The sequence below is a fragment of the Dactylosporangium sp. NPDC051541 genome (assembly GCF_044454505.1).
Lineage (GTDB): Bacteria > Actinomycetota > Actinomycetes > Mycobacteriales > Micromonosporaceae > Dactylosporangium.
Map to the genome: position 1 here is coordinate 57,006 of NZ_JBITDU010000008.1, position 50,058 is coordinate 107,063.

51 protein-coding genes, 3 pseudogenes and 1 riboswitch (1 of these 55 cut by a window edge) are annotated in these 50,058 nt (G+C 71.2%); of the genes and pseudogenes, 22 read left to right on the top strand and 32 right to left on the bottom strand.

The features are described from left to right. From ACIA8L_RS32010 to ACIA8L_RS32045, 8 genes are all read right to left on the bottom strand, one after another. Positions 1 to 988: the 5' portion of a sensor histidine kinase gene (locus ACIA8L_RS32010; protein WP_395910324.1), read on the bottom strand. The gene continues 56 nt to the left of window position 1, outside the view; 988 of the gene's 1,044 nt are visible here — the first part of the coding sequence; its start codon is at positions 986 to 988; the stop codon falls past the left edge of the window. Then, positions 981 to 1,655: a response regulator transcription factor gene (locus tag ACIA8L_RS32015; RefSeq protein WP_395910325.1), complete on the bottom strand. Its 675-nt coding sequence runs from the start codon at positions 1,653 to 1,655 to the stop codon at positions 981 to 983. Before ACIA8L_RS32015 ends, ACIA8L_RS32010 begins: the two co-directional genes overlap by 8 nt. Positions 1,656 to 1,752: 97 nt before the next feature. Further along, entirely contained in the window at positions 1,753 to 2,730 is a 978-nt protein-coding gene (locus ACIA8L_RS32020) for a ribonucleotide-diphosphate reductase subunit beta (protein WP_395910326.1), read from the bottom strand. A 17-nt stretch (positions 2,731 to 2,747) separates the two neighbouring features. Next, positions 2,748 to 5,177 (bottom strand): ribonucleoside-diphosphate reductase subunit alpha, encoded by a 2,430-nt coding sequence (locus ACIA8L_RS32025; protein ID WP_395910327.1) that lies wholly within the window; start codon positions 5,175 to 5,177, stop codon positions 2,748 to 2,750. 153 nt (positions 5,178 to 5,330) lie between these two features. Further along, a riboswitch (cobalamin riboswitch) is annotated at positions 5,331 to 5,539 on the bottom strand. Continuing rightward, positions 5,498 to 6,424, bottom strand: coding sequence for an ABC transporter substrate-binding protein (locus tag ACIA8L_RS32030; protein WP_395910328.1), 927 nt, complete (start codon positions 6,422 to 6,424; stop codon positions 5,498 to 5,500). Its footprint overlaps the riboswitch before it by 42 nt. 154 nt (positions 6,425 to 6,578) lie before the next feature. Then, positions 6,579 to 7,220 carry a maleylpyruvate isomerase family mycothiol-dependent enzyme gene (locus ACIA8L_RS32035; protein ID WP_395910329.1) on the bottom strand — a complete coding sequence of 214 codons (642 nt, stop codon included), beginning with the start codon at positions 7,218 to 7,220 and terminating at the stop codon, positions 6,579 to 6,581. Beyond that, a complete protein-coding gene (locus tag ACIA8L_RS32040) occupies positions 7,217 to 8,593 on the bottom strand; it encodes a hypothetical protein (RefSeq protein WP_395910330.1) in 1,377 nt (458 codons plus the stop codon). Before ACIA8L_RS32040 ends, ACIA8L_RS32035 begins: the two co-directional genes overlap by 4 nt. A 62-nt stretch (positions 8,594 to 8,655) precedes the next feature. Then, a complete protein-coding gene (locus tag ACIA8L_RS32045; protein ID WP_395910331.1) occupies positions 8,656 to 9,285 on the bottom strand; it encodes a maleylpyruvate isomerase N-terminal domain-containing protein in 630 nt (209 codons plus the stop codon). 97 nt (positions 9,286 to 9,382) lie between these two features. Between ACIA8L_RS32045 and ACIA8L_RS32050 the strand changes: the two genes are divergently transcribed. Further along, positions 9,383 to 11,374 (top strand): Hsp70 family protein, encoded by a 1,992-nt coding sequence (locus ACIA8L_RS32050; protein ID WP_395910332.1) that lies wholly within the window; start codon positions 9,383 to 9,385, stop codon positions 11,372 to 11,374. A gap of 62 nt (positions 11,375 to 11,436) precedes the next feature. On the opposite strand, the gene ACIA8L_RS32055 is transcribed toward ACIA8L_RS32050, so the two are convergent. Together ACIA8L_RS32055 and ACIA8L_RS32060 are read right to left on the bottom strand one after the other, a co-directional pair. Then, positions 11,437 to 11,868: a hypothetical protein gene (locus ACIA8L_RS32055; protein WP_395910333.1), complete on the bottom strand. Its 432-nt coding sequence runs from the start codon at positions 11,866 to 11,868 to the stop codon at positions 11,437 to 11,439. A 49-nt stretch (positions 11,869 to 11,917) separates the two neighbouring features. Further along, positions 11,918 to 12,808 (bottom strand): NAD(P)-dependent oxidoreductase, encoded by an 891-nt coding sequence (locus ACIA8L_RS32060; protein WP_395910334.1) that lies wholly within the window; start codon positions 12,806 to 12,808, stop codon positions 11,918 to 11,920. 59 nt (positions 12,809 to 12,867) lie between these two features. Here ACIA8L_RS32060 and ACIA8L_RS32065 point away from each other — a divergent pair, with 59 nt between their 5' ends. From ACIA8L_RS32065 to ACIA8L_RS32095, 7 genes are read left to right on the top strand one after another with little or no spacing between them, the layout of a single operon-like run. Further along, positions 12,868 to 13,239 carry a MerR family transcriptional regulator gene (locus ACIA8L_RS32065; RefSeq protein WP_395910335.1) on the top strand — a complete coding sequence of 124 codons (372 nt, stop codon included), beginning with the start codon at positions 12,868 to 12,870 and terminating at the stop codon, positions 13,237 to 13,239. An 11-nt stretch (positions 13,240 to 13,250) separates the two neighbouring features. Next, the gene (locus tag ACIA8L_RS32070) at positions 13,251 to 13,796 is read left to right on the top strand and encodes an RNA polymerase sigma factor (RefSeq protein WP_395910336.1); all 546 of its coding nucleotides are present in this window, start codon (positions 13,251 to 13,253) and stop codon (positions 13,794 to 13,796) included. Then, positions 13,796 to 14,788: a hypothetical protein gene (locus ACIA8L_RS32075; RefSeq protein WP_395910337.1), complete on the top strand. Its 993-nt coding sequence runs from the start codon at positions 13,796 to 13,798 to the stop codon at positions 14,786 to 14,788. Before ACIA8L_RS32070 ends, ACIA8L_RS32075 begins: the two co-directional genes overlap by 1 nt. Before the next feature lie 21 nt (positions 14,789 to 14,809). Then, the gene (locus ACIA8L_RS32080) at positions 14,810 to 15,130 is read left to right on the top strand and encodes an ArsR/SmtB family transcription factor (protein ID WP_395910338.1); all 321 of its coding nucleotides are present in this window, start codon (positions 14,810 to 14,812) and stop codon (positions 15,128 to 15,130) included. A 5-nt stretch (positions 15,131 to 15,135) separates the two neighbouring features. After that, entirely contained in the window at positions 15,136 to 15,609 is a 474-nt protein-coding gene (locus ACIA8L_RS32085; RefSeq protein ID WP_395910339.1) for a YbaK/EbsC family protein, read from the top strand. A 43-nt stretch (positions 15,610 to 15,652) separates the two neighbouring features. Then, positions 15,653 to 15,991 (top strand): PadR family transcriptional regulator, encoded by a 339-nt coding sequence (locus ACIA8L_RS32090; RefSeq protein WP_395910340.1) that lies wholly within the window; start codon positions 15,653 to 15,655, stop codon positions 15,989 to 15,991. Beyond that, entirely contained in the window at positions 15,988 to 17,064 is a 1,077-nt protein-coding gene (locus ACIA8L_RS32095) for a hypothetical protein (RefSeq protein WP_395910341.1), read from the top strand. Before ACIA8L_RS32090 ends, ACIA8L_RS32095 begins: the two co-directional genes overlap by 4 nt. Here the strand turns inward: ACIA8L_RS32095 and ACIA8L_RS32100 are convergent. Next, the gene (locus ACIA8L_RS32100) at positions 17,061 to 17,657 is read right to left on the bottom strand and encodes a dihydrofolate reductase family protein (protein ID WP_395910342.1); all 597 of its coding nucleotides are present in this window, start codon (positions 17,655 to 17,657) and stop codon (positions 17,061 to 17,063) included. The genes ACIA8L_RS32095 and ACIA8L_RS32100 overlap by 4 nt on opposite strands. Positions 17,658 to 17,800: 143 nt before the next feature. Between ACIA8L_RS32100 and ACIA8L_RS32105 the strand changes: the two genes are divergently transcribed. Next, the gene (locus ACIA8L_RS32105) at positions 17,801 to 18,259 is read left to right on the top strand and encodes an HAD domain-containing protein (RefSeq protein WP_395910924.1); all 459 of its coding nucleotides are present in this window, start codon (positions 17,801 to 17,803) and stop codon (positions 18,257 to 18,259) included. A gap of 9 nt (positions 18,260 to 18,268) precedes the next feature. Here ACIA8L_RS32105 and ACIA8L_RS32110 read toward each other — a convergent pair whose 3' ends face one another. After that, the gene (locus ACIA8L_RS32110) at positions 18,269 to 18,901 is read right to left on the bottom strand and encodes an SRPBCC family protein (protein WP_395910343.1); all 633 of its coding nucleotides are present in this window, start codon (positions 18,899 to 18,901) and stop codon (positions 18,269 to 18,271) included. Then, positions 18,898 to 19,239: an ArsR/SmtB family transcription factor gene (locus ACIA8L_RS32115; RefSeq protein ID WP_395910344.1), complete on the bottom strand. Its 342-nt coding sequence runs from the start codon at positions 19,237 to 19,239 to the stop codon at positions 18,898 to 18,900. The genes ACIA8L_RS32110 and ACIA8L_RS32115 overlap by 4 nt, the downstream gene beginning before the upstream one ends. A gap of 163 nt (positions 19,240 to 19,402) precedes the next feature. Between ACIA8L_RS32115 and ACIA8L_RS32120 the strand changes: the two are divergent. Next, positions 19,403 to 19,531 (top strand): annotated as a pseudogene (locus ACIA8L_RS32120) (ribosomal protein L7/L12); the annotation flags it as partial. A gap of 11 nt (positions 19,532 to 19,542) precedes the next feature. On the opposite strand, the gene ACIA8L_RS32125 reads toward ACIA8L_RS32120, so the two are convergent. The 4 genes from ACIA8L_RS32125 to ACIA8L_RS32140 are packed head-to-tail and all read right to left on the bottom strand — an operon-like array spanning position 19,543 to position 23,002. Then, the gene (locus ACIA8L_RS32125; RefSeq protein ID WP_395910345.1) at positions 19,543 to 20,175 is read right to left on the bottom strand and encodes a hypothetical protein; all 633 of its coding nucleotides are present in this window, start codon (positions 20,173 to 20,175) and stop codon (positions 19,543 to 19,545) included. Beyond that, positions 20,172 to 20,711: a GNAT family N-acetyltransferase gene (locus ACIA8L_RS32130; RefSeq protein WP_395910346.1), complete on the bottom strand. Its 540-nt coding sequence runs from the start codon at positions 20,709 to 20,711 to the stop codon at positions 20,172 to 20,174. Before ACIA8L_RS32130 ends, ACIA8L_RS32125 begins: the two co-directional genes overlap by 4 nt. Further along, entirely contained in the window at positions 20,699 to 20,983 is a 285-nt protein-coding gene (locus tag ACIA8L_RS32135) for a hypothetical protein (protein WP_395910347.1), read from the bottom strand. The genes ACIA8L_RS32130 and ACIA8L_RS32135 overlap by 13 nt, the downstream gene beginning before the upstream one ends. Before the next feature lie 9 nt (positions 20,984 to 20,992). Further along, positions 20,993 to 23,002 carry an MMPL family transporter gene (locus ACIA8L_RS32140; RefSeq protein WP_395910348.1) on the bottom strand — a complete coding sequence of 670 codons (2,010 nt, stop codon included), beginning with the start codon at positions 23,000 to 23,002 and terminating at the stop codon, positions 20,993 to 20,995. Positions 23,003 to 23,104: 102 nt separating this feature from the next. On the opposite strand from ACIA8L_RS32140, the gene ACIA8L_RS32145 reads away from it, so the two are divergent. Then, positions 23,105 to 24,529, top strand: coding sequence for a hypothetical protein (locus ACIA8L_RS32145; RefSeq protein ID WP_395910349.1), 1,425 nt, complete (start codon positions 23,105 to 23,107; stop codon positions 24,527 to 24,529). Between the two features lie 91 nt (positions 24,530 to 24,620). Here ACIA8L_RS32145 and ACIA8L_RS32150 read toward each other — a convergent pair whose 3' ends face one another. Next, positions 24,621 to 25,109 (bottom strand): winged helix-turn-helix transcriptional regulator, encoded by a 489-nt coding sequence (locus ACIA8L_RS32150; protein ID WP_395910350.1) that lies wholly within the window; start codon positions 25,107 to 25,109, stop codon positions 24,621 to 24,623. On the opposite strand from ACIA8L_RS32150, the gene ACIA8L_RS32155 reads away from it, so the two are divergent. The 3 genes from ACIA8L_RS32155 (at position 25,056) to ACIA8L_RS32165 (ending at position 27,835) form a co-directional block, all read left to right on the top strand. Next, positions 25,056 to 25,874, top strand: a complete 819-nt coding sequence (locus ACIA8L_RS32155; protein WP_395910351.1) for an MBL fold metallo-hydrolase — start codon at positions 25,056 to 25,058, stop codon at positions 25,872 to 25,874. The genes ACIA8L_RS32150 and ACIA8L_RS32155 overlap by 54 nt on opposite strands. Before the next feature lie 75 nt (positions 25,875 to 25,949). Next, positions 25,950 to 26,186, top strand: coding sequence for a DUF3311 domain-containing protein (locus tag ACIA8L_RS32160; RefSeq protein WP_395910352.1), 237 nt, complete (start codon positions 25,950 to 25,952; stop codon positions 26,184 to 26,186). Positions 26,187 to 26,221: 35 nt separating this feature from the next. After that, entirely contained in the window at positions 26,222 to 27,835 is a 1,614-nt protein-coding gene (locus tag ACIA8L_RS32165) for a sodium:solute symporter (RefSeq protein WP_395910926.1), read from the top strand. Here the strand turns inward: ACIA8L_RS32165 and ACIA8L_RS32170 are convergent. The 7 genes from ACIA8L_RS32170 to ACIA8L_RS32200 form a co-directional block, all read right to left on the bottom strand. After that, positions 27,814 to 29,724, bottom strand: coding sequence for a family 43 glycosylhydrolase (locus ACIA8L_RS32170; protein ID WP_395910353.1), 1,911 nt, complete (start codon positions 29,722 to 29,724; stop codon positions 27,814 to 27,816). The genes ACIA8L_RS32165 and ACIA8L_RS32170 overlap by 22 nt on opposite strands. Before the next feature lie 109 nt (positions 29,725 to 29,833). Next, positions 29,834 to 30,040 carry a hypothetical protein gene (locus ACIA8L_RS32175; protein WP_395910354.1) on the bottom strand — a complete coding sequence of 69 codons (207 nt, stop codon included), beginning with the start codon at positions 30,038 to 30,040 and terminating at the stop codon, positions 29,834 to 29,836. Between the two features lie 543 nt (positions 30,041 to 30,583). After that, positions 30,584 to 31,162, bottom strand: coding sequence for a hypothetical protein (locus ACIA8L_RS32180; protein ID WP_395910355.1), 579 nt, complete (start codon positions 31,160 to 31,162; stop codon positions 30,584 to 30,586). A gap of 27 nt (positions 31,163 to 31,189) precedes the next feature. After that, on the bottom strand, positions 31,190 to 31,771 hold the full coding sequence (locus tag ACIA8L_RS32185; RefSeq protein WP_395910356.1) for a hypothetical protein: 582 nt from the start codon (positions 31,769 to 31,771) through the stop codon (positions 31,190 to 31,192). A gap of 192 nt (positions 31,772 to 31,963) precedes the next feature. Beyond that, entirely contained in the window at positions 31,964 to 33,784 is a 1,821-nt protein-coding gene (locus tag ACIA8L_RS32190) for an extracellular solute-binding protein (protein WP_395910357.1), read from the bottom strand. Next, positions 33,769 to 34,158, bottom strand: coding sequence for a hypothetical protein (locus tag ACIA8L_RS32195; protein ID WP_395910358.1), 390 nt, complete (start codon positions 34,156 to 34,158; stop codon positions 33,769 to 33,771). The genes ACIA8L_RS32190 and ACIA8L_RS32195 overlap by 16 nt, the downstream gene beginning before the upstream one ends. Continuing rightward, on the bottom strand, positions 34,155 to 35,480 hold the full coding sequence (locus tag ACIA8L_RS32200) for an MFS transporter (RefSeq protein WP_395910359.1): 1,326 nt from the start codon (positions 35,478 to 35,480) through the stop codon (positions 34,155 to 34,157). The genes ACIA8L_RS32195 and ACIA8L_RS32200 overlap by 4 nt, the downstream gene beginning before the upstream one ends. A 136-nt stretch (positions 35,481 to 35,616) precedes the next feature. On the opposite strand from ACIA8L_RS32200, the gene ACIA8L_RS32205 reads away from it, so the two are divergent. Then, entirely contained in the window at positions 35,617 to 36,243 is a 627-nt protein-coding gene (locus ACIA8L_RS32205) for a TetR/AcrR family transcriptional regulator (protein ID WP_395910360.1), read from the top strand. Further along, a complete protein-coding gene (locus ACIA8L_RS32210) occupies positions 36,240 to 36,629 on the top strand; it encodes a DUF6069 family protein (RefSeq protein ID WP_395910361.1) in 390 nt (129 codons plus the stop codon). The genes ACIA8L_RS32205 and ACIA8L_RS32210 overlap by 4 nt, the downstream gene beginning before the upstream one ends. On the opposite strand, the gene ACIA8L_RS32215 is transcribed toward ACIA8L_RS32210, so the two are convergent. Next, on the bottom strand, positions 36,602 to 37,300 hold the full coding sequence (locus ACIA8L_RS32215) for a GntR family transcriptional regulator (protein WP_395910362.1): 699 nt from the start codon (positions 37,298 to 37,300) through the stop codon (positions 36,602 to 36,604). The two genes, ACIA8L_RS32210 and ACIA8L_RS32215, sit on opposite strands and share 28 nt — an antisense overlap. A gap of 62 nt (positions 37,301 to 37,362) precedes the next feature. On the opposite strand from ACIA8L_RS32215, the gene ACIA8L_RS32220 reads away from it, so the two are divergent. Further along, positions 37,363 to 37,779: an NUDIX domain-containing protein gene (locus ACIA8L_RS32220; protein ID WP_395910363.1), complete on the top strand. Its 417-nt coding sequence runs from the start codon at positions 37,363 to 37,365 to the stop codon at positions 37,777 to 37,779. Here the strand turns inward: ACIA8L_RS32220 and ACIA8L_RS32225 are convergent. Next, positions 37,766 to 38,635: a hypothetical protein gene (locus ACIA8L_RS32225; RefSeq protein ID WP_395910364.1), complete on the bottom strand. Its 870-nt coding sequence runs from the start codon at positions 38,633 to 38,635 to the stop codon at positions 37,766 to 37,768. The two genes, ACIA8L_RS32220 and ACIA8L_RS32225, sit on opposite strands and share 14 nt — an antisense overlap. Positions 38,636 to 38,980: 345 nt before the next feature. Here ACIA8L_RS32225 and ACIA8L_RS32230 point away from each other — a divergent pair, with 345 nt between their 5' ends. The 5 genes from ACIA8L_RS32230 to ACIA8L_RS32250 all read left to right on the top strand — a co-directional run bounded on the left by ACIA8L_RS32230 (position 38,981) and on the right by ACIA8L_RS32250 (position 44,129). Continuing rightward, entirely contained in the window at positions 38,981 to 41,269 is a 2,289-nt protein-coding gene (locus tag ACIA8L_RS32230) for a hypothetical protein (protein WP_395910365.1), read from the top strand. A 119-nt stretch (positions 41,270 to 41,388) separates the two neighbouring features. Then, the gene (locus ACIA8L_RS32235; RefSeq protein ID WP_395910366.1) at positions 41,389 to 42,189 is read left to right on the top strand and encodes a hypothetical protein; all 801 of its coding nucleotides are present in this window, start codon (positions 41,389 to 41,391) and stop codon (positions 42,187 to 42,189) included. Positions 42,190 to 42,371: 182 nt separating this feature from the next. Further along, a complete protein-coding gene (locus ACIA8L_RS32240) occupies positions 42,372 to 42,590 on the top strand; it encodes a hypothetical protein (protein ID WP_395910367.1) in 219 nt (72 codons plus the stop codon). An 85-nt stretch (positions 42,591 to 42,675) separates the two neighbouring features. Next, positions 42,676 to 43,269: a redoxin family protein gene (locus tag ACIA8L_RS32245; protein ID WP_395910368.1), complete on the top strand. Its 594-nt coding sequence runs from the start codon at positions 42,676 to 42,678 to the stop codon at positions 43,267 to 43,269. A gap of 2 nt (positions 43,270 to 43,271) precedes the next feature. After that, a complete protein-coding gene (locus ACIA8L_RS32250; RefSeq protein ID WP_395910369.1) occupies positions 43,272 to 44,129 on the top strand; it encodes a cytochrome c biogenesis CcdA family protein in 858 nt (285 codons plus the stop codon). 256 nt (positions 44,130 to 44,385) lie between these two features. Here ACIA8L_RS32250 and ACIA8L_RS32255 read toward each other — a convergent pair whose 3' ends face one another. From ACIA8L_RS32255 to ACIA8L_RS32275, 5 genes and pseudogenes are all read right to left on the bottom strand, one after another. Then, a complete protein-coding gene (locus ACIA8L_RS32255; protein ID WP_395910370.1) occupies positions 44,386 to 45,057 on the bottom strand; it encodes a response regulator in 672 nt (223 codons plus the stop codon). Continuing rightward, positions 45,054 to 46,403 (bottom strand): sensor histidine kinase, encoded by a 1,350-nt coding sequence (locus tag ACIA8L_RS32260; protein WP_395910928.1) that lies wholly within the window; start codon positions 46,401 to 46,403, stop codon positions 45,054 to 45,056. The genes ACIA8L_RS32255 and ACIA8L_RS32260 overlap by 4 nt, the downstream gene beginning before the upstream one ends. Before the next feature lie 436 nt (positions 46,404 to 46,839). Then, positions 46,840 to 47,592, bottom strand: coding sequence for a hypothetical protein (locus ACIA8L_RS32265; protein ID WP_395910371.1), 753 nt, complete (start codon positions 47,590 to 47,592; stop codon positions 46,840 to 46,842). 539 nt (positions 47,593 to 48,131) lie between these two features. Beyond that, positions 48,132 to 48,842: pseudogene (locus tag ACIA8L_RS32270) on the bottom strand (ABC transporter ATP-binding protein); the annotation flags it as partial. An 87-nt stretch (positions 48,843 to 48,929) separates the two neighbouring features. Further along, positions 48,930 to 49,920, bottom strand: a pseudogene (locus ACIA8L_RS32275) (NAD(P)-dependent alcohol dehydrogenase). Positions 49,921 to 50,058 lie beyond the last annotated feature (138 nt).

The window sequence follows — 50,058 nt, forward strand, 5'->3', positions numbered from 1 at the left end:
CGGTGGGGCCGGGCCGCAGGGTCAGGTGGCCGTCGTGGGCTTCGGTGATGCTCTTGACGATGGCCAGGCCCAGGCCGACGCCGGCCTGGTCGCTGTGGGTGCGGTCGGTGCCGCGGCGGAACGGTTCGGTCAGGGTGGCGACGAGATGGGATGGGAGCGGGTCGCCGGTGTTCTCCACGACCAGCGTGACGTGCTCGGCGTGGACGGTCGTGTGGATGCGGACGGTGCCCCGGTCCGGGAGGTTGTGCACGATCGCGTTGTGCAGCAGGTTGGTGGTCAGCTGCAGCAGGAGCGCGGGTGAGCCGTCCGCCGGGGCGATGGCACCCGAGGTCGACACCGTGACGCCGCGCTTCTCGGCCAGCGGCAGCAGGGTCTCGGCCGCCTCCTCCGCGAGCAGGGACAGGTCGACCGGCTGGCGGGTGAACGTGCGCTGATCGGCCCGGCTCAGCAGCAGCAGCGCCTCGGTCAGCTCGATCGCGCGGGTGTTGACGGCCCGGAGGCGCTCGTCGAGCTCCCCGCCGTCGCGGTTCGGGTCGTTGCGGGCCACGTCCAGCAGCGCCTGGGTGATCGCGAGGGGCGTGCGCAGCTCGTGGGAGGCGTTCGCGGCGAACCGCTGCTGCTCCGTGACCTGTGCCTCCAGCCGGGCCAGCATGGTGTCCAGAGCGTCGGCGAGGTCGCGGAACTCGTCGGTGCGCCCGGCCAGCTCGATCCGGTGCGACAGTGACCCGTCGGCCGCCTTCCGCGCGGCGTCGGTGATCCGCGACAGCGGCTTGAGCATCCGGCCGGCCAGAACCCAGCCGCCGGCCAGGCCGAAGATCAGCAGGAGCAGGAGCAGTCCGGCCGCCGTCCGGAGGTTCTCGCGGGCGATGATGAACCGGTCCAGCACGAACCAGACGATGCCGAGCACCACGAACCCGGCGAGCATCAGGAACCCGGCGTAGCTGAGGGTGAAGCGCAGGCGGACGCTCAGGCCCCGCGGCCTAACCATCCATGGGGCCGGGGTCGATGTGGTAGCCGACCCCGGGCACCGTCGCGATGATCCAGGGTTCGCCGAGGCGCTTGCGCAGCGTCGAGACCGTGATGCGCACGGCGTTGGTGAACGGGTCGGCGTTCTCGTCCCAGGCCCGCGCGAGGAGCTGCTCGGAGCTGACGACACCGCCCTCGGCGGCCACGAGCACCTCGAGCACCGCGAACTGCTTCCTGGTGAGCGCGACATAGCGGCCGTTGCGGTACACCTCGCGACGGAACGGGTCGACGCGCAGGCCGGCGATCTCCCGCACCGGCGGCCGGCTGTGCCCGCGGCGGCGGTCGAGGGCGCGCAGGCGCAGGACGAGCTCGCGCAGCTCGAACGGCTTGGTGAGGTAGTCGTCGGCGCCGAGCTCGAACCCCGACGCCTTGTCGTCGAGGCGGTCGGCGGCGGTCAGCATCAGGATCGGCAGGCCGCTGCCGGAGGCGACGATCCGCTCGGCGACCTCGTCACCGGAGGCGCCGGGCAGGTAACGGTCGAGCACGGCGATGTCGTAGGCGTTGACGCTCAGCAGATCCAACGCAGTGTCACCGTCGGCGGCGAGGTCGGCCGCGATCGCCTCGAGGCGCAGACCGTCGCGAATCGCCTCCGCCATATAGGTTTCGTCCTCCACCACCAGCACGCGCATGGGTCACGATGCTACGAGCCCGGGCAGATCGTCGGCTACCAGAAAGTGACACCCGGCGCCTTTTTTCACGGTCCGGCGCCGGGCGGTCACATAGGGGTCAGAACTCGTCGTCGAATCCGACAACACCGGTGACGCCGACCTGATAGGCGGACACGCGGCGCTCGAAAAAGTTGGACAATTCCTGCACGTCCTGCAGCTCCATGAACGCGAACGGGTTGCCGCTGCCGTAGATCGGGTCCAGGCCCAGGATCGCCAGCCGCCGGTCGGCGACGTGCTGCAGATACTCGCGCATGTCGGCGAGCGGCAGCCCGGAGATGCCCTGCTCCAGGAGGTCGGCGGCGAACTGGACCTCGCACTCGACGGCCTCGGCCAGCATGGCCCGGACCTCGGCGGCCATCGTGTCGTCGAACAGGTCCGGCTCCTCTGCCCGCACCGTCTCCACGACGTCGAACGCGAAGGCCATGTGCATCGACTCGTCCCGGAACACCCAGTTCGTGCCCGACGCCAGGCCGTGCAGCAGCCCCCGCGAACGCAGGTAGTACACGTACGCGAACGCACCGTAGAAGAACAGGCCCTCGATGCACGCCGCGAAACAGATGACATTGAGCAGAAACGCGCGCCGATCGTCGCGCGTGCGCAATGATCGCAGCGCGAACACCGAGTCGATCCAGCGGAAACAGAACTCGGCCTTGCGCCGGATCGACGGGATGTTCTCGACCGCGGCGAACGCGGCGAACCGCTCGGACTCGTCCGGAACGTAGGTGTCGAGCAGATTCAGGTAGAACTGGACGTGCACGGCCTCCTCGAACAGCTGCCGGGACAGATACAGCCGCCCCTCGGGCGCGTTCACGTGCTGATACAGGTTCAGGACCAGATTGTTCGCCACGATCGTGTCACCGGTGGCGAAGAACGCGACCAGCCGCGACACCAGGTGCCGTTCGGCGGGCGTCAGGCGGGCCAGATCGGGCAGGTCGCTGTGCAGGTCGACCTCCTCGACCGTCCAGGTGTTCTTGATGGCGTCCTTGAAACGGCCGAAGAATTGGGGGTACCGCATGGGCCGCAACGTGAGGTCCATACCGGGATCGAGCAGGCTCACTGGCAGGCCTCGCAGGACTCGGGGTTTTCGAGCGAACACGCAACGGCCACGTCCGCCGCCCCGCCGACGACCACGACCGGTTGCGCAATGTCGGGCGCGGGCGGTTGCACGCCGACGACACTGTCCGATTGCGCAGTGACGGGCGCGGGCGGTTGCATGAGGACGGCTGTGGTCGATTGCGCGGTGGCGGGCGGGGTCGGTGGTGCGAGGACGGGCACGGTCGCCTGCTGGATTCGGGTGGCCGGGCGGGAGCGCAGGTAGTACGTCGTCTTCAGGCCGGACTTCCAGGCGTGCAGGTACATCGAGGACAGCTTGCCGATGGTGGGCGCGCGCATGAACAGGTTGAGCGACTGCGACTGGTCGATGAAGGGCGCGCGGGCGGCGGCCAGGTCGATGAGCGCTCGCTGCGGAAGTTCCCACGCGGTGCGGTACACATGCCGCACCTCCGAAGGCAGCGCCGAGATCCCCTGCACCGAACCGTCAGCCCGCTTGATCTGGTCGCGGATCTCGGCCGTCCACAGGCCGCGCGCCTTCAGCTCCCGGACCAGGAACGTGTTGATCTGCAGGAACTCCCCCGACATGGTTTCGCGCTTGAACAGGTTCGACACCTGCGGCTCGATGCACTCGTAGCAGCCGGCGATCGAGGCGATCGTCGCCGTCGGTGCGATCGCGATGAGCAGCGAGTTACGCAGGCCGGTCGCCGCGATCCGGGCCCGCACCGCCGCCCACCGCTCGCCCTCGACCGGCGTCCCCCACAGCTCCGGGTGCAGGACGCCGGCGGCCGCGCGGGTCTCGGCGAACGCCGGGTGCGACCCGAACCGCTCGGCCAGGCCGGCCGACGTCTCCAGCGCGGTCAGGAAGATCTCCTCCTGCACACGCGTCGACAGCTCCCGCGCCGCGGCGGAGTCGAACGGCATACCGAGGGTGAAGAACGCGTCCTGCAGGCCCATCAGGCCCAGCCCGACCGGGCGCCAGCGCGGGTTGGAGGCCGCCGCCTGCGTGGACGGGTAGTAGTTGATGTCGATGACCCGGTCCAGGAAGGTGACCGCGGTGCGCACGGTCGCACGCAGCTTCACCCAGTCGACGCCGTCGGTGGTGACGTGCGCGCCGAGGTTGATCGAGCCGAGGTTGCACACCGCGGTCTCGTCGTCACTGTTCACTTCGACAATCTCGGTGCACAGATTGGACAGGTGCACGGTGTTGCCGGGTGCACCGGTCTGATTGGACAAGCGGTTCGACGCGTCCTTGAACGTCATCCAGCCGTTGCCCGTCTGCGCGAGCGTGCGCATCATGCGCGCGTACAGATCGCGCGCCCGGACTGTGCGCACGGCCCGCTTCTCGGCGATCCGGTACGCCGTGTCGAACGCCTCGCCGTAGAGGTCGGGCAGGTCCGGCGCGTCGGTCGGGTCGATCAGCGACCAGTCCTCGTCGGCCTCGACGCGGCGCATGAACTCGTCCGGGACCCAGTTGGCGAGGTTCAGGTTGTGCGTGCGGCGGGCGTCCTCGCCGGTGTTGTCGCGCAGCTCCAGGAACTCCTCGACGTCCGGGTGCCACGGCTCGAGGTACACGCACGCGGCCCCCTTGCGCCGCCCGCCCTGGTTCACCGCGGCGACCCCGGCGTCCAGGGTCTTGAGGAAGGGCACGATCCCGTTCGATTTCCCGTTGGTACCGCGGATCAGCGCACCCCGCCCCCGCACGCGCGACCACGAGATGCCGATCCCGCCGGAGAACTTCGACAGCCGCGCGACCTGGTGGTAGCGCTCGTAGATGGAGTCGAGCTCGTCCTTCGGCGAGTCGACGAGGAAGCATGACGACATCTGCGTGTGCCGGGTGCCGGAGTTGAACAGCGTCGGCGAGCTCGGCAGGTAGGCCAGGGACGACATCAGCCGGTAGAAGCCGATCGCCTCCGCGGGTGTCGTGGACAGGCCGCAGGCGACCCGGAGCAGCCAGTACTGCGGCGTCTCCACGACCAGCCGGGTCTCGGGGTGGCGCAGCAGATAGCGGTCGGCGACGGTGCGCAGGCCGAAGTACTCGAACCGCAGGTCGTTCGCGACGTCCACGGCCTCGTCGAGTTCGCGCGCATTGCCCTGCACGAACGTGTTCGTCACGTCGCCGATGAGCCCCTGCTGGTGCGCGTATGCGATCGATTCGCTGAAGCTGGTGACGCCCTGCCCGCGCACCTCCCGGTGCACGTATTCGGCCAGGAGCCGCGCGGCGAGCCGCGAGTACTGCGGCTCCTCGCCGATCAGCTCGGCCGCCGTCTGGATCGCCAGCCGGTCCCGCTCGTCGGTGGTGGCACCGGCCGGCAGCCCGCCGACCGTACGGTTCGCGACGCGCAACGGGTCGACCTCGTCGAGGTCACCCGCCCAGCGCTCGACCGCGCGCACAACCGCGCCGGCTTCGACCGGCAGCACATCAACCCGCATCCGCGTTCCCTCTCGTCCCTCAACTGTGGACGGTCGAACGGGCACGCGGGGACGCCGCCCGTGCCCCGCGGCGGCATGCGCCGACGCCGCTGTTGGGGCCCAGGCTGGTGGCGTCGGCCGTCCCGCGCGGCCTTCGACCGCCGCGCACCCACGTCGGGTGTGCGGCGCGCTGGCAGGTCTTCGGACTCGTGGGCGTCGAGCGCATGCCTAATAGCCGTCGCTTCCCAGGCGTGATCGCGCCCAGTGCTGATGACGGCGGTCGTTCCCACTCACCGCTGCGGGGCAGTCCCGGATTCGCACCGGGTTCCCTCTTGCCTCGGTCACCCTGGAGGAGCGACCGAACCAGCTGCGATCAACACCATATATGGGGACGGCTGCGAATGCACGCCACTAGAAGTTGTGGCGTGTCGCGGATGGATGATCTCGGCGAGGGCTTCGACACCGTCGACCAGGCGGGGGCCGGGCCGCACGACGAGGCCGTCAGCGTCGATGGCCCAGACCTGCGCGCCGGGGAACTTCGGGGCGACCAGGGCGGCCTGCTCGGCGGCGCCGTCGAGGTGGTAACCGCACGGGGAGACGACCACGATGTCCGGCCGCGCCGCGACCATCTCGGCCCAGTCGGTCTCCACCGACCGCTGCCCGGGCCGGGCCGCGACGGGTTCGCCGCCGGCCGCGGTGACGAGGTCGGGGACCCAGTGGCCGGCGGTGAACGGCGGATCGACCCACTCGACGACGAGCACCCGGGGCCGGGCGCGTCCGGCCACCCGCTCCGCGACCGCGCGCAGCCGGGCCCGCAGCCGCGCGATCAGTGCCTCGGCACGTTCGCTCACACTCGCGCGTTCGCCGACCGCACGAATGGTGTCCAGGACGTCGTCGAGTGTGTGCGGGTCGAGCGAAAGCACGTCGGCGCGGCAGCCGAGGTGCTCGAGTGCGTCCTCGACGTGCCCGGACGGCAGCGCGCAGACCCGGCACAGGTCCTGGGTGAGGATCAGGTCGGGGGCGAGCGCGGCGAGGGCTCCGGCGTGCAGCGTGTACAGGTCGGCCCCGGCGGTGAACTGCGCGCGCACGTACGCGTCGATGTCGCCCGGCGTCATGCCCTTCGTGTCCTTGCCGCCGACGACGATCGTCTTGTCACGCCGCGCGGCCGCCGGCTCGTCACACTCGAACGTGACCCCGACGAGGTCGTCGCCGAGCCCGAGGGCGTAGACGATCTCGGTGGCCGAGGGGAGCAGCGAAACCAGGCGCATGCCTACGACCGTAGCGCCGCACGCATGGCCTGCACACCGCCGCCGGCGAGGTGGTCAAGGGCGACCGGGCGGCCACACACGAACAGCACCAACGCGCCAACGGCCTAGACGACCCCGGTCGCCGCGGGGAGCAGCGAAACCGGGCACCTGGCTATCACTGTAGCGCCGCACGAAGGGGCTGCACGCCGTCGCCGGTGAGGTGGTCGAGGGCGATCGGGCGGCCGCACACGAGTAGCAGCAGTGTGCCCATCGGGCCTTCGATCCGCGGTCCGGTGCCGGTGCGCCATGTGGTGTCGGTGGCGATCAGGTCGTACCCCCGAAGGCGCTTTTTGATCGGGAACGGGCGCGGCCAGTGCATTGTCATCATCCGGGTCGCGGCTGCGGCGGCCGCCTCGGGCGGGGTGGCGATGGTGCGGCCGAGCGGGAGCGCGATGTCCTGGGTGTGCACGAGGATGTCGGTGAGCGTTTCGTACCGGGTGACGCCGACTGTGTGTTTGCGCGAACCGATCGATGCGCGGATGAGCGCGATCAGCTCGGCGTCGGTGTGCGTGTGCACTTGCGCGGTGGTCATGTCGCGGATCGCGCGGTTCATGTCGCCCTTCGCGCGCAGGATGATCGGCGTGCGCACGATCATGTCGCGCACGGACAATTGCTGCATGGTCAGGTGAGCGGCGACGTCGCGCACTGTCCACTCCGCGCACAGCGATGGCCGCCCCCACTCGTCGGGGGTGAGCGACTCCAGCAGATCGGCCACGGCCGCCCGCTGGTCGTCCATTGTGGACCAAAGAGAAGTCATAGCGCCTCCTGAGCAATGACCGGATCGGCGACTGGATTGTCGAGCGAATCGGCGAGCGGACCGACGACCGGATCGTTCAACGAGTTGGCGAGCGGACCGGTGGGCGATTCGGTGAACAAGTTGGTGAGCGGACCGGTGGGTGTATCGGAGACCGAGCCAGTGAGCGGATCGGCGACGAAGTCGGTGTGCGGATCTGCGCGCAGATCGACGCGCGGATCGGTGACGAAGTCGGTGTGCGGATCTGCGCGCAGATCGACGCGTGGATCGGCGACGAAGTCGGTGTGCGGATCTGCGCGCGGATCGGCGACGAAGTCGGTGTGCGGGTCTGCGCGCGGATCGACGCGCGGGTCCGTGCGCGGATCGACGCGCGGGTCCGTTAGCGGATCGGCGACGAAGTCGGTGTGCGGGTCTGCGCGCGGATCGAGGCGCGGGTCCGTGCGCGGATCGGCGACGAAGTCGGTGTGCGGGTCTGCGCGCGGATCGAGGCGCGGGTCTGCGCGCAGATCGGCGACGAAGTCGGTGTGCGGGTCTGCGCGCAGATCGACGCGCGGGTCTGCGCACGGATCGACACGCGGCTCTGTGCGCGGATCTGTGCGCGGATCGACGCGCGGCTCTGTGCGCGGCTCTGTGCGCGGATCTGTGCGCGGATCTGTGCGCGGATCGACGCGCGGGGCTGTGCGCGGATCGGTGACGAAGTCGGTGTGCGGGGCTGTGCGTGGATCGGCGCGCGGGGCTGCGATTACGGCCTCGACCAGCGTGCGCAGCCGGGTCGCTGGGTTGAACTCGGGGTCGGGGATGGCCAGTTGGTGCAGGACCAGGCCGGTCCAGTAGTTCATGATCAGCGGTGCGTCACGGGCGGGGTCGGCTGAGCCGGCGGTCCTTGTCCAGGCCGTTGCCCATTCGTTCACCCGCGTACCGGTGGCGAGCAGGTGTGCGCGCAGTTCCGGGCGGATCGCGGCCTCCACCAGGATGGCGTAGCGCGCGAGGGTGAGCGTTCGCTGCTCGTTCGTGCTCACATGCGCGAAGTGGGTGAGCACGTCGGCCAGTTCGCGCGCGCACGCCGGGCGCGCATCGGCGGCGATTCGCTCCCAGGTCGCGCGTTCACGTTCGGCGAAACGCTCAACGACACCGCCGATCAGTGCGTCGCGCGTGCGGAACAGGTTGGACGCCGAACCGGAGGGCAGCTCGGCGGCGGCGTCGACGGCCCGGTGCGTGAGCGCCCGAATGCCGCCCGCGCCGATGACCTCGATGGCCGCGTCGAGCAGCCGCTCACGCCGTCCCGCCACCGCCACCGTCACCACCGTCCCCGTCGCCGCCACCGTCCCCGTCACCGTCACCGTCACCGTCACCGTCACCGTCACCACCGACGCCATCACATCACCATCACCCCACACTCAACCGTCACCGGCCACTAAACTACATCTGTAGTCTCCCGCTAGCCAAGCAGCGGAAACGAGGGCCGCTCGGACGAGGTCCGACCGGTCGCCTCCAGCACGACCTCCACCGAGATCGGCAACTCCTCACCCGCCAAATCCGCCAGCGTGCGTCCGGCCAGCTCGACGGCGGCGCGGGCGGGCGGCGCCGCGGCCGGAAACGCGACGGTCATGTCCAAGTGGTGCACGACCGCCTCCAGCACGAACGTCGCCACCAGGTCCGGCACGGCCAGCACCTTGCCCTGCGTCCGCGCGAACCCGCCGGGGTCGGCACGCGTCGCGGCATCGACAGCCGCCGGAGCGGTCTCCAGCCAGAGGCGGGTGATGGCAGTACCCCCGCCGAAAGCCGCGGCCGCAAGCCGGTTCGCCCAGCCGTCATCGCCGCGGCCGGGCGGGAACGAGCGCCAGTAGCTGACGTGGTCCGTGTCGGCCGGCCCGGGGTCGGGGGTGTGCAGGGCGACCAGCGCCCGCTGGGCATCACTCAGCAGGTGGAACAGCACGTCGGCGACGAGCCAGCCGCGGCAGCGGGTCGGGGCCAGCAGGTCGTCGGGGGTCAGGGCGGCGACGAGTTCGGTGACACCGCCGTAGGCTCGATCGAGGGCGGTCACAGCGTCGCGGTACGGCATGCTCATACTCCCGCACGGTAGCGGAGGTGTTGCTCCACTTCCGCCGCGTGTCCGCCCGATTCCTTGCATACCGCCGCCTGACCGGCTGTTATCCTCGCCGACCATGACAGCTGCGCGGTTGCGCCTCGGGGTCGACTTCGGCACCTCCACCACCATCGCGATGCTCCAGCGGCCCGACGCCCGCGTGCAGCCGCTGCTGTTCGACGGCTCCCCGCTGCTGTCCTCCGCCGTCCTGCTCGGCCCCGACGGGCAGCTGCACACCGGCCGCGACGCCGCGCACCTGGCCCGCAGCGCGCCGGAGCGGCTGGAGCCGAACCCGAAGCGCCGCATCGACGACACGGCCGTGCTGCTCGGCGACCGCGAGGTGGGCGTGCGCGACCTCATCGTCGCGGTGCTGAGCCGGGTCGCGCGGGAGGCGGCCCGGGTCGCGGGGCCGGTGCAGGACGTGGCCCTCACCCACCCGGCGGACTGGGGCCAGCACCGGCGGGCCGTGCTCGCCGACGCCGCCCGCCAGGCCGGGTTCGTCAACATCGAGCTGGTCGGGGAGCCGACCGCGGCGGCCACCTACTTCGCGCACACCCGCGGCGGCGCGCTCCCGCTCGGCGCGTGCGTGCTCGTGTACGACCTCGGCGCCGGCACCTGCGACGTCACGCTGCTGCGGCGCAGCCACACCGGCTTCGAGCAGGTCGCCTCGGACGGCCTCAACGACGTCGGCGGCCTCGACGTCGACGCCGCGGTCGTCGCGTTCCTGCAGGCCACCTACGGCGAGCTGTGGACCACCCCGGCGACCCGGCGGCAGCTGTGGGACGACGTGCGCTCGGCCAAGGAGATGCTGTCGCGGGCCAGCGGCACCGTCATCGGCATCCCGGCCCTGGGCCGCGAGGTCCCGCTCGGCCGCGAGCAGCTGGAGGGCCTGGCCCGGCCGGTGCTGCGCTCGACGGTCTCGATGACCCGCGGGATGATCAAGGAGGCGGGCGTCCCGCAGTCCGCGGTCGCCGGCCTGTTCCTGGTCGGCGGCTCCAGCCGGATCCCGCTGGTGGCCACGATGCTGCACGAGGCGCTCGGCATCGCGCCGGTCGTCGCGGAGCAGCCGGAGCTGATCGTGGCCGAGGGTTCGCTGTACGTGAACCGCACCGCCAACGCCGTCGCCGCCCCGACTCCGGTCTCAGCGGTACCGTCCTCCGGCGTCCCCTATCCGAACACACAGAACTTCACCGCCAACCCGATGAGCCCGATCGCCCCGGTCTCGGCACCGGGCTACCCCGCGGCCCCCGTCTCACCGCCCGTGGCCGTCCCCGTCAGCCCGATGCCGCCGCCGCCCATGGTGCCGCAGCGCTCGTTCCCGCCGGCTCCGGCACCGCGCAAGGGGATGTCGCCGGCGGTTCTCGTCGCGATTATTCTGGTGGGGGTACTGGTAGTCGCCGGCGGCATCATCGGCGCGACGAAGCTCCTCGGCAAACCTGACGGCGGCGGCCCGAACGCCAGCGGCACGACGGGCGCGGCCACCACCGGTGCGGCCGGCAACGGCAACGGCGGCGGCGCGACCACCGGCGGCCCCGGCAAGTACGACCTGGCCAAGGTCCCCGACGACGAGTGCACCAAGTCGGACGCGTCGACGTTCTTCGAGCTGTTCGAGGCCGAGAACGGCAAGCCCACCCCGATCCGCGTCCCGAACGCGACGGTGAACTCGAGCAGCTGCGCCATCGGCCGCACGCACGCACTGAGCGATCCGCAGCAGCAGCGGCTGGCGAACATCTCGTTCACGATCTTCGGGTTCAGCGACACCCAGTACGCCGTCAACGCGCAGCAGCAGGAGATGGAGACCGGGAAGCTGGCCGGCCCCAACACGGTCCTGTCCGGCTTCGGCGACGAGGCCATCATCTACGAGACCCCGCAGGCCGGCGAGGCGGGCAAGAGCAGCCTGCGCCTGACCCTCGCGGTGCGCGACAGCAACGCCCGCATGACCGTGTACTTCACCGGCAGCCGCAGCGACGGGTCCGAGTACTCGCAGCAGGAGAAGAACACGCTACGCGACAAGACCGTCGAGGCCGCGAAGGCCACGTTCGGCAAGTCCCTGGCCGGCATGAAGCGCTGACCCCGGACGCGGCGAAGGCCGGCCACCGCGTGGGTGACCGGCCTTGAGCCAGGGGGAAGGCTTCAGTTGGCAGCGACGCCGTACTGGCCGCCCTCGGCGTGAAACTCGGTGCCGTTGGCGAAGGCGCCGTCGAAACGCTGCTGCAGGGCGTCGAGCTCGGAGAACTCGGCCTGGTGCGAGGACTCGCTGCCCTCGGCGGCGAAGACGTGGTCGTCCTCCGACGCGTCGTGGCTGAAGTTCGTGTAGTTGTCCTGCTCGTAGTGCGCACCGTAGGGCTGGTCGACCTCGACGTGGTTGCCCTGCGCGAAGTCCGTCGACTCCTGCGCGTGGTGGTCGTTCTCGTACACCTTGAACTGGTTGTTGTAGTCAGCCTCCGAGCCGTTGGCCTGGTGCAGCTGGTCCAGCGCGTCGTGCTCCTGGCCGGCCGAGTACTGGCCGTAGTCGACCTCGTGGCCGCCGTCGTAGCCCGTGTCGCCGGTGTCGTAGTCGCTCATCTTCGGTTCCCCCTGGGAAGTTTGGTTGGTGTCGCTGTTGAGAAGAACGTTACGGGGAACCCGTAGGGGTTGAATCCCGGAAACGTGCCACGGCGCGAGCCACCCGGGCGTAGCCCTCGGCGCCGTGACCGCCGGCCACCGCACGGTCGAACAAGGCCTGCAGGGCCGGCAGCGGGCCGGGGTCGACGCCCAGGTCGCGGGCGGCCGCGGTCACGTGCGCGATGGCGGTCGCGGCCGAGGCCACAGTGGACGGTTCACCGGGGTAGACGTCCGCGGTCAGGTCGCGGGCGTAACGCTGGGCCATCTCCGGCAGCAGCCCGCTCAGGCCGCCGGCGAGCCGGGCGAAGAGCTGCAGGTCCAGGCCCTGGGACAGGGCGAGGGCGAACGCGTGGAGGAGGCCGCCGGTCGCCGTGGTGAACACGTCCAGCAGCGCCATCTCGAAGCCGGCGGCCGCGGACACGTCCGGTCCTAAGTAGACGGATTGGGGGCCGAAGCATCGCAGTACCGTCGAATGGGCTTGAAAAATCGCTTCTGGTCCACTGTAGAGGATCGTGGCCGCGGGTGTCCCGATCGCCGGGGCCGGAGCGAGGATGGCGCCGTCGAGGTAGTCGAGGCCTTTCGCCGCGGCCCATTCGGCCGTCGCGCGGGCCGCACCGGCGTGAGCGCTGCCCAGGTTCACGAGGACGGCCGGGCCTTCGGCGTCGTCGAGCGTCCGGTGCACCGCCGCGTAGTCGAGCAGGCAGCAGACCGTCACCGCGGCCCGGCGCAGCGCGTCCGGGGCGGACGTGGCCAGGGCGGCGCCCCGGTTCAGCAGCGGCCGCGCCTTCTCCGGCGTCCGGTTCCACACCACGGTCGCGTGCCCGGCGTCCAGCGCCGCACCGGCGAGCGCCCGCCCCATCGGTCCCAGGCCAAGCACGGCCACGTCAAAGTCCAGGCTCATGACACCGCACGCTAAACCTTGCCGTTGACGTGAGAGTCAAGCGTTGCGAGGCTGCGCGCATGCGCATCGGCGAGCTCGCCCGGCTGACCGGCACCACCCCGCGGGCACTGCGGTACTACGAGGAGCAGGGGCTCCTGCACCCACAGCGACGACCCAGCGGCTACCGCGAGTACGACCCGAATGCCCGCTTCACCGTGGGTCACATCCAGCTACTCCTCGCGGCCGGGCTGAACACCACGGCGATCGCCGAGATCGTGCCCTGCATCCCGGACGAGACCACGGTCCTGGCCCCGACCTGCCAGGAGCTGCTCGACGCCCTCGCGCAGGAGCGGGACCGCATCGACGAGCGGATCGCCGGGCTGGCGGCGGCCAGGAACGTCCTGGAAAAAATCATGAACACATCCGCGCGGAACGGCGAACAGGGGGTGTGAGGGAGACGGATTTGGCACCGCCGGAGGCCGACGCCGACCTGGTTCAGCAGAGGTTCGAGGAGGTCTTCGACCGCTACTACGGGCACATCTACGCCTACGCCGCGCGCCGCCTCGGGCCTGACCTGGCCGAGGACGTCGCCTCGGAGACGTTCCTGGTCGCCTACGACCGGCGGGCCGGGTTCGATCCGGCCCGTGGTGCGGTGCGGCCCTGGCTGTACGGCATCGCGTCCAACCTGATCATGCGGCACTCGCGGGCCGAGGCGCGCCGCCTCAAGGCCCTCGCGCGCAGCGCCGAGCCCGACGCCGGCCCCGACCACGCGGAGCTCGTGCCGGGCCGGGTCGACGCCGGCGGCAACCGGGCGCGGCTCGCGGCCGCACTCAACCGGCTGTCACTGGCCGATCGCGATGTGCTGCTGCTCGTCGCGTGGGCCGGGCTCACCCAGCCGGAGGCGGCCGCGGCCCTGGGCATCCCGCCCGGCACCGCGCGCTCCCGGCTGCACCGCGCCCGGCAGGAGATGCGCAAGGCCATGGGAACCGACACGGAGGTGGAGCGGTGATGGATGAGATGACGGCACTGCGGGAGGCGTTCGGGCCCGACCCCGAGCCCGGCCCGCGCGTCCGCGAACGGGCCCTCGCGGTCCTGCACGAGCGGATGCGCAGCGCGCCGATGGCCGCGGTCGCGGTGCCGGCCGTGCGGCAACGGCGCTGGCCGATGCGGGTCGCGCTGACCGCCGCGGCGGCTTCCCTGGCGGTGGTCGGCGCGGTCGCGGTCGAGAACATCGGCACGGTCAGCGACAGCGGCAAGGGCTACTCGACGGTCGGCCTGCCGTTCCCCAGGCCCGCGAGCGCGGCCGAGGTGCTGACCAACGCGGCCTGGGCGGCGTCGCGCAAGCCGTGGACCGACCCGCGGCCGGACCAGGTCATGTACAACGAGTCCCGCCAGTTGCGCAACGAGAAGGCCTACGAGAACGAGCACCCGAACGACCCGATCGTGCCCGGCCACACCCGCACCGCGCTGGTGCAGGAGTGGAAGCGCGTCGACGGCAAGCAGATGGGATTGGTGCAGGACGGCCGGCTCGTCGTCTACGACCAGGGCAACGGGCGGATGCACTGGATGCAGCTGGACTACGACCTGCTCAAGGGCCTCGACACGCCGGCCAAGGTGCTCGACTTCGACAAGAACCCGCCGCGGACCGGCAGCATCCGCCTGGACGCCCTGCTCGGCCAGTACGTCCTGCCGCCGAAGGTCGAGGCCGCCGTCTACGGCGCGCTCGCGCAGGGCGAGGGGGTGCGGCTCAACCCGGACGCGATCAACGTGGACGGGCGGCCGGCGATCGGGCTGGGCTGGGTCGAGGAGGGGTACCTCGCGAAGGAGTTCCTGTTCGACCCGTCGACGTACAGCTTGATCGGCGAGCGCTCGGTCGCCATCGCCGACCACCACAACACCGACGAGCACGGCGACGACGACTTCACCCCGAAAGGCGCCCTGTTCCGCCAGGTCATCTACACCAAGGCGATCATCGTCGAGAAGGTCGGCGACACCGCCTGATTTGACGGTACGGTTAGGGAGTTGGCAAACTCCCTAACCGTGCTCGACGTCGAGGTTCTCAAGGCCCTCGGGAACGAGAAGCGCCTGGCGGTGCTCGGCTGGCTGGCCGACCCGCGGGCCCACTTCCCGCCCCAGCGCGACGGCGACCTCGTCGACGACGGGGTGTGCTCCGTGTTCATCGCCGACAAGCTCGGCGTGAGCGCACCGACCGCGAGCGAGCACCTGCGGCTGCTGACCGCGACCGGCCTGCTGACGGCCAAGCGGATCAAGCAGTGGACCTTCTACCGCCGCGACGAGGAGCGGATCGCGGCGGTCAAACGCATGCTCGGCGAGGACTGGTGACAGGCATGTACGACCGGCTGACGGCACTGCTGGACGCGGGTGGCGCACGGTACCGCATCATCGAACACGCCCCGGAGGGCCGGACCGAGGAGGTCAGCGCCCTGCGCGGCAATGCGGTCGCGGCCGCGGCGAAATGTCTCGTGGTGATGGTGAAGCTGGACAAGAAGACCAGCCGCTACTACCTGGCCGTGGTCCCCGGCGACACCCGGGTCGACCTGGCCGCGATCAAGGCCCTGGCCGGCGGCACCTACGTCTCCTTCGCCTCCACCGAGAAGGCCGAGACCCTCGCGGGCAGCGTGAGCGGGACGATCCTGCCGTTCAGCTTCCACCCTGATCTGACCCTGCTCGCCGACCCGGCGCTGTTCAAGCACCCGGAGCTGTACTTCAACGCCGCCCGCCTGGACCGCTCGTTCGCGCTGAACACGGAGGACTACACGCGGCTCGCCGACCCCCGGGTGGAGCCGATCGCCGCGGCGTGAGCCAGGTCTAGGTATATGACGGATTCCGTTATATGCTTCGAGTATGCCTCTCAAGGAGTCGGCCTTCCATATCCTCTCGGCGCTCGCGGCCGAGCCCACGCACGGATACGGCATCATGAAGGACGTCGAGCAGCAGTCCGGCGGCACCGTCCGGCTTCGGCCCGGGACGCTCTACGCGGTCCTCGCCGAGCTGGTCGACGACGGCCTCATCGAGATCGACAGCGAAGAGGTCGTCCAGTCCCGGCTGCGGCGCAATTACCGGCTCACCGCACCCGGCGCGCGGCAGCTCGCCGACGAGGCCGGCCGCCGCCGCGAGGCCGCCGACACCGCCGGGCGCCGCCTGCGCCGCAGCGGGCTGCTCCCCGAGGGCGGTGCGGCATGACGAGCCCACTGGAGATGCGCTACGAGCGGCTGCTGCGCGTCTACCCGGCCGCCTTCCGGCGCGCACACGGCGACGACATGCTCACCACCATGCTGGCCGACGCCGGCGACGGGCAGCGCTGGCCCCGCCCCGGTGACGCCGCGAACGTCGTCCTGCACGGCCTGCGGCTGCGGCTCTTCCGCGGCCGGGCGACCCGCTCGGGCTGGGCCGAGGCGTGCGCGCTGATCGGCCCGCTCCTGGCGTTCCTGGTGCTGGCCGTCCGGCTCGCGATCACGCTGCGGGGTCCCCTGCCGGCCGCCGCGAGCACCACCGTGATCGTCCGCGACGCGATCTGGGCGGCCGTGGCCGTGGCCGCGTTCGCCGGGCTGCGCCGGGTCGCCGCCGCGATCGCCTGGGCGGCACTGCTGGCCGAGATCCTGCCCCTGGCCGACAACTTCGGAACAGACCCGGTCATGACGGTGTACTCCCTGTGGTGGCCCGCCCTCGCCCTGGTCACCGCGGCCACCCTCACCGCCGCGGGGCCGGGCGGTCCGTGGCGGGTGGCCGGACGCCGGCGCACCGCGACGATCCTGGCCGCGATCACGGTGCTTTGCGCCCTGCCCGTGATCGGCTTCTCCGGCTGGTTCGGCCCGCGGTTCGACGATGTCGACTACCGCGGGAGTACCCATCTGTTCTACCCGGCCGAGTTTCTCCTGTTGCACGGCCCGGGCAGCTCCGAGCCGCTGTACATCACGTCCAGCGCCGCCGCGCTCAACCTGCTGCTGCTGGGCACTCTGGTCGCGCTGATCGTCCTGGTCGTCGCGGCGGTGCGGCTGCCCGGACCGGTCCGTCGCCGGCTACTCGTGGCCGTCGCGCCGGTGCTCACGCTGGTCGTGCTGCTCGACCTCGGCTTCAACGGCTGGGCGCTGTCGAACTACGACGATGCGCACGACAGCCCGCTTGCGCCCGGCCAGTGGGCGGTGCTGGTCCTCCTGCCACTCACCGTGTTCCTGCTCGGCGCGTGGTGGGTCCGCCGCCGCGACGAGACGATGCGCCTGGCCGAGCTGGGCGCCCGCCTCGAACGCGACGCCTAGGCGCGGTCCTGATCGGGGTACTGCGTCCGTTCGCCGAGGACCCGGTACCGCGTGACGACGACCTGGCCGTCGACGACCCGGGACCCGTCGGCGACCAGGTTGAGCCGCTCCTTGGGCTCGGCGAACAGCGGCCGCCCGCCGCCGAGCACGACCGGGTGGACAGCGATGTGGTATTCGTCGATGAGCCATTGCTCGGTCAGCGCCGCGGCGAGCGCGGAGCCGCCGGTGAGCAGGATGTCGCCGCCGGGCTCGGCCTTGAGCGCGCCGATCTCGCCGGCCAGGTCGTCGCGGATGACCCGGGCGGTCCACTCGTCGCCCTCGAACGTCCGCGAGCACACGATCTTCGGCGTGGCCCGCCAGAACGGGGCGAACTTCGCGGTGTGCGGGTGGTCGCTCATCGCCTCGGCGTTGGGCCAGAACCCAGCCATCATCTGCCACACCGGCCGCCCGTAGAGCAGCGTGTCGACCCGCTCGTCCAGCGCTTCGGAGTACGCGGACAGCTCCGGCCCCATCCGCGGCCAGTCGAACTCCCCGTTCGGCCCGTCGATGAACCCGTCGACCGACGTGTGCACCCAGAAGATGACGTTACGCATGGCTCGCTCCTCATGTCCGTCTGTGCTGACAACGATCGGTCGGAGCGACCGGCGGCGGCTCGACATCTGTGCCAGAAGAATTTCGTCGATGTGTCGTGCACAACTTCGCGGAACGTGTGTGTACAGAATTGCGCGTGCGGCCTTTGCTGTTCCTAGACGTCGACGGCCCGCTGATACCGCTGCACGGTCGGGCCACCACGGCCCACCCGGCCGCGGCGGCCGCCGCCGAGCACTACCGTAACCCGCTGCTGGCCCGGCTCGACCCCGAAGACGGCCCGCGCCTGCGCAGCCTCGGCTGCGACCTGGTCTGGGCCACCACCTGGGCCGACGATGCCAACCAGGTGCTCGGCCCGCTCCTGGGCCTGCCGGCCCTGCCGACCGTGGCGTGGACCGACGGCTCCGGCTCCGAGCACTGGAAGACCAGGGATCTGGTCGCGTGGGCGGCCGACCGGCCGTTCGTGTGGGTCGACGACGAGATCGGCGCGGCCGACCGCTCGTGGGTCGCCCGCAACCACGGCGCCCCGGCCCTGCTCCACCGCGTGATGGGCCGCATCGGCCTCACCGAGGCCGACTTCGACGCCATCCGCGACTGGGCGGACTGACGACGGCTCTCAGCCGAAGTGGGCCTGCGCGAACGCGACCGCGGCGGCCACGTCGTCGTCGCCGGCGCCCCAGGCCGCCTGCACCACCGCGCCCCAGGCCGAGCAGCTGCCGGCCGCGAACGCCTTGGCCTCGGCCGTGTCCTGCCAGCCCACCGGGTCGTAGTCGGCCCCGGTGAGGTGCATGAACAGCCCGGCCAGGGCCAGGTCCCAGCCGCCCCCGATGCCGATGGTGCCGCCGGGGCCGTACTGGCGGACCATCTCGTCCACGATCTCGGCCGGCGACGAGTGCTCGAGCTCGAGGACGGTACCGTCGCCGGACGGGGCCAGCCGCAGCTCGACCTCGGTCGCCATCCCCTCCCCCATCGACCACGTCACGCGCAGCCGCGACGGCGGCGCGCAGACCAGGATCTCGCCGCCCGCGTTGCCCTCCAGCTGGTACTTCCCGCCCAGCCGCAGGTCGCCGGAGACGGGGGCCAGCCAGCGGGCCAGCCGGGCCGCGTCGGTGCAGGCCGACCACACGTCGTCGACGGCGGCGTCGTACGTGCGGCGCAGCAGCAGGGAACGGCCCGCCCCGCCGGTGGACAGCGGCGTGGTGCCCAGTGCACGGTGCGTGGCGTTGATCTGGTTGACCAGGTCGATCACGGGTCGTCCTCCTGTTGTCGGGTGCGCCGGCCCCGGGCCAGCTCGGTGGCCAGGGCGTCGAGGCGCTGGGTCCAGAAGCCGCGGAACCGCTCCAGCCAGGCGTCGACCTCCCGCAGCGGCGCGGCGTCGACGGCGTAGAGCCGGCGGGTGCCGTCCGCGCGGACGGTCGTGAAGCCCGCCTCCCGCAGCACCTTGAGATGCTGGGAGACGGCCGGCTGGGAGATGCCGAACTCGGCCCGGACGGCCTCGCTGATCGCGCCGGCGGGCCGCTCACCATCGGCGAGCAGCTCGAGGATCCGGCGGCGGACGGGGTCGCCGAGCACGTCGAACGCGTGCACGACGCCAGAGTGTCACCGGCGGCTTATATAAGTCAAGGCTGAAATAGCCGCGGTGAGGTTCAATGGCGGCATGCCATTCGGTTCCCGCTCCCCCGACCCGTCCGTCCGCCTGGCCGCGCTCGAGCGCAAGGTCGACCTGATCATGAGGCACCTGGGGCTCACCGAGCCGGAGCCGGAGGTCCACCCGCTCGTGCTGCAGGAGCTGCAGGCCGGTCGCAAGATCCAAGCGATCAAGGTGTACCGCGAGCTGACCGGCACGGGCCTGCGGGAGGCGAAGGACGAGGTCGAGGCGATCGAGCGCCGTTACGGCCTGGCGTAGTCGTCCTCGGCTCGCGCCCCGGGGGCCTGTGCTACCAGCGCCAGCACGGCGAACAGGAGCATCGCCGGCAACGGGGTCGGCGTTGCCGGCCCCGGCGCCGTTTCGTGGGGGCGGGCCGCCATCACCGCGACCGCGACATTCGCGCCGGGGTGCAGCAGCCGCTCGCGGGCCGTCATCCGGGCGATGAGGTCGGCCTGCTCCTCGGCGGTGATCACGGACTGCAGCGACGACTCGGGCTCCGGCCGCGCCCGGGCCAGCATCACCGGCCCGGCCAGCAGCACCACGGCCACGGCCGCGACCAGCCGCGTCCACCGGCGGGACCAGGCGAGGGCGACGACCCCGATCGCGACGAGCGCACCCTCGAGCGCCCGGCTCCCGTGGTCGGTGAACGCGTTCGGGAAGCCGGTGCCGCCGGTGCGCAGGTCGATCGACAGCGCGACACCGGCCAGGGCCGCGAACCCGATCCGCCGCGCCGGCCCGGCGTCCCAGACGTAGACCAGGAACGCGGCCATCGTGAGCGTGCCCGTCCACGGCAGCACGTGCCCGCCGATCAGCCCGGCGATGTGCGTGCTCGCCAGCCCTACGACGACGACCCGGAGCCAGCCGGAGTCATTCACGGTATCGGCACCCAGAACCGGAACTTGTCCTGGCGCTGGTCCTCGAGGACGCCGCCGGCCGCCTCGATCACCCGGCGGGAGATGACGTTCGTGGTGTCGCAGGTGAGCAGGGCCGGTCCGATGCCGAGTTCTTTGGCCACGACAAGGGCGCCGCGGAGCATGAAGCCGGCGTGGCCGCGGCGGCGGGCGGTCGGGCGGACGTCGTAGCCGATGTGGCCGCCCTCCTCGAGCAGGTGCGGCGTCAGGCGGTGCCGGATGGCGACCCGGCCCAGGTAGTCGTCGCCGTCGACCAGCCACAGCGTCGTCGACGGCACGAAGCCGTCCGGGCGGGGCGTCTCCTCGAGCGCCTGGGCCCGGGTGACCGCGACGTAGTGCGCGAAGCCGTCCGGGCTCGACCACGTGGCGCCGAACTCGCGCAGGTCGTGCCCGATCATCGAGGAGTCGTCGGCGGCGCCGCGGCCCTCCTGGCGAAACTCCTCCATCGCGGCCAGAAACGACGCGCGGACACGTTCGACGGGCGGGCTCAGCTCGGGCATCGGCGGTGCGCTCCAACGGGTCCGGGGTTGAGGACGTGGTAGGCGTCGCCGCTGAGGACGGTGATCCCCTGGAACGCGGCCACGGCGCAGTTTACGGGCGCCGGAGCGGTCCGGGCGAGCGAGTATGCGCGCGGCGGGCTCGCCGGGGCGCCGGCCAGCAGGGCCAGGGCGGCCACGACCACCAGCCGGGCCCCCGGCCGGCGGCGCGATGCGGCCGACCCGGGGGTCCCGGCGTCCGGGGCGAGCCCGATATAGCGGTCGAGATCGATCACCCGGCCATGTTACCCGCCGGTGGCGACCAGCTCGCGATCCACTGTGGAGGGACGGACGGGGCGTTTCGAGGGCCACCAGTTGGCCCGGCCGAGGAGGGTCATCGTCGCCGGCACGAGCAGCATGCGCACGACCGTCGCGTCGAGGACGATGGCGACGACCAGGCCCAGGCCGATCTCCTTGATCGGGGCGAACCCGCCGGTGAGGAAGCCCGCGAACACGACCACGAGCAGCAGCGCGGCCGAGGTGACGATCCGCCCGCTCTGCTGCAGGCCGACCGCGACCGCCTCGCGCGCGTCGCCGGTCTGCAGGTACCGCTCCCGGATCCGCGCCAGCAGGAAGACCTCGTAGTCGACGGAGAGCCCGAACGCGATGGCCGCGACGAGCACCGGCACGGTCAGGTCGAGGGCGTCGAGTCGTTCGGTGCCGAACCAGCTCGCCAGGTGCCCGTCCTGGAACACCCACACGATCGCCCCGAACGCGGCGGCGATGCTGAGCAGGCTGGTCAGGACCGCCTTGATCGGCAGCAGGACGGACCGGGTGAACGCGGCGAGCAGCGCGAACGTGGCCACGAGGACGACGAGCGCGGCCCACGGCCCGTACTGCGCGAGCATGGCCCGGTAGTCGACGAGCCGGGCGGCATCGCCGGTGACGAGCACCTCGAACGGCGCCGGCACGTCGCGCACGGCCTGCAGTGTCCGCCGCCCGTCGCTCGTCCACGGCTCGTGCACCGGCGTGGCCCGCACGACGCTGACGGTGCCGCTGATCGGGACAATGTCCACCGCGGACACTCCGGGCACCCCCTTGACCTGTTCGGCGAACTGCGCGGTGCGCGGGTCGTCGGCGCCGGAGCGCACGACGGCGGCGATGGCATCGGGCCCGACGAGCTGCGGGAAGTGCGCGGTGAGCGCGTCGAACTGTTTGCGCGTTTCGGTCGACGTGGGCAGTGCACGGGCGTCGCTGTTCGTCAAACGCACATGCAGCGTTGGTACTGCCAGCACGAGCACCGCCGCCGCGGTCAGCACGGTCACGATGAGCGGCCGCCGCTGCACGAAGTGCGCGAGGCGCGCGAACACGCCGTTGTCCGTGCTCGGTTTGGCCGGCTTGATCCGCCCGCCGGCCAGCCGCAGCACGGCGGGCATGAGCGTGAGCACCGCGAGCATGTCGACGACGACCACGCCCGCACCGGCCAGGCCCATCGAGCGCAGGAACGCGTCCGGGAACACGGTGAGCCCGAGCAGGCTGGCCGCGACGGTCAGGCCGGTGACGGCGATCGTGCGGCCGGCCTTGCGCACCGCTCGCCGCAGGGCCTCGTCGCGGTCGCCGGTTTCGGCCAGTTCGGTGCGGTACCGGCTGAGCAGCAACAGTCCGTAGTCCACCGCGAGCCCCAGGCTCAGCATCGTGGCGACCTGGATCGCGTAGACGCTGATGTCGGTGACGAAGCTGGCCAGGTACAGGATGCCGAAGGTCGCCGCGGTCCCGGCGATCGCCACGACCAGCGGCATCAACCCCGCGATGAAGCCGCCGAACACGATGATGAGCAGGATCAGCACCACCGGCAAGGTGATCATCTCGGCGCGCTGGACGTCGCTCTGCGCCTGCATGCTGAACTCGTTGTCGGTCAGCGGCCCCCCGGCCACGGTCACCTTTCCGGGCGCGGCCGCCCGCAGCCGCTCGGCCACCCGCTCGGCCTGCCCGCCGGTGGCGCCCGCGGTGAGCGTGATGTCGCTGAGCGCGGCCTGCCCGTCCGCACTCGGCAGCGGCGGCGCGACGTCGGCGACACCGGCCATGGTCCGAATCTGTTCGAGCGCACCGGTCACGTCGGCGCCGCCGGTGACGACGACGGTGAGGTGGCGCTCCGGCGGCCCGCCGGCCGCTTCCCGCAGGTCGAGCGCGCGTTCGCTCTCGCTGCCGGGGACGGTCGCGACCTGGGCCGTGAGCTTGGCGAACACGCCGCCGCCGAGGCCGAACCCCAGCGCGACGACGGCCACCCACAGCAGGATGACAAGTTTCTTGGACATACGTGGATGCTCGCGTCGCGGCCGTCTCGTCCACATCGCCGACAAGAGCGGGCCGCGTCGCCGGGTCTCACTCCTGAGAGTGAGGATGGTATAGATCACGGTATGTTGACCCGGACGGAACGTGCCCTCCGCGACGCCTTCCGGGCCGGGACGCTGCTCGACGCCGGTGGCGCCCCGTTGCGCGCCGCCGTGATCGCCGAGCTGCTGCTGGCCGGCCCGGCCGCCCGCCCCGGCCGCACCGCCCGCGTCGACCTGACCGGTGCCCGCATCACCGGCCGCCTCGACCTGACCGGCGCGCACTTCGACGCGCCGCTGCGGCTGCGCCGGTGCACGTTCGAACAGCCGGTCGTGCTCGACCACGCCGAGATCGGCTCGATCAACCTCGACGGGAGCGAACTGCCGTCGATCGACGCGGAGTCGCTGCGGGTGCGCCGCTGGTTCGGGCTGCGCGACGCGCGGGTCGCCGGCGCGGCGCGGCTGCACCACATCGTCGTCGGCGGTGGCCTCGACCTGTCGGGGACCGCGTTCGGCGGCGCCGTGGACCTGCGGCGGGCGGTGGTCGACGGCGACGCCCGGATCGGCCACGGCTCGACCTACGCCGCCGGTGTGAGCATCGATGGCGCCCGCATCGCCGGGGACCTCAACGTCGCGCTCTCGACCGCGCACGCCGCGAGCCCCGAGGAGCCCGCGATCCGCGCGAACGGCGCCACGATCGGCGGCGGCCTGTGGGCCCACGGCACCGTCGCCGAGGGCATGATCATGCTCATCGGACTGCGCGCCGAGGGGGCGATCACCCTGCAGCGGACGGTGGTGCGCGTGGCCGAGGGCTCCGCCCTGCTGCTCATCGAGGCCCGGACCGCGATGCTCTCCGTCCGCCTGGACCCCTCCTCGACGGGCGCCGTCAGCCTGCGCGACGCCCACGTCGGCCGCTTGGTCGACGACCCGACGACGTGGCCGCCGGGGTGCACCGTCGAGCTGGCCGGTCTCACCTACGACCGGATCAGCCGCCGCTCCGACGACACCAAGGCCTGGACCGCCCGCGAGCGCCTGGCCTGGATGGCCCGCTTCGACGCCGGCTTCACTCCCGGACCGTACGACCAGCTCGCCGCCGCCCTGCGCCGCGACGGCCGCGAGGGCGAGGCCCGCGAGGTCCTGCGCGTCCGCGAACGCCTGCGCCACCGCGCGATGGGCCGCCTGGGCGCGTTCTGGGGCGCGGTGCAGGACGCCACGATCGGCTTCGGCTACCGCCCGGCGCGGGCGCTGCTGTGGCTGGTCGCGGTCCTGGCCGGGGGCAGCACGTGGTTCGCGCTGAGCGGCCCTCTCGCGCCGGTGAAGCCGGGCGAGTCCCCGACCTGGGACCCGCTGCTCTACACGCTGGACCTGCTCGTCCCCCTGGTCGACCTCGGCCATGAGCACGCCTGGAACCCGGTCGGCGCGGACAAGGCGGTCGCGGTGCTGGTCATGGCGGCCGGCTGGATCCTGGCCACGACGGTGGTGGCCGGGGCGAGCCGCGCCCTGGGCCGCTGAGCTTCGGGCCGACCGGGCCGCCGGGCTCGCTGGGCGGCGCACTGGGCCGGCCGGGCTCACCAGGCTTGCTGAGCTCACTGGGCTGGCCGGCTCACCGCGCTCGCTGGCTGGCCGGGTTCACCGCGCTCACTGGGTTCACCGCGCTCACTGGGTTCACCGCGCTCACTGGGTTGACCCGACTCGCTGAGTTGGCCGGACTCGCTGGGTTGGCGGGGCGGTCGTAGGCGCGGCGGGCGTCCTCGACCTCGGGCATGTGGTCGCGGGCCCAGGTGCGGACCGCGTGCAGTGGCTCCAGCAGCGAGTGACCCAGGCCGGTCAGGAGGTAGCCGGTCGGTGCGGTGTGGATCAGGCCGTCACGCTCGAGGCTGCGCAGCGTCTGCGCGAGCATCTTCTCGCTGATGCCGGGCGTCGCCGCACGCAGCCGGCCGAATCGCATCGGACCGGCTGCGAGGTGCTCGATCAGGACGACGGTCCACCGGTCGGCCAGGCGGTCCAGGGTCTGGCGGGTCGGACAGGTCTGCGGGCAGTGCGGGTCGGCGCCGACGGGAAGCAGGGTGCCGGGCCGTGGTCGCGTCGCCATGCTCACGAACGTATACCCGCACTTGCAAGTGCGTACTTGTGCACCCGCCGCCGCCCGGCCGACGCTACGATCATGGAAATCGGCGACGTCAATGTCGAGTTCGTGCCCGACGGTGAAGTGCGCGGGCGGCCCGAGGCGTTGTTTCCGGGCAGCGACTGGTCGGCGCACACCCATCTGCTCGACGGCGACGGCAATGTGATCGCGAACGTCGGATCGTTTCTCGTGCGCACACCGACCGAAGTCGTGCTTGTCGATGTCGGACTCGGCGGGGAACTGCTCACGAATCTCGGCGCGCTTGGCGTGGCGCCCGACGACGTGGACCTGGTCGTGCTCACGCACCTGCACCGCGATCACGTCGGCTGGGTCGGCGCCTTCCCGCGGGCCCGATACGCGGTGGACCGGCGTGAGTGGGAGTACTGGTGCGAACACCCCGGCGGCGTCGGGCCCGATCCGGATCGGGTGCTCGCACACATCGAGGGGCGGCGGGAGACGCTCGATCATCGTCGTCTGACGGCGATATCGACACCGGGCCACACACCCGGGCACACGAGCGTGCTCGTCACCGGCGCCGAAACCGATCAGCGGCTGCTCATCCTCGGCGACCTGCTGCACACTCGCGCACAGTACGACAATCCGGACTGGGCGTTCCGGTCCGACGTCGACGCCGAACGGGCCCGGGCGAGCAGGCTGGAGGTGTTCGCGCGGTTCCGCGATGCGCGAACCGTGTTCGCCGACGGACATTTCCACGGCGTTGCGCTCGGATGAACAGCGAGTTGTTCAAATAAGTTACCAGCCAGTACCATCGCGCCAACCCCGGATTCATCCGCGCAAGGAGGCTCGATGGCATCGCCCGCCCGCCGGCGATCCGGTTACTGGTTACTGGCCATACCGACGATCGCACCGCTGCTCACGCCCCTGTACGACCGGGCAACGCCGATGGTGTGGGGGATCCCGTTCTTCTACACCTACCAAATGGCCTGCGTGCTGCTGGCCATGGTGATCCTCATCAGTGTCCATGTGCGCAACCGCCGCCGCGACTGGCAGTTGCGCGAGCAGCGGAACGAGTGGCCGCGGTGACCAGCGACGTCGAGTCCATCACCTTCATCGGGCTCATGGGCGCGATGCTGCTGCTCGGCGTCGGCGCGTCGCGGTGGCGGCGGCCGCGGGACATCCACTCGCTCGAGGAGTGGGGCGTCGGCGGGCGCGCGTTCGGCAACTGGACGACATGGTTCCTGCTCGGTGGGAGCATGTTCAGTGCGTACACCTTCATCGCCGTCCCCGCCCTGACCTACGGCGTGGGTGCGATGGGCTTCTTCGCCATCCCGTTCGCGACGATCGTCACGCCGCTGTCGTTCATCTTCACCACGCGCGCCTGGTCGGTCGCGCACCGGCACGGGTTCGTGACGCCCGGTGAGTTCACCGCGGCCCGGTTCGGCTCGCGCGCGCTCGGCGCGGCCGTGGCGCTGACCGGGATCGCCGCGACGATGCCGTACATCGCCGTGCAGCTCGCCTCGCTGCAGGCCGTGCTCCGGACGGTCGGGCTCGCGGGCGAGTGGCCGCTGCTCATCGGCGTCACCGTGATCGCGCTGTGCACGTTCCGCTCAGGTTTGCGCGCACCGGCGCTGCTCTCGATCGCCAAGGACGTCCTGCTCGGCTGGGTCGTCGTCGCCGCACTGCTCATCGTGGCCATGAACGGCGGCTGGGGCGACGCGTTCCGCAAGGCCGGTGCGCACTTCGCCGCCACGCCGTCGCCGTCCGACGGGCTGGTGCTCGGCGGCGCGGCGGGCCAGACGGCCTACCTCAGTCTGGTCATCGGCTCCGCGTTGTCGATCTTCGTGTACCCCCATGCGCTCACAACGATGCTGGCCGCGAAGGACCGCTCGACGGTCCAGCGAAACTCCGCCGCACTGCCCATCTACTGCCTCGTGCTCGGGCTCATGGCCATGCTCGGCTTTTTCGCCCTGTCCCAGGGGGTCACCCCGCAGGGCCGCGATCTGAACACCGTAATGCCGCAGCTGTTCCACAACCTGTTCCCGTCGTGGTCGTCCGGGATCGCCCTGGCCGCATTCGGCATCGCCGCGCTCATCCCGGCCGCGATCATGTCGATCGCCGCCGCGAACGCGTTCACGCGCTCGATCTACCGCGCGTTTCTGCGCCCGGCCGCCACCCCGGCGGAGGAGGCCCGGGTCAGCCGCTGGACGTCACTGGTCGTCAAGGTCGGCGCGGTCGGCTGCATCCTGCTGCTCGACCCCGCGTTCTCGGTCGACCTGCAGCTCATCGGCGGCGTCATCATCCTGCAGACGATCCCGGCCGGCTTCATCGGCCTGCTCACCAACTGGTTCCACCGGCTGGCCCTGATGGCGGGCCTCGTCGTCGGCCTCGCGGTCAGCGTGGTGCTGCTGTATCGCATCCCCCAGGTCGGCCCGGCCGGGACGATCGTCAAGGAGCACTTCGGCGGCTCGATAACGACGATAAACGGTTGGCCGGTGTACGTCGGGATCGTGGCACTGGCTGTGAACCTCGCGATCGCGGTGTTCGGCACCCTGCTGCTCAAGGCCGCGCGGGTGCGCCCGGGCCAGGACCAGACCCGCCCGGACGACTACGACGCGGACGCCGACGACCCGATGGTGAAGCGCCTCGAGAACCTCCTCGACGGGCTTCCCAGCGGCCAGGCCGGCGTCCACGCCGCACCGCGTTACGTCCGTCAGAACACCCGCAACTCATAGATGCGGGCTGCGCCGCCGGTGCCTTGTTCGGGGGTACCGGCGGTGAGCCGGACGTACCGCGCGGAGACGCCACTGACCGTATGTGTCGTCGTCGCCGCCGCGTTGTTCGTAACGCTCACCGGCGTCGTCCATGTCGTGCCGTCGTTGGACACCGCGATGGTGAAGGCCTTCGTGTTGTACGCGGCCGACTCCCCGCCCGCCTGCGCGTGCGCGACCTCGAACCGGCTGATGCTCTTCGTCGCGCCGAGGTCGACCTGCAGCCAGGCCCCCGCGACGGACGAGCAGAACTTGTCGGAGTTGCCGCCGGAGACGCTGCCGTTGACGGCCTTCTCCGGCCCCTCCGACGATGTGCAGGGCGTCGAACCGGTCGCGGGCCGCCCCTGGGCCAGGTTCGTTCCGGGCCCGGTGGGCGCGCCGATCGCCACGTTGTCGAACGCGGCCGCGGCGTTGAACACCCGCACGCCGTCGGCCCCGGACGCGTAGGTCGCGTCGGTGACCGAGATCTTCGGGTTGTTCAGGTCGTCGACGTACACCTTGATCGACGAACCGATCGCGGTGACCCGGAGGTGATAGGTCGTCCCCACCGCGACCGTCAGGTTCGCGGTGCCGAGCTGCGTCCAGTTGTTCGCGGCCCGCCCGAGCACCACGCGACCGGCCGGGCTGATCCCGGCGTAGTAGCCGCTGTACGCGTCCGTCCCGTTCGCCGCGCCCGTGGTCCGGAAGATCAGGCCCGCGTCGCCGGAGCCGGCCGTCACGGTCACGTCGGCGTCGTAGCTGAAGTCGCCGAAGTTGGTGTCCAGCAGCGCCTTCCCGCCCAGCGAACTGTCGGCCTGATACCGCCCGCCCGTCGCGTTCCACCCGCCGCCGTACGTCTTCCAGCCGAGCGCGTTGCCGTCGGCGAAGTTGTCCTTGACGCGCATCGTGACCCGCGCGATCGTGCCGTCGGCGTTGAAGTTCATCCGGTCGTACGCGAGCTGCCGGTGGTTGCCGTCGCTCTCGCTCAGCGGCCGCCGGTGGTAGAAGATGTACCACGTGTCGGTGCCCGGGATGTTGACGACCGAGTTGTGCCCGGAGCCTTTCGCGACCGCCGCGTCCTGTGCGAGTACCCTATCCAGCTTTGTGAAAGGCCCGAGCGGCGAGCTCGAAATGGCGTAGGAGACCGAGTAGTCCGGTCCGGTCCAGCCGCCCTCGGACCACATCAGGTAGTACTTGCCGTTGCGCTTGAACATCTGCGGCCCCTCGGTGTATCCGCTGGGCGTGATCTCCTTGTAGGTGCTGCCGTCCGGGAATGCGCCGATGGAGGTCATGTCGGCGTTGAGCCGGGCGACGTTCGCATGCCCGTGCCCGCCGTAGTAGATGTAGGCCTGCCCGTCGTCGTCGATGAAGACGTCCTGGTCGATCGGCTGCGCCCCGTTGTAGTACTGCCCGATCAACGGCCGCCCGATGGCATCCCGATACGGCCCGGCCGGATTGTCGGCGACGGCCACCCCGATCCCACCGAGGGCCGAGTTCGTCTGAATGTCGTTGGCCGCGAAATACAGGTAGTACTTGCCGTTGCGCTGAATCGGCGCCGGCGCCCACATCGCCTGCGACGCCCACGACACGTTCGCCTTGGTGAGCACGTTCGCGTGCTTGGTCCAGGTGACCAGATCCGTCGAGGAGAACGCGTCGAGGTACGTCTGCTCGGCGTAGCTTTTCGAAGTGGTCGGGAACACCCAGTAGGTATTGTCGTAGATCGCGATGTCCGGATCGGCATACCACCCGTCGACGAACGGGTTCCCGGCCTCAGCGGTGGTGTAGTCCGGCGGCGCGGCGGCCGCGGGCAGCGCGGGCGCGAGGCCGGCGAGCAACAGGCCGGCGGCAAGCCCGGCAAGCAGACGTCGTCTCATCGGTGGCGGCTCCGATGCATCGAGAGGGATCGCTCAGGTTCCGTCAAAGATGCACACAACTCAACGACCCCGTCAAGCACTCGCAACGCCCCCGGGCCGGCCACTTCCGTCAAACGTTGCTTTTTGTTGACCCTCCGCCGTCCGTTGCCGCTTTCCCGAACCGCTCCAGCGCGGCGAGGATGGCCGACGTCGTCGCCGGCCCGCCGGTGTGCCCCGCGCCCTCGATCACCACCAGCTCGCTCCCGGGCCAGGCACGGGACAGGCGCCAGGCGTTCGCCAGCGGGCCGCCGAGGTCGAGCCGGCCGTGGATGAACACGGCCGGGATGCCGGCCAGCCGCGAAGCCCCGGCGACGAGCCGGAGCCGGGGCCGCCGTGGACGATCAGCGCCGGGCGGCCCGCCAGGTTGCCGCTGACCGCGTAATGCACCCGATGCCCGTCACCGACATCGAGCAGCCCCTCGTCGTGCGCGTCGATCGCTGGAAACATCCGCACATCGTCGCGCACGTCGTCATGCGCATGTCGTCACGCACACGTTGCGCATGTCGGCACGCGCACGTCGTCCGTGTCGTCGCGCAAAATGTCATGCACGCGTTGTGCACGTCGTGCGTGCGCACGTCGTGCATCTCGTTGTGCACGCGTCGTGCATGTCGTTGTGCACGCGTCGTGCATGTCGCGATGTGCACATCGCCCATTTCGTCGCGCACATGTCGTGCATGTCGTCGTGGATCAGCCTGCGTGCGCGCGGGCTTGCGCGCGGAGACGTGGCCGCCCGGGTCGGTGGCGGCCGGCCCGGGCGGACACTGGAGAGCGCTCTCACAGTTTTGTACGTCGATATCTCGCCTTTGTCAATCGATGGGCTTCACCATTCTGGCCAGAAGGCGGCGGCGAGGGCGGCCAGCATGACCAGGCCCCAGACGCCCCAGACCACGTGGAGGGCCGTGGTCCAAGCGGGTGAGGTGTGGGCACACGGCTCCAGGTTCGGGCGGTGGTGGCCGGCCGGGTCATAGTGCAGCTGCGTGCGGTCGCCCGGGCTGAGCGTGTCCTCGTTGCAGGTGACCCAGCCGAGGTCGGCCTCGGTCTTGGCGTCGTGCACGCGGTATCGCCACTCGCAGCCGCCGTCCGTCGACTGGCAGTTCTCCTCCATCACGACGACCGGTTTCCACTGCCCGGTGTGCACCTCGATGTCGATGGCGGTGAGCCAGACGGTGGCGGAGATGAGCACGAGCGCCGGGAGCATCATCAGCCAGCCGGCGCCCTCCCAGTCGTCCAGCGCGATCAGCGGCACGACGAACGCCAGGACCGCGAAGGCGATCCCGGCGATGACGAGCGCCCCGAGGCCACGCCAGGGGCCGGCGGCGCCGATGTGCCCGGCCCACACGGCGAGCACACCGGCGACCGCGACCACCACGGCCGCACCGAACCCACGCAACATGATCATGTCAGCACCACCGGTCCCCGTCGGACATCAGAGGCCGGGCCGGAACAGCGCGGCCAGGAACGCGACGAGCATGCAGACGCCCCAGACGCCCCAGACGAGGTGCAGGCCCGTCGTCCACGCGGTCGAGGTGTGCGCGCACGGCTCCAGGTTGGGGTCGTGGTGGCCGGTCGGCTCGACGTGGATGCGCGTATTGTCGCCGGGGTTGAGCACATTCTTGTCGCACATGATCCAGCCGAGGTCGGCTTCGGTCCTGGCGTCGTGCACCCGGTACCGCCACTGGCACCCATCGTCCGTCGACTGACAGTCCTTCTGCATCACGACGACCGGTTTCCACTGCCCGGCGTGCACCTCGATGTCGATTTCGGTGAGCGATACCGTCGCCAGGATCAGGACGGCCGCCGGGAGGATGAGCGCACAGCCGCTGTCCTCGACCTCGTCGATCGCGACCAGCGGTGCGATGAACGTCAGGATCACCCAGGCCACGGCGCCGACCAGGAAGGCCGAGAGCGCCCGCCAGAGGCCCGCGGTGCCGATCTGCCCGGCCCACACAGCCAGCCCACCGGCGACGGCCACGGTCGCCGCGCCGGCCAGCCCACGCAGGAACCTCATGTCGTCACCACCTCCGCCGCCGGCGCCCGAGGACCCGGACGAACACCCGGGCCGCCGCGAGGGTATACATCCCGGGCAATACGTCGAGACCCGCACGTCCGGATCGCCGCCGCGGCGATGCCGCCGCCGAGATGACCTGGCCACGTTGGCCAATGCCCGTCCGCGGCCCTCGCCCGGACCCGCGGCGGGGCATCAGAAGTTGCTCAGGACCGAGATGAACACGTCATTGATAGTCGATGGATTGCGGGCGTCGTAGGCGGCCGCCCGCGAGGAGCGCGCGATGCTGGACAGGGTCTTGAGGTCCGACTTGTCGCCGAAGGCGATCGCGAAGACCCGGATCGAGCGTTCGAGCGAGTCGGCGTTCACATCGCGCAACAGCGCTTCCAGGTCGTTGTCCCGGGGGTACTCGTTCTTGCCATCGGTGAGCACGACGATCGCGTTGATCCGGTCGGTCGCGTAGTGCTCGAGCATGCTGTGCTGCGCGGCGCGGACAGTGGTGTACAACGCGGTGCCGCCTTCCGGATGCAGCCCGGTGATCGCCGCGCTCAGCCGCTGTCCGTTGTCGCGCATCGGTGCGAACGGGACGACCTCCGAGTAGGGCTGCGGGCCGCCGGCCTCCTCGGTCGAGAACTGCCACAGCGACACCTCGTCGTCCGGATGCAGCCGCCGCAGACCCTGGATCGCGGCCTCCTTCGCCGCCTCGAGCCGGGTCCGCCCGCCCCCGGCCGACTCGTTCATCGAGCCGGACACGTCGATGACCAGCAGCACCCGGGCCTTCTTGCGCAGATCGTCCCAGCCGGCCAGCATCCGGGACAGCACAGCCGGGGCCGGCGGGTCGATGAGGGACAGCGGCGGCTGGCCGCCCGGCCGTCCGATCGCGGCCGACAGCGCCGGACCGGCCTGGCCCTGGTAGTCGCGGAAGCCGAGGTCGGCGAAGCGCTGCTGCTGCGCGGGCAGGCGCAGGAACTCGAGGAAGTCCGCGGCCGCCGCCCGCTGCTCGGCCGTGGCCGACGCCAGGACCACATACGGGTGATCCATCATCAACGTGCCGTCTTTCGGGTGTACTGCCACCAGCGGGACCGAGGGCCGGCGACCTTTGCCGATCTGGCCGGGGTCACCGTCCGGAGCGCCGGAGTCGTAGAGGTACACCAGCTGCTCCTGCATGGCGACGGCGCTCACGTAGGAGGTCGCGCGGCCCTGTGCGTCCGCCTCGGCCAGGTTGGCCAGGAACTTCACGGCGTCGTCGGCGTAGTGCACGACACTCGCCTCGACGCCGCGCACGAAGTCGCGGGTCTGCGCGCGGTCGAGGTCGGCCGCGGTGAGGTCACTGGACTTGCCGCTGGCCGCGTAGTACGCCGCGACCGTCGCCGCCAGACCGGACGTCGACAGGTGCGGGTTGTCCTTGCCGAGCGTGAACTTGCCCCACTCCGGGTGCCCGAGCGCGCCCCAGCCCCGCGGGTCGGCCGACAGCTTCAGCACGTCGGCCCAGCCGAGCGGCTTGTCCGGCCAGCCGAGCGCCTCGGCCATCGGCTTGGGCATCCCGATGGTCAGCGGGCTCTGCGCGATCGACGGCGCGTCGGCGCCGGGGGTGTCGGCCAGCGGCGCGGTCCTGTCCATTGTGGAGGCCCGCTCCCGGGCCAGGCCCAGCCAGAGCGACGACGAGGGCGCCCAGACCTGCGGGGCCGGGCCGCCGTCGCGCTCCGGGTTCCAGCCGGTGACGAGGGCCTCCATGGCCGCGCCCGACGTCTTCTTGTGCACGGACACGCCGGCGCAACGACCACCGAATGCGCGTCCGGCGTCGTTGTACTTCCGGGCGAGTTCGGCCAGGAGGTCGCCCTTCTCGGTGGAGGCGCTGACCTCGATCTGCACGCAGTCGGCGCGGTCGTGGTTGCCGCCGAACCCGTCGTCCGCCTCGGACTTCGGGCGCAGCCACGCGTACGTCCCGGCGACGGCGACCACCCCCACGACGATCGCCGCCGCCAGTGGCGTCCGGCGCCTCAGTCCGGCTGGCACCAGTTCCTCACTTCCGGCTTGTTGAGAGTCACGATGATCGCGATGTTGAGCACGATGCCGACGATCGCCTGCAGCACGACGCCCGACGTGAGCGTGACGAGGCCACCGAGTCCATTGAGGACACAGACGCCGATGGCGACGCGGCGGGCCCACTCCTTGCCGACGAACACGAACGCGCCGGCGGCGATCTCGGCCGCGGCCAGCACGACGTTGGCGTAGAACAGGCCGATCACATAGCCGGGCGTGTCGTCCTCGTCGGCCAGCAGGCTGACGATGAACAGCCCGAGGAGCACGCCGAGCAGGCCGAAGAAGCAGAGCAGCAGCGAGGCGGTCCAGACGTCGCGGGGCCGCTCGCGGGTGACGGGGGCGGTCATGCCGGTACCTCCGAGGTGATCTGGGGTGCGGCCGGCTCGGTCTTGTCCGGCCGGTCGTCACGGGCGAACGCCAGCCCGGCGCCGGTCAGCAGCAGCGCACCCAGCACGTAGATCGACACACTGGTGGCGGTGCCGGTGGAAGCGACGAGCTTGACTGCGATGATAGGGGCGAGCGCGCCACCCACGATGCCGGCGATCTGATACCCCATCGACGCGCCCGAGTAGCGCAGGCGGGTCGAGAACTGCTCGGCCACGAACGCCGCCTGTGGTCCGTACATCGCGGCGTGCGTGATCAGGGCGACGACGACGGCGAGCACGATCAGTCCGCGGTTGCCGGTGTCGAGCAGCGGGAAGAACGCGAACGCCCACACCGCCGCCCCGACCGCACCCGCGAGGTACACCGGCCTCCGTCCGATGCGGTCGGACAGCGCGCCGAACAGCGGGATGAGCGCGAGCTGCACCGCCGAGCCGACAAGCACCGCGGAGAGTGCATAGTCGCGCGGCAATTTCACGGTGCCGGTGACATACGTGAGCACGTAGAGCGTGAACACGTAGAACGCGACGTCCGTGCCGATGCGCGCGGCCATCGCCACGAGCAGACCCCGCGGGTGCTTCGCGAACACCTCCACCAGCGGCATCCGAGCCGTCGCCGAAGCCCCCTCGACCTCGGCGAACCGCGGCGACTCCGCGATCGCGAACCTTATCCACAGGCCGACGAAGACCAGTACCCCCGACAGCAGAAACGGCACTCGCCAGCCCCACGACAGGAACGTCGAATCCGACTGCACCGAGTTGAGGATCCAGAGCACACCGGCCGCGAGAAGATTGCCCGCCGGTACCCCCACCTGCGGCCACGACGCGTTGAGTCCGCGCCGCTCGTCCCCGCCGTGCTCCATCGTCATCACCACGGCGCCGCCCCACTCGCCGCCGAGCCCGAGACCCTGCACGAACCGTAGTGTCACCAGCAGAATCGGGGCCGCGGCGCCCCACGTGGCGTAGGTGGGCAGCAGGCCGATCAGGAACGTCGCCCCGCCCATGAGCACCAGCGTCACGACGAGCACGCCCTTGCGCCCGACGCGGTCGCCGAAGTGTCCGAACACGATCCCGCCGAGCGGCCGGGCCACGAACCCGACGGCGTAGGTGGCGAACGCGAGCAGGGTGGCGGTCATCGACTCGAACGACGGGAAGAACAGCTTGCCGAAGACGAGGGCGGCGGCCGAGCCGTAGAGGAAGAAGTCGTACCACTCCAGCGAGGTGCCGACCAGGCTGGCGAGGATGACCCGCCGTGGTGCCGACTGCCGGGCTGCGGGTTGGTGTGCCATGTCGGGCTCCTAACGGTTCGTCAGAGCGGGGCCTGTCCTGAAGGTAGAGGATTGTTCAACGATTGAGCAATAGGCTTCTCTCGATCAATGATTTCGCGCTTGACGGAGTGAGTACTCACTCCGTACGGTTGCCGGCATGACGGAACTCGCAGAACAGCCCGACAAGCCGCGGCGCCGCGCGCCGGGCATGAGCACCGAACAGCGCCGCGACATGATCCTGCAGACCGCGCTGCCGCTCGTTGCGGAGTACGGCAGCAAGGTCACCACCGCGCAGATCGCCCGCGCCGCCGGCATCGGCGAGGCGACCATCTTCCGCGTCTTCACCGACAAGGACGAACTGTTGCAAGCGGTCGTCGTGCGCGCCATGGACCCGACGAACGTCTTGCGACATCTGGAGACGATCTCGCTCGATCAGCCCCTGCCCGACCGCCTGACCGAGGCCGCCGAGGCGCTGCAGGCCCACCTCGACCGCATGGGCACGGTGATCGGCGCACTGCACTCGTCGGGCCACCCGATGCAGCGGCCGGCCCCGACCCCGGACACCCTGCGCGCGGCCACGACCAGCCGCGACGAGTCGCAGACGGCGACGAAGGCCGCGGTCGCGGAACTGTTCGAACCCGAACGGGACCGCCTGCGCCTGACCCCCGACAAGGCCGCGGCCGTGTTCCTGGGCTTCACGTTCGCCCGCGGCCGCTCACCGTTCACCCACGAATTCACCGTGGCCGAGCTGGTCGACCTGTTCCTGCACGGCGCGCTCACATGACGCGTCCCCTGGCCGTCCTCGGGGCGGTCGCCGCGCCGGCGCTGATCTGGCTGGTCACGGTGCTGGGCCTCGGCCACCACCTGATCGTCTACGCGAAGGACCCGCCGCTGGACGTGAACCTGGTGGTGGTCGTGCTCCTGGCGCTCGCCTCGGCCCTCCTGGGCTGGCTGCTGCTGGTGGTACTCGAACGGCTCACGCGCCACGCCCGAGTCGTCTGGGCGATCGCGTCGCTCGCAGTACTGCTGCTGTCCTTCGCACTCCTGCTCGATCCCGGCACGCCGATGTCCACGAAGTTCCCGCTCGGCCTGATGCACGTGGCCGTCGCGGCCGTGCTCGTGCCGGTGCTGTACGCGACGTCTCAGCGCTCGAAAGCGTCCAGCAGCTGACGTTCGGCCGCGTCCAGATAGACCGCGAGGGCCTTGTCGGCCGCTTTCGCGTTGCCCGCCGCGAGCAGTTCGTAGATCTCGCGGTTGGTGCGCAGGTACGGCTCGTGGAACTGCTGCGGTGCCGACATCACCAGGAACACCAGCCGCAGCTCGGCCAGCAGCCGCCGCACCGTCTCACTGACCCGCCGGCTCCCGGCCAGTCCGGCGACGGCCTGGTGGAAGCGCATGTTGGCGGTGCCGACCTCGACCCAGGACCCACGCCGGGCCGCCTCCTCGGCGGACTCGACGGCCTCCCGGACCCGCTCGACGGCCCCGTCCGGGGCGGAGGCCACCCCGCGCACCGCCGCCCCTTCGAGGATGCGCCGGATCGCGTACAGATCGCGCACGTCCTCGGCGGTGAGCTCGCGGACGAACACCCCGCGGTTGAATTCGTGCGTCAGCAACCCCTCATGCGACAACAACCGAAAGGCTTCGCGCAGCGTGTTGCGCGAGACGCCGAGCGCCTCGCGCAACGCCTCTTCACTGAGCCGGGTCCCGGGCGGAAAGGTTCCTTCAGTGATCCGATCCCGCAGCACATCGGCGACCCGCTCGCCGTAACCCCCACGGTCGAGCTGCGCACGATCATCCGCCAGCCGAAGGGTCCAGTCGCCGGGAGCAGCAGCACGCGTCACGCACAGCAGCATCGCACAATGCCGGATCGTTGAACAATCTGTCACAGGTTAGTCTCGCCACTGTGCCCGTGCTCCGCATCGTCGCCGCCGTCGTGCAGGACCAGAACGGCCGCTGGCTGGTCGTGCGCAAGCGCGGCACCACGGTGTTCATGCAGCCGGGCGGCAAACTGGAGCCGGACGAGACCGCGGCCGACGCGCTGGTCCGCGAGCTCGCCGAGGAGCTGGGCCTGCGGGTCGGCACCGCGCAGCTCGGCCACGTCGGCCGCTTCGAGGCCCCGGCCGCCAACGAGGCCGGCTTCACCGTCGACGCCGACGTGTTCACCGCTCCCCTGACCGGCCCGGTCGCACCTCTGGCCGAGATCGAGGAGCTGCGCTGGATCGACCCGGCCGGCCCGGGCGACCTGGCCCTCGCCCCGCTCCTGCGCGACCACCTCCTCCCCCGCACCGCCACCGGGGCGGCCCAGCTCAGGCGGCTGTAGCGAGGAAGTCGATGTACACGGTGCGGGTGGGGCCGGTCAGGGCGATCGTCGCCGGTGCGCCCTCGGCGGTGAAGCACAGTCGGGCCGGCAGTGGTGTGGTGCGCCAGGTCGTCGGCGGGCCGGCCAGGTGAGCGGCGGTGTCGAGGAGGTCGCGGAGCAGGCGGGCGGCCAGGCGGCCGAGCTCCTGGCCCGGGTGGGCGATCGCGGTGGCGTGGATGTACACGGCCCGGTACAGCAGCTCGCGGACCTGGCGCTCGTCGACCGGGACCAGCGCCGGATCGGGTGCGCCGGGTGTCGTGCGGGTCGTGAACTCGACGCCGCTGGACGGGCTGATCGGCAGTACAAACGCCAACAGCTGAGCCACCGCGTCGCCGGACGGCGCGGGCGGGGTTTGTGACTCGCGGAACGTGAAGCGGGTGGTGCGGTCGCCGGTGCGGTGCAGGAGATGCAGGGCCGTGCCGGGCGTGTCCAGCAGCAGGACATCGGGGTCGACGGCGATCCACGTGATGAAGAGCTCGCAGATGTACGGCAACAACTCCGACACCCGCGTGAGTTCGTCCGGCGGCAGGAACGCCGCGGCGCCCGCGGTCAGCCAGGACGACAGCGCGGCCACCCGCTCCGGCTGCGCGACACCGAAACGATTGACCGCCGGACGTTGCAAAACGTGCACCCGCGCCGGGAGCGTTTCGAGGCGTGCGTACCGGGCCGCCTGCTCCGGCGACGGCGGCTCGTCCCACGGGGAGAGCCACTGGATCGGGGCCGTCACCGCGGCCGCCTCGACCTCGACGGTGGGCGCCCAGCGGCGCAGGACCTGCAGGGCGGCCGGGAGCGGCGGCTGGAGCTGGACCTCGATCATGCCGATGCCCGCGTTCCATCCGGTTCCATCGAGCGGGCACGCGGTACCATCGCTGCGCACGGCATCGACGACGTTCGGTAACCATCGGGGGTGGCGGCGATGAGCGACGGCGAACCGAACGGACCGTCGCCGTGGACACGGGGCGGCCGGCACTCGGCGTCACCGTTCGACGCACCGTCACCGTGGGCAGCGCCACCGCTCCGGCCCGATGACCCATCCGAGCCGAAACCAGAGCCAGAGCCGGCGCTTGAACTCGAGCCGGAACGCGAGCCCGAACCGGAGCCGGCGCCGGAGCCCGAACCGGAGCGGGGACCGGAGCCCGGACCGAAGCCGGAGCCCGGACCGGTGCGGGGACCAGAGCCCGGACCGAAGCCGGAGCCGGCGCTCGAACTGCAGCCGGCGCTCGAACCCGAGCCGCAGCACGCATCGCCGCCCGCGCCGGTCGAGGAGCTGGAAGAACTCTCCGTAGTCGACGATTCCTACACGCTGCCGGTCACGGAGCGTGAAGCGGCACCGGATCGATACGCCCCCTCGGACCTCATGCCGCTCTGGGACCTACAGCCGACCAGCGCGCCGCCAACGCCCGCCCCCGCACCCCATCCCCGGCCCGCACCCGCGCTCGCACCCGCACCGAGACAGCCGCCGGTCGAGATGTATCCGCCAGTCGAGATGTATCCGCCGGTCAGCGCGCCGCCGCCGGTCAGCGCGCCGCCGCCGGCCAGCGCCCCGCCGCCGGTGTGGAGTCCGCCGCCGGCCAGTGCGCCGCCGAAGCCTCCGCGCGACCTCATGGGCAACCGGACAGTCGTTTCGCTCATCACCGCCGGCATCGTCGTCGCGGTCGCGGCCGTCGCAGTGCTCGGTTATGTCGCTTTGCGCTCGTCGTCCGCGAGCGACTCGCCGGCGAAAGGCGTCAAGGACGCGGTGGCCGCGATCGCCGGCGCGCACGGTACCCATGCGGAAATGACCTTCGGCGATCGCAATGGAACACTCGTCGACGCCGAGTTCACCTTGACCGCGGACGGTCTTGGCACCGGAATCGTGAGCGATCCCGGCGGCGGGCGGGCCGAAGTGCGCACGAACGGCACCCGGACCGTGGTGCGCGCGGACGCCGGCTGGTGGTCGCGGCGCGCACCGGCGCAGGCGTCGGCGCTGGCCGACAAGTGGATGCTGCCGCAGGACGGGCTCATCCTGCCGATCGACATCGGCAAGGCGCTGACCCCGAAGGGGCTGGCCGAGTCGGTGCGGTTCGCGGCGTCGGGCAATCCCAAGCCGGCGGGTACGGTGCCGTGGCTCGGCCGCGACGCCGACCTGCTCGACAACGGGGACTGGCTGGTGGTGCTCGCGCGGACCGAACCGCGCACGGCGGTCTGGTTCGGCGGACATCTGAGCGGGTTCGGGCCGTTGCAACCGGCCGGCTATCGCGCATTAAGTGGACGGTTGCTGCCAGTGCCGGACTCGGCCGGCGGGCGGTTTGTGCCCGCGTACCAGCCGTACAACGTGCCGCCTTATGTCGGTGTCACACTGTCCACACCGGACGATGCGAGCCTGTCCCAGGTGACGCAGGCCGTCGGTGAGGTGCTGCCGCCCCCGGACAAGGCCGCGGCGCCCGGTGCGCCCGCGCCGCCGGCGTCGCAGGCGAACGTGCGGCTGACCGCGCCGGCGTTCGGCACGCAGGTGAACGACGGAGCCTGCTCGGGTGACCGGTGCTCGTGGACGGTGAAGGTGACGAACAAGGGCAACGCGCCGTGCGACATCACCGCGATCGCGACGGTGAGCCCGGGCATGGCGCCGGTCAGCGCGCACCTGGGCGTGCTCGACCCCGGCCAGTCCGTTTCGACACCGTCGATGAGCTATGTGCGCACGACTTCCGGCCAACAGAGCAAGAACGCGCAGGTGTACTGCCCATCGCTCGACGGTCTCGACCCCGCTCCGCGCCAACGTCTGGCCGCGCTGCAGCTGGACCCGTCGAAGTCCCCGAAGGTCGCGCAGCTCGACCCGGCCCTGCAGACGGTGCTGCTGGGTGCGGCCGACGCGATGACCCGCGGCCGGACGTCGCTGAACGCGCAGGACCGGGAGCGGTTCCTGGCCGCACTCGACCTGACGATCGCCGGCCAGCTCATCCCCGAGGTCCAGGCCATCACCGGCGCCGGCCGCGTGGAGAACCTGGACGCGCTCACCGGCATCCTGCGCAATGCCTCCGGTGCCGCCGACGCCCAGCTGCAGCTGCCGTTCCGCCGCGCGCTCGAGTTCGCCGCGAACCTGCTCCGCAACGACCCGAACGCGCGGCTGCGGCTGGACGAACAGACACCGACGGTCATCGACACGACGTCCAACAAGGTCTACCGGCTCGCCGCCGTCACCGGTGACCGGCTGCTGCCGGACAAGCCCGCGGCCGCGCCGGACGGCCTGGCCACGGTCCTCGTGGTGTACCTCGAGCCGACCCGGCCCGAGCACGACCTCGACCGCCCCGGCTTCGCCCGCGTGCTGCACGACCCGCGCAACGTCAAGGTCGCGGCGGACACCCTGTGCCCGAACCGGCAGCCCGCGATGGCCGAACTCGTCCTCGTCAACCGGCACGGCGAGCAGCGATGGACAGCCGCGCAACTACACGAACTGGCCGACGCCTGCCCCTGATGCACAGTGCCGCTTTTCCGACAGCACAAGTCGTTCCAAAGCGAATTGCAAGTCGCCGTTCCTACCCTCCTGGTGACCGCGCAAGCCGGCGGCCCATAACCCGGAGGAAGAACCAGACCATGAAACACATAGCGGTTGTACTCGCCGGCGCCCTCACGCTCGGGGCGCTGGCCGGCTGCGAGGCGTCGGTCACCACCGCGCCGGCGAAGGCCAAGGCCATGGCGTCCCCGACCCCGTCCAAGCCGCCGCTCCCGCCGAAGGAGGCGCTGACCGAGGCGGGGAAGGCGCTGGACACCACCGCGTACAACTTCGCGCTCAAGCAGGGCGACATGACCGGCGGCGGCCGCGTCGACCCCAAGACCCACGCGGCGGTCCTGGACATGGGCGGCGACGTCGACCTGGGCACGGGCAGCACCACGCACATGTCGCTCGCCTACACGGTCGTGAAGCCGGACCTGTGGCTGAAGGCCGACTTCGGCGACATGCTCAACAAGGAGTACGAGCTGCAGCCGGGCGGGTGGCTGCACATCGACCGCACGAAGATCACCGAGACCGCCCACCCGGTCGACGAAGACGGCGACCCGGAGATCGGCGTCACCGAGCTGCTGACCGGCCTCGTCGAGGTCACTCGGCCGGACAAGACCCACTTCACCGGCACGATCGACGTCACCGACGTCGGCGGCATCATGGCCCCGTCGGACGGCACGCTCAAGAACGCCGGCGCGAAGGCCAAGTCCCTGCCGTTCACGGCGATGGTCGACGAGCAGGGCCGCCTGACGACGTTCGCCATCGACGGCGCCGCGGTCGACCCCGACCTGTCGACCCAGCTGACGTTCACCGGCTTCGGCTCGGTACTCCCGGTGACCGCCCCCACCAGCGCCACCGAGGCAACCCCGAAGGTCTACGAACTCATCGGCTGACGCGTGGAAGCCCCTGACGAGTGCCTGCAGTACCGCCGGTGATGCGCTCCCATCACCGGCGTGCTGCCACCCATCAACGATACTTATCGTGGCCGCGGGACCACAGAAAGTCAGCGATCGGCGGCAGGCCCGGTCAGCGGACCGCGGGGCTTAGGTCGGGCCTGGTCGGGTACAGCTGCCGTATGGACGACAACACACCGATCATCTCGGGGACACCGGCCGCCGCGCGCACCGTCGACGCGTCCGGCGAGCACGAGGCCCGGACGGGCGCGGAGCAGGAGTGGACGGCGGAGGATCTGGCGGTGGCCGAGGGGCGCGACGCCACGCCCGAGAACGTGCGCCGCGCTCAGCAGGAGCTGGACGAGCTCGGGCCGGCCGCGATCGAGAAGACCGTTCCTTAGGAGCGGCTGAACGCGGGCGCGGCTGAACTTTGCCGCCGCCGGCTCCGTACGAGCTCTCGGACAGATTCCTCCAGGGAGGGCTCGCATGCGCGTCAGACCGGTCGTGGCCGTGCTCCTCGCGGCGTTGGTGCTGTTGCCGGCCGGGTGCGGTGGCTCCGGCCACGCGACCGCGCCCAAGTTCGACGCCAAGGCCGCGGCCGCCTCGGACGGGCCGGTCGTGCCGGTCACGGCCTCCGCTTCGGCGACGGCACCGGCCGTGCCCGCGGTCGTCCCCGACACGCTCAAGTTCACCGGCACCACCCTCGACGGGCAACCGTTCGACGCCGCGAAGTTCGCCGGCCGGCCGGTCGTGCTGTGGTTCTGGGCGCCGTGGTGCGCCGTCTGCCTCGGCCAGGCCTCGACCGTCGGCGACCTGGCCAAACAGTACAACGGCAAGGTCGCCATGGTCGGGATCGCCGGGCTGGACCAGAGCACGAAGGCCATGAACGAGTTCATCGCCGAGGGCGAGGTCGGCAACGTCACGCACGTGAAGGACTCGGCCGGCGCGATCTGGCGGAAGTTCGGGGTGACCCAGCAGAGCTTCTTCGTGATGATCGACCGCAAGGGCAAGATCCAGCTGAACGGGTACCAGGACACCGTCACGCTTGGTCAATGGGTCGCCTATCTGGATCAGCACTGAGCATGCTGCTCCTGGCGCTCGCGGCCGGTGTGCTCGCCGCGGTCAATCCGTGCGGTTTCGCGCTGCTGCCGGCGTACCTGTCGCTGCTCGTCATCGACGAGGGCGAGTCGCGGCGGCGCGCGGTCGGTCGTGCACTCCTGAGCACGCTCGGCCTGACCATCGGGTTCGTCGGCGTGTTCGGTCTTGTCGGCGCGGCCCTGACCCCGATTCTCGGCTGGCTCCCGGAGCGGCTGCCGTGGTTCACGATCGGGTTCGGCCTGCTCCTGGCCGTGCTCGGGGCCTGGCTCACGGCCGGCCGCCGCCTGCCCGCGCTGCCGTGGCGGCCGTCGCGGGCCCCAGCCCTGACGCGTTCACTGCCGTCGATGGTGCTCTTCGGCGCGGCGTACGCCCTGGCCTCCCTGAGCTGCACGATCGGCCCGTTCCTGGCCATCGTCGTGTCCAGCGCCCAAGCGTCGTCCACAGTGGACGGCATCACGCTGTACGTCGCGTACGCCGCCGGCATGGGCTCGGTCGTCGGCGCCGCCGCCCTGGCCGTCGCCCTGCTGCACACTTCACTGCTCACTCGCGTCCGCCGGTCCGGCCCGCTGCTGAACCGCGCAGCCGGCGTGCTCATGCTGCTCACCGGCGCGTACGTCGCGTACTACGGCTGGTATGAGCTCCGCCTGGCCACCGACGGCCCGCGCGCCCTGCGGGACCCGGTGATCCGAGCCGCCGCAAACGTGCAGGAGTGGCTGGCCGGAGGCCTGGACGCGGCCGGCGTGACAGTTGTTACTGCAGTTTTCGTGGTACTCCTAGTGGCCGCACTGGCATTCAGCCGTACCCGGACCACAGACACGCCGCTCCCCACCCGCCAGCGATAACCCGCTCCAGCACCCGCTTCGATCCGCACCGCCGCCGAGCCCCACCTGCTTCCGCTCTGGTGCAGCTCCCGGCGCTGAGGCTGCTCAGACTGCGTTGTTGCTCCCGCTGGGCTCCGGCGGCAGCATGACGCGGGTCGTCGCCGGTTGCTGTCGTGCTCACCGATTCGGTCGTGCTCATCTGCGCGCTCGTGCTCGGTCGTGCTCATCTGCGCGGTCGGGCTCATCTGCGCGGTCGTGCTCACCTGTGCGGTCGTGCTCACCTGTGCGGTCCGGCCAGGCCGTGCTCGTAGGCGAACACGACGACCTGGACACGGTCGCGCAGCGAAAGCTTCGCCAGTAGCCGGCCGACGTGCACCTTGACCGTCGCCTCGGACAGGCGCAGGCCCGCGGCGATCTCGGCGTTGGACCGGCCGGCGGCCACGTGGGTCAGCACCTCGCGTTCCCGTTCGGTCAGCCGGTCGAGCCGCTCGTCGCGAACCGTCCGCCCGGTCGCCGGGTCCGGCAGGTGCGGCCGGAACGTATCCAGCAGACGCCGGGTCACAGCCGGCGCGACCACCGCATGGCCACCGGCGACCGAACGGATCGCGGTCACCAGGTCGTGCGGCGGCACGTCCTTGAGCAGGAACCCGCTGGCCCCGGCCCGCAGCGCCGCATACACGTACTCGTCCAGGTCGAACGTCGTCAGCACCAGCACCCGCGCGGCCACACCGGACTCGACGATGCGCCGGGTCGCCTCGATACCGTCCATGACCGGCATGCGCACATCCATGAGCACAACGTCAGGCTGCAGCGCCCGGGTCATGGCGATTGCCTGCTCCCCGTTGCCCGCCTCACCGACGACGGCCAGGTCGGGCTGCGCCTCCAGGACAAGCCGAAACCCGAGCGACAGCAGCGGCTGATCGTCGACCAGCAACACCGACACCGTCATGCCTCCACGCCCCGCATCTCCTGGCCCCGCATCTCCTCGTCCCGCATCGCCGCGCCGGTCCGCTCGACGGCCGGATCACCGAACGCGCCCGCAGCCCCCGCCCGGTCCATCCGGCCACCTACCGGCAACTCGAACGTCAGATGCGCGCTGACCTGCCAGCCCACTCCCCCGGACCGCGGCCCGGCCTCGACTCGCCCACCGTAAACCGCAGCCCGCTCCCGCATCCCGGCCAGCCCATGCCGGTCAACACCAGCTGACCCGCCCACCGCCCGACCGTCACCATCACCGTCACCGTCACCCCTGGCGCCGCTGTTGCCACCACCACGACCTCCGCCTCTGCTGTTGCCGTCACCATCACCGCTGCCGCCGCCGTCGTCGCGGATGGTGAGGTCGGCGTGCTGGTCGCCGTAGCGCAGCCGCACCTCGGCCCGCGCGTCCGGCCCCGCGTGTTTGAGCGTGTTGGTGAGCGCCTCCTGCACGATGCGGTACACGACCAGGCCGGCCCCGGGACCCCACGGCCCCGGCGTGCCCTCCCGCACGATGTCGACCCGCAGGCCGGCCGCCCGCACGCCGTCGACGAGCTCGTCCAGGTCGTCGAAGCCGGGTCGCGGGGCCCGTTCGGCGCCGGCGGTACCCCGGCGGAGCAGGCCGACGAGCCGGCGCATGTCGTCGAGGGCCTGCCGGCCGGTCGCCGACGCCTGTCGCATCACGTCCGCGGCGCGCAGTGGGTCGGCCGGGACGGTCGCGGCGGCCCCGTCGGCCAGGGCCACCATGACGGCCAGGTTGTGCGCGACGATGTCGTGCATGTCGCGGGCGATGCGCGTGCGCTCCTCGGCGACGGCCAGCCGGGCCTGCCGGTCCCGGTCGAGCTCGAGCCGGCGGGCGCGGTCCTCCAGCGCGGTGAGGTACCCCTGCCGCGTCCTCTGATTGATGCCAATGAGCGCCGTCACGACCGTCACCGCGGTCACAGCCGCGAACGCCGTCCACGGGAACGCGTCGTCGAGCCGGTTGAGCCAGCCCGGCAGGATCACCGCCGCCGCCCCCGCCCACACGAACCGCGCCGGCCGGTGCCGGGCCACCGCGTGCAACGCCGTGAGCGGCACGAACAGCCCAGCCGGCGACTCGATCTGCGCCGGCCCGACCAGGACGAGCAGAACCGCGCTGCCCCAGAGCACGAGATTGGGGGCCCGGCGCCGCCAGATCAGCGGCACCGGCAACAGCACACAGGCAACCCAGTCGAGCAGATCACCGCCGTGCTGCGTCGCCCCCGTACGCCCAGTGAGCACGATCGCGCACACCGCCGCGACCGCAGCCGCCACCGCAATGTCCCGCCGCAGCCCCGCCATCGCCACCGCTACCGACCCCGCCGGCGTGACGTCCCCGTGCGGCCCTGACCCCGCCACCGCGATCGATCCCGTCGACGCGATGTCCCGGCGCAGCCCCGACCCCGGCACCGCCACGGGCCCGGCACGGCTACCGATCCCGCCGGCACGACGTCTCCACGCAGCCCCGACCCCGGCACCGCCACGGGGCCCGGCACGGCTACCGATCCCGCCGGCACGACGTCTCCGCGCAGCCCCGACCCCGGCACCGCCACGGGGCCCGGCACGGCTACCGATCCCCCCGGCACGACGTCTCCACGCAGCCCCGAACCCGGCACCGCCACGGGGCCCGGCACGGCTACCGATCCCCCTGGCACGACGTCTCCGCGCAGCCCCGAACCCGGCACCGCTACGGATCCCGTCGACGCGATGTCCCGGCGCGGCTCTGTCCCCGGCACGGCTAGGGATCCCGTCGGCGCAGCGCGGCACCGCCCGCGGCGAGCACGGTCACCACCCACGCTGCCAGCACCAGCGCGGCGGGCCCGGGCGACAGGAAGCGTGAGGCTTCACCGCCCGGGAGTGCGTACATGGCCTGCGCGGCGGCGACGGGCACGAACCGCACCACGTCGTCGGCCACATCCGCGGGCAGCACGGCGCCGAGCAGGGCGGGCAGGACGAGCATCGACAGGACGTACACGGTGATCGCCGCCGCCGTGTGCCGCAGCAGCGCCCCGATCCCGAGGCCCAGCAGCGCCAGCGCGACCGGTGCGGCGGCGGCGCCGAGGGTGGCCCGCACCAGGCCGTCATCGCTGAGCGAGAACCGGTCCACGGCGGGCGTGAACGCGTATTCGGCCAGCAGCGACGCCGCACAGACGACCAGCATCAGCGGGGCCGCGGCCGCCGCCAGGACGAGGGCCTTCGCCCACAGCACCGGCAGCCGGCGCGGCACCGCGGCGAACGTCGCCCGGATCAACCCCGAGCCGTACTCACCCGTCACCATCACCATCCCGAACACTCCGAGCACAATGGAAAAGACATCGATCGCCAGAAACGCCTGCTCCGGCTTGTGTTCCTCGGCGGACGCGCCGATCGCCGCCGCGAGCCCGATCGCGAGCACGCCGACGACGGTGAACACGAGCCAGGTCGAGCGCAACGCCCAGAACTTCCCCCATTCCGCGTGAACGATCCGGCGGAAGCTCGTCCCGGCCTTCACGCCGCCACCCCGTATTCAACACTCCCGCGCGTTAGCTCCATGTAAGCGTTCTCCAGCGACGGTCGATGCGTCGTCAGCTCGTGCAGGGCGATGCCGTGCTGCGCGGCCAACTCCCCGATCACCGCGGCGTCGACACCTTCGACCTCCAGCCCGTCTGCCGTTTCGCGCATCCGCGCACCGCCCGGCTGCGCACCGTCCGACTCGCGCCTCCGCGCACCGTCCGTTTCGCGCATCTGCGCGATGTGCGGTTTGGGCATCCGCGCACTGTCCGACTCGCGCAGCTGCGTAGTGTGCGATTCGACCATCCGTGCACTGTCCGACTCGCCCAACCGCGCAGTGTGCGGTTCGACCATCCGTGCACTGTCCGACTCGCCCAACCGCGCAGTGTGCGATTCGACCATCCGTGCACTGTCCGACTCGCCCAACCGCGCAGTGTGCGGTTCGACCATCCGTGCACTGACCGACTCGCGCAGCTGCGTAGTGTGCGGTTCGACCATCCGTGCACTGTCCGGATTGTGTAGCTGCGCAATGTGGGAATCGAGGAGCTCGCGCAGTTCGTGCAAGCGCGGTGACCGCACGAGGCACCGTGCGCCGCGCACTCGCCCCACCATGTCGGTCATGCTCTCGTCGGCGAGCAGGCGGCCGGCGCCGACGATGAGCAGATGCTCGGCGGTGAGCGCCATCTCGCTCATCAGGTGGCTGGACACGAGCACGGTCCGGCCCTGCGCTGCCAGGTCCTTGAGCAGCGTCCGGATCCACAGCACGCCGTCCGGGTCGAGGCCGTTGACCGGCTCGTCGAGGATCACCACCGCCGGGTCGCCCAGCAGTGCCGCCGCGATCCCCAGCCGCTGCGCCATCCCGAGCGAGAACCCGCCGGCCCGCCGATCGGCGACGGCCGCCAGACCGACCCGCTCCAGAACCGCCTCGACCCGCGCCGCCGGCAGCCCGTGCGTGCGCGCCAGCCCGAGCAGGTGCTGCCGCGCCGTCCGTCCCTTGTGCACGGACCGCCCGTCCAGCAGCGCGCCCGCTTCGCAGAGCGGGGCGGCGTGATCGCGGTACACCCGCCCGTTGATCCGCACCCTTCCCGCGGTGGGCCGGTCCAGCCCGATCATCATCCGCATCGTCGTGGACTTCCCGGCCCCGTTCGGCCCGAGGAACCCGGTGACCCGCCCCGGCCGCACGACGAACGACAGTCCGTCCACGGCGGTCGCGGCCCCGAACCGTTTCGTCAGCCCGTCAACCTCGATCATGCCTTCGACGCTATGGACTCGACCGGCCGCGCGAATCCGTCCGAGGTCGGTCAGAATCGTGCAGGAACGTACGACTCTGGTCGTACGTCACACCGTGATGACGACCTTCGCCCGGGCGTGCTCGATTTCCAGGTACCGCACCGCGTCCGCGGCCCGGGCCAGCGGAAACGTCCGGTCGACGGCCGGGACCAGCACGCCTGACTCGACATACTCGCGCAGCGTGGTGAGCATCTCCGTGCTCGGCGGGACGTTCGCCATCTGGATGATGCGGCGATTGCCGAGCTTCGCCGCAAGGGTCGCCCGGATCACCAGGCCCAGGGGCCCGAACACGGTCGGCCGGCCGCCGCCGGAGACCCCGCCACCGGCGAGGACCGCGCGCCCGTTGGCGGTCAGGGCCCGCTGCAGCTCACGCAGGGAACGGTTGCCGACCAGGTCGAGGATCACGTCGTACCGCGGCCCGGCCCGGGTGAAGTCGTCCCGGTTGTAGTCGATGACGTCGTCGGCCCCGAGCTCGGTGACCAAGCCGAGATTGCGCGCACTGCACACATTGGCGACCGTTGCTCTAAAAGCCTTTCCCAGTTGTACTGCGAACGTGCCCACGCCACCGGAAGCGCCGTTGACCAGGAGCGTCTCGCCCGGCTCGAGCTTGGCGAAGTCCCGGAGCGCGGCCAAGGCCGTGGTGCCGGCCAGCGGTACCGCCGCCGCTTGTTCGAACGTCAGTCCTGCCGGTTTGTGCGCGAGGAGTCGATCGGAACACAGACGAACTCAGCGAACGCGCCGTCTTGTTCGCGGCGGTCACCGTACACCTCATCGCCGGGTTTGAATGTTGTGACGCTCGTGCCGACGGACTCGACGACGCCCGCGAAGTCGCTGCCCCGGACCGTGTTGCGCGGGGTCCGGGGCCGAACGTGAGCCGGGCCAGGTATGGATCGCCGCGCATGATGTGCCAGTCCCGCGCGTTGACCGCCGCCGCCCGGACCCGGACCAGGATTTCGCCGTCGCGCGGGGCGGGCGGGTCGATCTCGCACAGCCGCAGCTGCTCCGCGGAGCCGTACCGCTCCTGAACAATCGCCTTCATGCATCGATGGTCGGCTTCGCGCAGCAGTCGCTCATCGACACAAGGGCCGGAGCTTTCCCGCACCAACGGCGGCCGAAAGTCCGAGCCTCACCGCCCCAGCGTCGCAATGAGCGAAGACGACAAGTTCACGCACCGACG

Coding starts and splice junctions, on each gene's coding strand:
- ACIA8L_RS32015 (WP_395910325.1), bottom strand. CDS start 1,655: ATGCGCGTGCTGGTGGTGGAGGACGAAACCTATATGGCGGAGGCGATT.
- ACIA8L_RS32020 (WP_395910326.1), bottom strand. CDS start 2,730: ATGGACCTCACGTTGCGGCCCATGCGGTACCCCCAATTCTTCGGCCGT.
- ACIA8L_RS32025 (WP_395910327.1), bottom strand. CDS start 5,177: ATGCGGGTTGATGTGCTGCCGGTCGAAGCCGGCGCGGTTGTGCGCGCG.
- ACIA8L_RS32030 (WP_395910328.1), bottom strand. CDS start 6,424: ATGCGCCTGGTTTCGCTGCTCCCCTCGGCCACCGAGATCGTCTACGCC.
- ACIA8L_RS32035 (WP_395910329.1), bottom strand. CDS start 7,220: ATGACTTCTCTTTGGTCCACAATGGACGACCAGCGGGCGGCCGTGGCC.
- ACIA8L_RS32040 (WP_395910330.1), bottom strand. CDS start 8,593: ATGGCGTCGGTGGTGACGGTGACGGTGACGGTGACGGTGACGGTGACG.
- ACIA8L_RS32045 (WP_395910331.1), bottom strand. CDS start 9,285: ATGAGCATGCCGTACCGCGACGCTGTGACCGCCCTCGATCGAGCCTAC.
- ACIA8L_RS32050 (WP_395910332.1), top strand. CDS start 9,383: ATGACAGCTGCGCGGTTGCGCCTCGGGGTCGACTTCGGCACCTCCACC.
- ACIA8L_RS32055 (WP_395910333.1), bottom strand. CDS start 11,868: ATGAGCGACTACGACACCGGCGACACGGGCTACGACGGCGGCCACGAG.
- ACIA8L_RS32060 (WP_395910334.1), bottom strand. CDS start 12,808: ATGAGCCTGGACTTTGACGTGGCCGTGCTTGGCCTGGGACCGATGGGG.
- ACIA8L_RS32065 (WP_395910335.1), top strand. CDS start 12,868: ATGCGCATCGGCGAGCTCGCCCGGCTGACCGGCACCACCCCGCGGGCA.
- ACIA8L_RS32075 (WP_395910337.1), top strand. CDS start 13,796: ATGGATGAGATGACGGCACTGCGGGAGGCGTTCGGGCCCGACCCCGAG.
- ACIA8L_RS32085 (WP_395910339.1), top strand. CDS start 15,136: ATGTACGACCGGCTGACGGCACTGCTGGACGCGGGTGGCGCACGGTAC.
- ACIA8L_RS32090 (WP_395910340.1), top strand. CDS start 15,653: ATGCCTCTCAAGGAGTCGGCCTTCCATATCCTCTCGGCGCTCGCGGCC.
- ACIA8L_RS32095 (WP_395910341.1), top strand. CDS start 15,988: ATGACGAGCCCACTGGAGATGCGCTACGAGCGGCTGCTGCGCGTCTAC.
- ACIA8L_RS32100 (WP_395910342.1), bottom strand. CDS start 17,657: ATGCGTAACGTCATCTTCTGGGTGCACACGTCGGTCGACGGGTTCATC.
- ACIA8L_RS32130 (WP_395910346.1), bottom strand. CDS start 20,711: ATGCCCGAGCTGAGCCCGCCCGTCGAACGTGTCCGCGCGTCGTTTCTG.
- ACIA8L_RS32140 (WP_395910348.1), bottom strand. CDS start 23,002: ATGTCCAAGAAACTTGTCATCCTGCTGTGGGTGGCCGTCGTCGCGCTG.
- ACIA8L_RS32145 (WP_395910349.1), top strand. CDS start 23,105: ATGTTGACCCGGACGGAACGTGCCCTCCGCGACGCCTTCCGGGCCGGG.
- ACIA8L_RS32150 (WP_395910350.1), bottom strand. CDS start 25,109: ATGGCGACGCGACCACGGCCCGGCACCCTGCTTCCCGTCGGCGCCGAC.
- ACIA8L_RS32160 (WP_395910352.1), top strand. CDS start 25,950: ATGGCATCGCCCGCCCGCCGGCGATCCGGTTACTGGTTACTGGCCATA.
- ACIA8L_RS32165 (WP_395910926.1), top strand. CDS start 26,222: ATGGGCGCGATGCTGCTGCTCGGCGTCGGCGCGTCGCGGTGGCGGCGG.
- ACIA8L_RS32170 (WP_395910353.1), bottom strand. CDS start 29,724: ATGAGACGACGTCTGCTTGCCGGGCTTGCCGCCGGCCTGTTGCTCGCC.
- ACIA8L_RS32180 (WP_395910355.1), bottom strand. CDS start 31,162: ATGATCATGTTGCGTGGGTTCGGTGCGGCCGTGGTGGTCGCGGTCGCC.
- ACIA8L_RS32185 (WP_395910356.1), bottom strand. CDS start 31,771: ATGAGGTTCCTGCGTGGGCTGGCCGGCGCGGCGACCGTGGCCGTCGCC.
- ACIA8L_RS32195 (WP_395910358.1), bottom strand. CDS start 34,158: ATGACCGCCCCCGTCACCCGCGAGCGGCCCCGCGACGTCTGGACCGCC.
- ACIA8L_RS32200 (WP_395910359.1), bottom strand. CDS start 35,480: ATGGCACACCAACCCGCAGCCCGGCAGTCGGCACCACGGCGGGTCATC.
- ACIA8L_RS32205 (WP_395910360.1), top strand. CDS start 35,617: ATGACGGAACTCGCAGAACAGCCCGACAAGCCGCGGCGCCGCGCGCCG.
- ACIA8L_RS32210 (WP_395910361.1), top strand. CDS start 36,240: ATGACGCGTCCCCTGGCCGTCCTCGGGGCGGTCGCCGCGCCGGCGCTG.
- ACIA8L_RS32225 (WP_395910364.1), bottom strand. CDS start 38,635: ATGATCGAGGTCCAGCTCCAGCCGCCGCTCCCGGCCGCCCTGCAGGTC.
- ACIA8L_RS32235 (WP_395910366.1), top strand. CDS start 41,389: ATGAAACACATAGCGGTTGTACTCGCCGGCGCCCTCACGCTCGGGGCG.
- ACIA8L_RS32240 (WP_395910367.1), top strand. CDS start 42,372: ATGGACGACAACACACCGATCATCTCGGGGACACCGGCCGCCGCGCGC.
- ACIA8L_RS32245 (WP_395910368.1), top strand. CDS start 42,676: ATGCGCGTCAGACCGGTCGTGGCCGTGCTCCTCGCGGCGTTGGTGCTG.
- ACIA8L_RS32250 (WP_395910369.1), top strand. CDS start 43,272: ATGCTGCTCCTGGCGCTCGCGGCCGGTGTGCTCGCCGCGGTCAATCCG.
- ACIA8L_RS32255 (WP_395910370.1), bottom strand. CDS start 45,057: ATGACGGTGTCGGTGTTGCTGGTCGACGATCAGCCGCTGCTGTCGCTC.
- ACIA8L_RS32260 (WP_395910928.1), bottom strand. CDS start 46,403: ATGGCGGGGCTGCGGCGGGACATTGCGGTGGCGGCTGCGGTCGCGGCG.